Source organism: Mycolicibacterium confluentis, from assembly GCF_010729895.1.
Lineage (GTDB): Bacteria > Actinomycetota > Actinomycetes > Mycobacteriales > Mycobacteriaceae > Mycobacterium > Mycobacterium confluentis.
In genome coordinates, this window is record NZ_AP022612.1 from 2,346,358 (window position 1) to 2,402,491 (window position 56,134).

General features: G+C 68.3%; 58 protein-coding genes (2 of these 58 running past the window's edge). 25 read left to right on the plus strand and 33 right to left on the minus strand.

Annotated features, from left to right (window positions below; translation table 11 throughout):
- Nucleotides 1–649, minus strand: partial view of a nitronate monooxygenase gene (locus G6N34_RS10815; protein WP_085150936.1) — the 5' portion only. 473 nt of this gene lie to the left of the window's left edge; the window shows 649 of its 1,122 coding nt (coding positions 1–649); the start codon lies at nucleotides 647–649; the stop codon falls past the left edge of the window.
- Nucleotides 650–820: 171 nt separating this feature from the next.
- Between G6N34_RS10815 and G6N34_RS10820 the strand changes: the two genes are divergently transcribed.
- Complete coding sequence (locus G6N34_RS10820) at nucleotides 821–3,607, plus strand: glycoside hydrolase family 2 protein (protein ID WP_085150937.1); 2,787 nt, start codon at nucleotides 821–823, stop codon at nucleotides 3,605–3,607.
- Nucleotide 3,608: 1 nt separating this feature from the next.
- On the opposite strand, the gene G6N34_RS10825 is transcribed toward G6N34_RS10820, so the two are convergent.
- Nucleotides 3,609–4,733: an epoxide hydrolase family protein gene (locus G6N34_RS10825; RefSeq protein ID WP_085150938.1), complete on the minus strand. Its 1,125-nt coding sequence runs from the start codon at nucleotides 4,731–4,733 to the stop codon at nucleotides 3,609–3,611.
- An 84-nt stretch (nucleotides 4,734–4,817) separates the two neighbouring features.
- Here G6N34_RS10825 and G6N34_RS10830 point away from each other — a divergent pair, with 84 nt between their 5' ends.
- Both G6N34_RS10830 and G6N34_RS10835 read left to right on the plus strand, forming a co-directional pair.
- Nucleotides 4,818–5,477, plus strand: coding sequence for a GNAT family N-acetyltransferase (locus tag G6N34_RS10830; protein WP_085150939.1), 660 nt, complete (start codon nucleotides 4,818–4,820; stop codon nucleotides 5,475–5,477).
- Between the two features lie 34 nt (nucleotides 5,478–5,511).
- Nucleotides 5,512–6,777 (plus strand): competence/damage-inducible protein A, encoded by a 1,266-nt coding sequence (locus G6N34_RS10835; protein ID WP_085150940.1) that lies wholly within the window; start codon nucleotides 5,512–5,514, stop codon nucleotides 6,775–6,777.
- Here G6N34_RS10835 and G6N34_RS10840 read toward each other — a convergent pair.
- The 4 genes from G6N34_RS10840 to G6N34_RS10855 form a co-directional block, all read right to left on the minus strand.
- Entirely contained in the window at nucleotides 6,774–7,184 is a 411-nt protein-coding gene (locus G6N34_RS10840; RefSeq protein ID WP_085150941.1) for a nitroreductase family deazaflavin-dependent oxidoreductase, read from the minus strand. The two genes, G6N34_RS10835 and G6N34_RS10840, sit on opposite strands and share 4 nt — an antisense overlap.
- A 66-nt stretch (nucleotides 7,185–7,250) precedes the next feature.
- Nucleotides 7,251–8,180, minus strand: coding sequence for an alpha/beta fold hydrolase (locus tag G6N34_RS10845; protein WP_085150942.1), 930 nt, complete (start codon nucleotides 8,178–8,180; stop codon nucleotides 7,251–7,253).
- Nucleotides 8,173–8,421 (minus strand): hypothetical protein, encoded by a 249-nt coding sequence (locus G6N34_RS10850; RefSeq protein ID WP_234812822.1) that lies wholly within the window; start codon nucleotides 8,419–8,421, stop codon nucleotides 8,173–8,175. The genes G6N34_RS10845 and G6N34_RS10850 overlap by 8 nt, the downstream gene beginning before the upstream one ends.
- Nucleotides 8,422–8,424: 3 nt before the next feature.
- Entirely contained in the window at nucleotides 8,425–9,258 is an 834-nt protein-coding gene (locus tag G6N34_RS10855) for an AraC family transcriptional regulator (protein WP_085150943.1), read from the minus strand.
- 84 nt (nucleotides 9,259–9,342) lie between these two features.
- Between G6N34_RS10855 and G6N34_RS10860 the strand changes: the two genes are divergently transcribed.
- Entirely contained in the window at nucleotides 9,343–10,605 is a 1,263-nt protein-coding gene (locus G6N34_RS10860) for an amidohydrolase family protein (RefSeq protein ID WP_085150944.1), read from the plus strand.
- Between the two features lie 4 nt (nucleotides 10,606–10,609).
- On the opposite strand, the gene yaaA is transcribed toward G6N34_RS10860, so the two are convergent.
- From yaaA to G6N34_RS10885, 5 genes are all read right to left on the minus strand, one after another.
- Nucleotides 10,610–11,356 carry a peroxide stress protein YaaA gene (gene yaaA, locus G6N34_RS10865; RefSeq protein ID WP_085151212.1) on the minus strand — a complete coding sequence of 249 codons (747 nt, stop codon included), beginning with the start codon at nucleotides 11,354–11,356 and terminating at the stop codon, nucleotides 10,610–10,612.
- Between the two features lie 26 nt (nucleotides 11,357–11,382).
- Nucleotides 11,383–12,513, minus strand: a complete 1,131-nt coding sequence (locus G6N34_RS10870; protein ID WP_085151213.1) for an alkaline phosphatase family protein — start codon at nucleotides 12,511–12,513, stop codon at nucleotides 11,383–11,385.
- Nucleotides 12,514–12,630: 117 nt separating this feature from the next.
- Entirely contained in the window at nucleotides 12,631–13,290 is a 660-nt protein-coding gene (locus G6N34_RS10875) for an MOSC domain-containing protein (RefSeq protein ID WP_085150945.1), read from the minus strand.
- A 10-nt stretch (nucleotides 13,291–13,300) separates the two neighbouring features.
- On the minus strand, nucleotides 13,301–13,717 hold the full coding sequence (locus G6N34_RS10880) for an STAS domain-containing protein (RefSeq protein WP_085150946.1): 417 nt from the start codon (nucleotides 13,715–13,717) through the stop codon (nucleotides 13,301–13,303).
- A gap of 188 nt (nucleotides 13,718–13,905) precedes the next feature.
- On the minus strand, nucleotides 13,906–14,781 hold the full coding sequence (locus G6N34_RS10885; RefSeq protein WP_085150947.1) for a DMT family transporter: 876 nt from the start codon (nucleotides 14,779–14,781) through the stop codon (nucleotides 13,906–13,908).
- Between the two features lie 239 nt (nucleotides 14,782–15,020).
- Between G6N34_RS10885 and G6N34_RS10890 the strand changes: the two genes are divergently transcribed.
- On the plus strand, nucleotides 15,021–16,232 hold the full coding sequence (locus G6N34_RS10890; protein WP_085150948.1) for an acyltransferase family protein: 1,212 nt from the start codon (nucleotides 15,021–15,023) through the stop codon (nucleotides 16,230–16,232).
- Between the two features lie 12 nt (nucleotides 16,233–16,244).
- Nucleotides 16,245–16,940 (plus strand): Rv0518 family GDSL lipase, encoded by a 696-nt coding sequence (locus G6N34_RS10895; protein WP_407663267.1) that lies wholly within the window; start codon nucleotides 16,245–16,247, stop codon nucleotides 16,938–16,940.
- A gap of 173 nt (nucleotides 16,941–17,113) precedes the next feature.
- Here G6N34_RS10895 and katG (G6N34_RS10900) read toward each other — a convergent pair whose 3' ends face one another.
- From katG (G6N34_RS10900) to G6N34_RS10910, 3 genes are all read right to left on the minus strand, one after another.
- Nucleotides 17,114–19,336 carry a catalase/peroxidase HPI gene (katG, locus tag G6N34_RS10900; RefSeq protein WP_085150949.1) on the minus strand — a complete coding sequence of 741 codons (2,223 nt, stop codon included), beginning with the start codon at nucleotides 19,334–19,336 and terminating at the stop codon, nucleotides 17,114–17,116.
- Nucleotides 19,337–19,372: 36 nt separating this feature from the next.
- Nucleotides 19,373–19,816: a Fur family transcriptional regulator gene (locus G6N34_RS10905; RefSeq protein ID WP_085150950.1), complete on the minus strand. Its 444-nt coding sequence runs from the start codon at nucleotides 19,814–19,816 to the stop codon at nucleotides 19,373–19,375.
- Between the two features lie 73 nt (nucleotides 19,817–19,889).
- Nucleotides 19,890–20,651, minus strand: coding sequence for a glutamine amidotransferase (locus G6N34_RS10910; protein ID WP_085150951.1), 762 nt, complete (start codon nucleotides 20,649–20,651; stop codon nucleotides 19,890–19,892).
- 86 nt (nucleotides 20,652–20,737) lie between these two features.
- Here G6N34_RS10910 and G6N34_RS10915 point away from each other — a divergent pair, with 86 nt between their 5' ends.
- The 4 genes from G6N34_RS10915 (at nucleotide 20,738) to G6N34_RS10930 (ending at nucleotide 23,965) form a co-directional block, all read left to right on the plus strand.
- A complete protein-coding gene (locus G6N34_RS10915) occupies nucleotides 20,738–21,691 on the plus strand; it encodes an enolase C-terminal domain-like protein (RefSeq protein ID WP_085150952.1) in 954 nt (317 codons plus the stop codon).
- A gap of 58 nt (nucleotides 21,692–21,749) precedes the next feature.
- Nucleotides 21,750–22,244, plus strand: coding sequence for a thiol peroxidase (tpx, locus tag G6N34_RS10920; protein ID WP_085150953.1), 495 nt, complete (start codon nucleotides 21,750–21,752; stop codon nucleotides 22,242–22,244).
- A gap of 202 nt (nucleotides 22,245–22,446) precedes the next feature.
- Entirely contained in the window at nucleotides 22,447–23,127 is a 681-nt protein-coding gene (gene ripD, locus G6N34_RS10925) for an NlpC/P60 family peptidoglycan-binding protein RipD (RefSeq protein WP_085150954.1), read from the plus strand.
- A 55-nt stretch (nucleotides 23,128–23,182) separates the two neighbouring features.
- A complete protein-coding gene (locus G6N34_RS10930; protein WP_085150955.1) occupies nucleotides 23,183–23,965 on the plus strand; it encodes a hypothetical protein in 783 nt (260 codons plus the stop codon).
- Here the strand turns inward: G6N34_RS10930 and tenA are convergent.
- Both tenA and G6N34_RS10940 read right to left on the minus strand, forming a co-directional pair.
- Entirely contained in the window at nucleotides 23,962–24,663 is a 702-nt protein-coding gene (tenA, locus tag G6N34_RS10935) for a thiaminase II (protein ID WP_085150956.1), read from the minus strand. The two genes, G6N34_RS10930 and tenA, sit on opposite strands and share 4 nt — an antisense overlap.
- 26 nt (nucleotides 24,664–24,689) lie before the next feature.
- A complete protein-coding gene (locus tag G6N34_RS10940) occupies nucleotides 24,690–26,249 on the minus strand; it encodes a class I adenylate-forming enzyme family protein (protein WP_234812823.1) in 1,560 nt (519 codons plus the stop codon).
- Between the two features lie 134 nt (nucleotides 26,250–26,383).
- Between G6N34_RS10940 and G6N34_RS10945 the strand changes: the two genes are divergently transcribed.
- A complete protein-coding gene (locus G6N34_RS10945; protein ID WP_133057731.1) occupies nucleotides 26,384–27,136 on the plus strand; it encodes a hypothetical protein in 753 nt (250 codons plus the stop codon).
- Nucleotides 27,137–27,139: 3 nt separating this feature from the next.
- On the opposite strand, the gene G6N34_RS10950 is transcribed toward G6N34_RS10945, so the two are convergent.
- The 3 genes from G6N34_RS10950 to G6N34_RS10960 form a co-directional block, all read right to left on the minus strand.
- Nucleotides 27,140–28,006: an MPT63 family protein gene (locus tag G6N34_RS10950; protein ID WP_085150959.1), complete on the minus strand. Its 867-nt coding sequence runs from the start codon at nucleotides 28,004–28,006 to the stop codon at nucleotides 27,140–27,142.
- Nucleotides 28,007–28,128: 122 nt separating this feature from the next.
- The gene (locus tag G6N34_RS10955) at nucleotides 28,129–29,613 is read right to left on the minus strand and encodes an FAD-dependent oxidoreductase (protein WP_085150960.1); all 1,485 of its coding nucleotides are present in this window, start codon (nucleotides 29,611–29,613) and stop codon (nucleotides 28,129–28,131) included.
- On the minus strand, nucleotides 29,610–30,017 hold the full coding sequence (locus G6N34_RS10960; RefSeq protein ID WP_085150961.1) for a hypothetical protein: 408 nt from the start codon (nucleotides 30,015–30,017) through the stop codon (nucleotides 29,610–29,612). Before G6N34_RS10960 ends, G6N34_RS10955 begins: the two co-directional genes overlap by 4 nt.
- 93 nt (nucleotides 30,018–30,110) lie before the next feature.
- Here G6N34_RS10960 and G6N34_RS10965 point away from each other — a divergent pair, with 93 nt between their 5' ends.
- The gene (locus tag G6N34_RS10965) at nucleotides 30,111–30,671 is read left to right on the plus strand and encodes a TetR/AcrR family transcriptional regulator (RefSeq protein WP_085150962.1); all 561 of its coding nucleotides are present in this window, start codon (nucleotides 30,111–30,113) and stop codon (nucleotides 30,669–30,671) included.
- Between the two features lie 25 nt (nucleotides 30,672–30,696).
- Nucleotides 30,697–31,686 (plus strand): NAD-dependent epimerase/dehydratase family protein, encoded by a 990-nt coding sequence (locus G6N34_RS10970; protein WP_085150963.1) that lies wholly within the window; start codon nucleotides 30,697–30,699, stop codon nucleotides 31,684–31,686.
- A gap of 81 nt (nucleotides 31,687–31,767) precedes the next feature.
- Here the strand turns inward: G6N34_RS10970 and G6N34_RS10975 are convergent, their stop codons facing one another.
- Nucleotides 31,768–32,316 (minus strand): class I SAM-dependent methyltransferase, encoded by a 549-nt coding sequence (locus G6N34_RS10975; RefSeq protein ID WP_085151215.1) that lies wholly within the window; start codon nucleotides 32,314–32,316, stop codon nucleotides 31,768–31,770.
- Nucleotides 32,317–32,355: 39 nt separating this feature from the next.
- Here G6N34_RS10975 and G6N34_RS10980 point away from each other — a divergent pair, with 39 nt between their 5' ends.
- Nucleotides 32,356–33,705, plus strand: coding sequence for an NAD(P)/FAD-dependent oxidoreductase (locus G6N34_RS10980; RefSeq protein WP_085150964.1), 1,350 nt, complete (start codon nucleotides 32,356–32,358; stop codon nucleotides 33,703–33,705).
- A gap of 1 nt (nucleotide 33,706) precedes the next feature.
- On the opposite strand, the gene G6N34_RS10985 is transcribed toward G6N34_RS10980, so the two are convergent.
- The 3 genes from G6N34_RS10985 to G6N34_RS10995 form a co-directional block, all read right to left on the minus strand.
- Nucleotides 33,707–33,961: a hypothetical protein gene (locus G6N34_RS10985; RefSeq protein WP_085150965.1), complete on the minus strand. Its 255-nt coding sequence runs from the start codon at nucleotides 33,959–33,961 to the stop codon at nucleotides 33,707–33,709.
- A gap of 63 nt (nucleotides 33,962–34,024) precedes the next feature.
- Nucleotides 34,025–34,363, minus strand: a complete 339-nt coding sequence (locus G6N34_RS10990) for a hemophore-related protein (protein ID WP_085150966.1) — start codon at nucleotides 34,361–34,363, stop codon at nucleotides 34,025–34,027.
- A 229-nt stretch (nucleotides 34,364–34,592) separates the two neighbouring features.
- Nucleotides 34,593–34,958, minus strand: coding sequence for an RNA-binding S4 domain-containing protein (locus tag G6N34_RS10995; protein WP_085151216.1), 366 nt, complete (start codon nucleotides 34,956–34,958; stop codon nucleotides 34,593–34,595).
- A 193-nt stretch (nucleotides 34,959–35,151) separates the two neighbouring features.
- Here G6N34_RS10995 and G6N34_RS11000 point away from each other — a divergent pair, with 193 nt between their 5' ends.
- From G6N34_RS11000 to G6N34_RS11015, 4 genes are read left to right on the plus strand one after another with little or no spacing between them, the layout of a single operon-like run.
- Entirely contained in the window at nucleotides 35,152–35,628 is a 477-nt protein-coding gene (locus G6N34_RS11000; protein WP_085150967.1) for a nuclear transport factor 2 family protein, read from the plus strand.
- Nucleotides 35,629–35,639: 11 nt separating this feature from the next.
- Complete coding sequence (locus tag G6N34_RS11005; RefSeq protein ID WP_085151217.1) at nucleotides 35,640–36,608, plus strand: NADP-dependent oxidoreductase; 969 nt, start codon at nucleotides 35,640–35,642, stop codon at nucleotides 36,606–36,608.
- A 23-nt stretch (nucleotides 36,609–36,631) separates the two neighbouring features.
- Nucleotides 36,632–37,594, plus strand: a complete 963-nt coding sequence (locus tag G6N34_RS11010; RefSeq protein ID WP_407663221.1) for an LLM class F420-dependent oxidoreductase — start codon at nucleotides 36,632–36,634, stop codon at nucleotides 37,592–37,594.
- Nucleotides 37,591–38,472 (plus strand): SDR family NAD(P)-dependent oxidoreductase, encoded by an 882-nt coding sequence (locus G6N34_RS11015; RefSeq protein WP_085150968.1) that lies wholly within the window; start codon nucleotides 37,591–37,593, stop codon nucleotides 38,470–38,472. The genes G6N34_RS11010 and G6N34_RS11015 overlap by 4 nt, the downstream gene beginning before the upstream one ends.
- A 2-nt stretch (nucleotides 38,473–38,474) precedes the next feature.
- Here the strand turns inward: G6N34_RS11015 and G6N34_RS11020 are convergent, their stop codons facing one another.
- On the minus strand, nucleotides 38,475–41,198 hold the full coding sequence (locus G6N34_RS11020) for a helix-turn-helix transcriptional regulator (RefSeq protein ID WP_085150969.1): 2,724 nt from the start codon (nucleotides 41,196–41,198) through the stop codon (nucleotides 38,475–38,477).
- Between the two features lie 222 nt (nucleotides 41,199–41,420).
- Between G6N34_RS11020 and G6N34_RS11025 the strand changes: the two genes are divergently transcribed.
- Nucleotides 41,421–43,763, plus strand: a complete 2,343-nt coding sequence (locus G6N34_RS11025) for an FdhF/YdeP family oxidoreductase (protein WP_085150970.1) — start codon at nucleotides 41,421–41,423, stop codon at nucleotides 43,761–43,763.
- Nucleotides 43,764–43,812: 49 nt separating this feature from the next.
- On the opposite strand, the gene G6N34_RS11030 is transcribed toward G6N34_RS11025, so the two are convergent.
- The 7 genes from G6N34_RS11030 to G6N34_RS11060 all read right to left on the minus strand — a co-directional run bounded on the left by G6N34_RS11030 (nucleotide 43,813) and on the right by G6N34_RS11060 (nucleotide 49,257).
- Nucleotides 43,813–44,151 (minus strand): DUF3253 domain-containing protein, encoded by a 339-nt coding sequence (locus tag G6N34_RS11030; protein WP_085150971.1) that lies wholly within the window; start codon nucleotides 44,149–44,151, stop codon nucleotides 43,813–43,815.
- A complete protein-coding gene (rox, locus tag G6N34_RS11035) occupies nucleotides 44,148–45,572 on the minus strand; it encodes a rifampin monooxygenase (RefSeq protein ID WP_085150972.1) in 1,425 nt (474 codons plus the stop codon). Before rox ends, G6N34_RS11030 begins: the two co-directional genes overlap by 4 nt.
- Nucleotides 45,573–45,727: 155 nt before the next feature.
- Nucleotides 45,728–46,393, minus strand: a complete 666-nt coding sequence (locus G6N34_RS11040; protein WP_085151219.1) for a cutinase family protein — start codon at nucleotides 46,391–46,393, stop codon at nucleotides 45,728–45,730.
- 183 nt (nucleotides 46,394–46,576) lie between these two features.
- Complete coding sequence (locus G6N34_RS11045; RefSeq protein WP_085150973.1) at nucleotides 46,577–47,551, minus strand: GlxA family transcriptional regulator; 975 nt, start codon at nucleotides 47,549–47,551, stop codon at nucleotides 46,577–46,579.
- Complete coding sequence (locus tag G6N34_RS11050; protein ID WP_085150974.1) at nucleotides 47,544–47,852, minus strand: hypothetical protein; 309 nt, start codon at nucleotides 47,850–47,852, stop codon at nucleotides 47,544–47,546. The genes G6N34_RS11045 and G6N34_RS11050 overlap by 8 nt, the downstream gene beginning before the upstream one ends.
- A 2-nt stretch (nucleotides 47,853–47,854) precedes the next feature.
- Entirely contained in the window at nucleotides 47,855–48,508 is a 654-nt protein-coding gene (locus G6N34_RS11055; protein ID WP_085150975.1) for a DJ-1/PfpI family protein, read from the minus strand.
- An 80-nt stretch (nucleotides 48,509–48,588) separates the two neighbouring features.
- Nucleotides 48,589–49,257: an HD domain-containing protein gene (locus G6N34_RS11060; protein WP_085150976.1), complete on the minus strand. Its 669-nt coding sequence runs from the start codon at nucleotides 49,255–49,257 to the stop codon at nucleotides 48,589–48,591.
- 131 nt (nucleotides 49,258–49,388) lie between these two features.
- On the opposite strand from G6N34_RS11060, the gene G6N34_RS11065 reads away from it, so the two are divergent.
- On the plus strand, nucleotides 49,389–50,654 hold the full coding sequence (locus G6N34_RS11065) for an FAD-dependent oxidoreductase (RefSeq protein ID WP_264016973.1): 1,266 nt from the start codon (nucleotides 49,389–49,391) through the stop codon (nucleotides 50,652–50,654).
- Between the two features lie 10 nt (nucleotides 50,655–50,664).
- Nucleotides 50,665–51,228 carry a hypothetical protein gene (locus G6N34_RS11070; protein ID WP_085150978.1) on the plus strand — a complete coding sequence of 188 codons (564 nt, stop codon included), beginning with the start codon at nucleotides 50,665–50,667 and terminating at the stop codon, nucleotides 51,226–51,228.
- 7 nt (nucleotides 51,229–51,235) lie between these two features.
- Here G6N34_RS11070 and G6N34_RS27600 read toward each other — a convergent pair whose 3' ends face one another.
- Nucleotides 51,236–51,394: a hypothetical protein gene (locus G6N34_RS27600; RefSeq protein ID WP_165763645.1), complete on the minus strand. Its 159-nt coding sequence runs from the start codon at nucleotides 51,392–51,394 to the stop codon at nucleotides 51,236–51,238.
- A 127-nt stretch (nucleotides 51,395–51,521) separates the two neighbouring features.
- Between G6N34_RS27600 and G6N34_RS11075 the strand changes: the two genes are divergently transcribed.
- The 3 genes from G6N34_RS11075 (at nucleotide 51,522) to katG (G6N34_RS11085) (ending at nucleotide 55,023) form a co-directional block, all read left to right on the plus strand.
- Nucleotides 51,522–52,166, plus strand: coding sequence for a dihydrofolate reductase family protein (locus G6N34_RS11075; protein ID WP_085150979.1), 645 nt, complete (start codon nucleotides 51,522–51,524; stop codon nucleotides 52,164–52,166).
- A 135-nt stretch (nucleotides 52,167–52,301) separates the two neighbouring features.
- On the plus strand, nucleotides 52,302–52,733 hold the full coding sequence (locus G6N34_RS11080; RefSeq protein WP_085150980.1) for a Fur family transcriptional regulator: 432 nt from the start codon (nucleotides 52,302–52,304) through the stop codon (nucleotides 52,731–52,733).
- Between the two features lie 31 nt (nucleotides 52,734–52,764).
- Nucleotides 52,765–55,023, plus strand: a complete 2,259-nt coding sequence (gene katG, locus G6N34_RS11085; protein ID WP_085150981.1) for a catalase/peroxidase HPI — start codon at nucleotides 52,765–52,767, stop codon at nucleotides 55,021–55,023.
- Nucleotides 55,024–55,030: 7 nt separating this feature from the next.
- Here katG (G6N34_RS11085) and G6N34_RS11090 read toward each other — a convergent pair whose 3' ends face one another.
- A complete protein-coding gene (locus G6N34_RS11090) occupies nucleotides 55,031–55,513 on the minus strand; it encodes a MarR family winged helix-turn-helix transcriptional regulator (RefSeq protein ID WP_085150982.1) in 483 nt (160 codons plus the stop codon).
- A gap of 72 nt (nucleotides 55,514–55,585) precedes the next feature.
- Here G6N34_RS11090 and G6N34_RS11095 point away from each other — a divergent pair, with 72 nt between their 5' ends.
- Nucleotides 55,586–56,134 carry the start of an FUSC family protein gene (locus G6N34_RS11095; protein WP_085150983.1) on the plus strand. The gene runs 576 nt beyond the window's last position, so 549 of the gene's 1,125 nt are visible here — the first part of the coding sequence; the start codon lies at nucleotides 55,586–55,588; the stop codon falls past the right edge of the window.

Sequence of the window (56,134 nt, forward strand, 5' to 3'; positions counted from 1 at the left end):
CCACCTCCTTGACCACCTGCGGCCACAGCACGATCGAACCGACCTCGCCGCTGTGCCCGCCGGCCTCGCCGCCCTGGGCGATGATGATGTCCACGCCCGCATCGGCGTGCTTGCGCGCCTGCGACGGCGACCCGCACAGCGCGGCGACCTTGCGGCCCTCGGCGTGGATGTGCGCGATCATGTCGGCCGGTGGGGTGCCCAGCGCGTTGGCGATCAGCGTCATCTTGGGGTGCTTCAGTGCGATCTCCACCTGCGGGGTGGCGGTGGCCTCGGTCCAGCCGAGAAGCTGCAGCGCGTTGTCGTCGCTGTCATCGGTCGGCACGCCGTGGTCGGCGAGGATCTTCTTCGCGAAGTCGAGGTGCTCCTGGGGGACCAGGGCGTTCAGCGTCGACTTGAGGTCGTCGGCGGACATGTTCGAGTCCATGCCCTCGTACTTGTTCGGGATGACGATGTCGACGCCGTAGGGATGGTCGCCGATGTGCTCGTCGATCCAGTTCAACTCGATCTCCAGCTGCTCGGGCGTGAACCCGACGGCGCCGAGGACACCGAAACCGCCGGCCCGGCTCACGGCGACCACGACATCCCGGCAGTGGGTGAAGGCGAAGATCGGCAGGTCGATGCCGAGTTGGTCGCACAGGGGAGTATGCATAGTCCGCTCCTGGTGGGTTCACGACGTTGCGAAGTTCGAAACTGAAACGTGTTCTAGTTTATCGCAGGTGTCCACGGATGGTCATCAGGTGCCCACCGACAGCCCATCTCGTAAGGTGACGAGCGTTGTGTGGGGGAGAACCATTCGCGGCAGGAGTGCGCCATAGCAGGGATGCGTCGTCGTGCTGCCGCACTGGCCCTGGTACCGATCCTGCTGGCAGTGCTGGTCCTAGGCGCCGGCGACGTCCCCGGGTTCCTCCGGCCCGAACCCACGCCGGTCGCGGTCGAACTCGCCCAAGGCTGGACCCTCACGTCGGCCCGCGACGTCCCCGCCGACGGCGCGGTGATCTCGACGCCGGAGTACGCCGACACCGGGTGGCATCCGATCCGACGCATGCCCAGCACGGTGCTGGCCGCTCTCGAGCACGACGGCGTCTACCCCGACCTCTACTACGGCACCAACCTGCGCGACGACGTGCCGCCCGACCTCTACCGCCAGGACTGGTGGTACCGGACGACGTTCACCCCGCCCGCCGGCCACCGCCGGTACACGCTGGAGTTCCCCGGCATCAACTACCGCGCCGAGGTCTGGCTCAACGGACACCGCGTCGTCGACAGCACCCAGATGGCGGGCATGTACGTCAGCCACGTCCTCGACGTCACGCCGTGGCTGCGACCCGACACCCCGAACACGGTGGCGGTCAAGGTGACTCCGGAGCAGTCCCTGCAGGATGTTGACGGCGTCGAACTCGCCGACAGTTGGTGGGACTGGATCAACTGGCGTGACATCGGCCATCAGGGCTCGCCGGGGGACCCGGCCGTCGGCACCTCCTTTGTGCCCGACCGCAACGCGGGCATCTGGAAGCCGGTGTTCCTGCACGCCTCCGGCGGTGTCGACCTGGGACCGGCCACAGTGAACACCGAACTTCCGCTGCCCGCCACGGACTCCGCGCGACTCACGGTCGACGCCGAGGTCGCCAACCAGACCGGACGCACCGTCCGGGGCGTGCTGCGGGCCACCATCTCCCGGCCCGGCAAGCCCACCGTGACGGTGGACCAGGACGTGACGCTGCCGCCGGGGGACCGGCACGACGTGCGATTCGACCCGGAGGCATTCCCGCAGTTGCGGATTCAGAATCCGGACCTCTGGTGGCCCTACACGATGGGCGATCCGAACCTCTACGACCTGAATCTGGAGTTCATGCAGTACGGCAGGGTGCTCGACAACGGGCATCAGCGGTTCGGCATCCGCACCGTCACGCAGCACCGTGATGACAGCACCGACTTCCCGCAACTGGGCCGGGGCGGCAACTTCTACCTGAAGGTCAACGGCCGGGACTTCCTGGTCCGAGGAGCCACCTACACCCCGGACCTGCTGTACCGCTACGACCCCGAACGCGAGAAGGCGATCCTGGGATATGTCCGGGACCTCGGCCTGAACATGCTGCGGTTGGAGGGCAAGTTTCCCGGCGACCACCTGCTCGAACAGGCCGACACACTGGGCATCCCGTTGATGTACGGCTGGATGTGCTGCAACCAGTGGGAGAAGTGGTGGCAGTGGGACGACGAGGACCGGCGCATCGCGCAGGAGAGCATGCGCTCCCAGGTCGAGGACTTCGGTCCGCACGCCGCGGCGTTCCTGTGGGCCAACGGCAGCGACGGACGGCCGCCACCGGAGGTGCGTGGCTGGTACCACGACATCCTGGCCGAAAAGCATTGGCAGAACGCCACGGTCGACACCGTGTCGTCGGTCAACCGTGACGACGATGGTGAAGTGGTCTGGGACGGCATCCAGATGGCCGGACCCTACAGTTGGCGTCCGCCGAGCTACTGGTTCGACGGCCGGTACGCCGCGACCCGGGGTGCCTCGGCCGAGCAGGGCGACAACGAGCACATTCCGCCGTTTGCGAGCCTGGTCAAATTCATTCCGCCCGACAAGCTGTGGCCGATCAACGACACCTGGTACACCCACGCCGGATCCGACGACAACAACGTCGAACTCGACAGCATCCGCACCGCGGTGATGCGCCGCTACGGGTCGTCGCGCAGCGCCGAGGAGTTCACGCGCAAAGCCCAACTGGCGCACTACGAGTCGACTCGTGCCCAGTTCGAGGGCTTCGCGGCCGGCGGCTGGGACAGCCACAAGATGACCATCTACTGGATGCTCAACAACCACTGGCCGTCGTTCTTCGGCCACCTCTTCGACTACTACTTGCGGCCAGGCGGGTCCTACTTCGGCGCCAAGAAGGGACTCACCCCTCTGACGGTGGTCTTCGACTCCTACGCCACCGGCGACCACAGCACCGCCGACATCACCGTGGTGAACCAGAGCCCCAGTGCCGCAACTGGTCTGCGCACCCGGGTGCGGGTCTACGACCTGTCCGGGGAACTCGTCGACGATCGCACATCGGATCCCGTGGACGTGGCCGCCAACGGCACCGCGCGCGCCCTGGTGCTGCCCCGGATGCCGCGGGCCTCCCAGGTCTTCTTCGTCAGGGCACAACTTCTCGGCGCCGACGACGCCGTCGTGACGGAGAACGTGTACTGGCAGTCCCAGCAGCGTGACGACGTCGGCGACCCGCGCAATGACACGGCGTTCTCGCTCAAACAGTCCAGTTGGGCGGATATGACGCCGCTGAACACCATGGCCAGGACGCCACTGGCGATCAGGGCCGAGCGCACGGATCCCGACGGCGCACGGATCGACATCCGCCTGTCGAACCGGACCGACGGCATCGCCTTCTTCGAACGCGCCGAGGTGCTCTCCGCCCGCGACGGTGACGAGATCCTGCCCGTGACCTACTCCGACAACTATGTGACGGTGTTCCCGGGCGAGGCTGTGACCGTGCGGGCCGAGGTTCCGGCGGGCGCCCCGGCGCCGAAGTGGGTGCGGGTCTCGGGCGTCAACACCGCGCCGGCCGTGGTCGAGATCGTCGACAAGCCCAGCGGCGCACGCTGACTCACCGCAGCGTCGCGAAGAACTTCCGGACGTCCTCGACGAACAGGTCGGGCTGTTCGAACGCCGCGAAGTGGCCGCCCCGCGGCATCGTGGTCCAGTGTGCGATGCGGTAGGACTCCTCGCACCAGGACCGCGGTGCGCGCAGGATCTCCTTGGGGAACTCCGCGATGCCGGTGGGGATCTCCACCCGATCGCCGGTGCCGAAACTGCGGAAACTCTCCCAGTACAGGCGCGCCGACGAGGTTGCCGTCGCGGTCAGCCAGTACACCATCACGTTGTCGAGCAGTTCGTCACGGGTCAGGACATTCTCCGGATGGCCCGCGCAGTCGGTCCAGGCCCAGAACTTCTCGACGATCCATGCCAACTGGCCCACCGGTGAGTCGGTCAGGCCGTAGCCGAGGGTCTGCGGCCGAGTGGACTGCTGCGTGGAGTATCCGGTGCCCCATCTGCGGTGTTCCGCGGCGGCGGCAAGGGCGGCCTGTTCCTCGGCGGTGAAGTCGCCGGAGTGGTCCTTCGGCGGCCTGGCGATGGGCATGTTGAGGTGAATCCCGATGCAGCCACCCTGGTTTCGGCCGATCTGGGTGGTCACGGCCGCGCCCCAGTCGCCGCCCTGGGCGCCGTAGCGACGGTAGCCCAGACGCTGCATCAAGGTCTCCCAGGCCACGGCGATGCGATCGACGTTCCACCCGGTGCGCGTCGGCCTGCCGGAGAACCCGTAGCCCGGCAGCGACGGGCACACGACGTGGAAGGCGTCCTGGGCCCGGCCACCGAATGCGGTCGGGTTGGTCAGCGGTTCGATGACCTTGTGGAACTCCACGATCGAACCGGGCCAGCCATGCGTGAGCAGCAGGGGCAGCGCATCCTCGTGCGGTGAGCGCTGGTGGATGAAGTGGATGTCCAGGTCGTCGATCTCGGTGGTGAAGTGGTCGAACCTGTTCAGTGCGGATTCCCGTGACCGCCAGTCGTATTGATCAGCCCAGTAGGCGGCCAGTTCGGCGGTGTAGGACAAGGGGATGCCCTGGCTCCAGTCGTCGACGCACTCGGCCTCGGGCCAGCGGGTCCGATGCAGCCGATCCCGCAGATCGGCCAGAGCACTGTCGGGCACGTCGATGCGGAACGGTCGCACGGCAGGCGAAGACGTCATCTGCGGTCCCTCCTGGGCTGTGTCGTCCCTGTCACAGTAGGGGTGTGGCTGAACTAGAGTGACGCCATGCCCGATCACGACATCTCCGCGGCGCGTCGCGAGATCACCAACGCCCTGCTCACGGCCCTGGATCGCCGCCATGAGGTGCTCGACGCGATCGTCGAGGCCGAGAACACCCAGGCCGCGGTCGACGCCGTGGCCGCCCTGCTGGAGACATCGCATCAGTCCGCGGAGGCGGTCATCGGGCTGTCCTTCGACCGGCTCACCAAGAGTTCGCGCCGCAAGATCGCCGCCCAACTCGAGGACCTGAACAGCCAGCTGTCGTTCACCGTCGGTGAGCGTCCCGCGGCCAGCGGGGAGACGCTGACACTTCGCCCGTTCGACGAGAGCGATCGGGACATCTTCGAGGCCCGGACTGCGGACATGCACACCGCAGGTGACGGTTCCGGTGCTCCCGCCGGCGGCCTCGACGACGAGATCAGCGCGGCGCTGGGCCGGGTGTCGAGCGAGGACGCGGCCTGGTTCGTGGCTCTCGAGGGGCCGGCCAAGGTCGGCATGGTCTTCGGTGAACTCCTGGACGGCGAGGTCAACGTCCGCATCTGGATCCACCCCGAGCACCGCAAGAAGGGCTTGGGCACCGCCGCGCTGCGCAAGTGCCGGTCGGAGATGGCGGCCTACTTCCCGGCCGTGCCGATGGTGGTGCGTGCTCCGGGCGCGACGCCGTAGCCGGCCCACGGACTCCACGCCGTAGCCTCAAGGCGTGAGCACACGCGCGGGCATCGTCGTCACCGGCACCGAGGTCCTGACCGGACGGGTCACCGATCTCAACGGTCCCTGGCTGGCGGATCGACTGCTGGAACTCGGCGTTGAACTGGCCCACATCACCATCTGCGGTGACCGGCCCGCCGACATCGCGTCGGCGTTGAAGTTCCACGCCGACGAGGGCGTGGACCTGATCCTGACCAGCGGTGGGCTCGGACCGACTGCCGACGACATGACGGTCGCGGTCGTCGCCGAGTTCTGCGGCCGCGAGCTCGTGCTCGATGCGGACCTCGAGGCGCGGATCGCCGCGATCCTCAAGCGGATGATGCGTCGTTTCCCCGATGCGGACTTCGACGCCGTCATGGCGGCCAACCGCAAGCAGGCGATGATCCCACTCGGCGCCGAGGTGCTCAACCCGGTGGGCACCGCGCCCGGGGTGGTCGTCGAGGGCACCCCGACGGTGGTCGTGCTGCCCGGCCCGCCGCGCGAACTGCAGCCGATGTGGTCGACCGCGTTGGACACCGAGGGGGTGCGGCGTGCGATCGCCGGCCGAACCGAGTACCGCCAGGAGACCGTGCGCATGTACGGCCTGCCGGAATCGGGGTTGGCCGAGACGCTTCGGCTGGCGGAGAAGAAGATCGACGGCTTCGATCGGTTGGAGATCACGACGTGCCTGCGTCGCGGCGAGCTTGAGATCGTCACGCGCTACGAACCGGCCGACGCCGAGACCTATCGCGAAGTCGTGGCTCTGCTGAACGAGCAGCACGGCACCGACGTGTACTCCACCGACGGTTCCACGGTCGACGATCAGGTCGCCGGACTGCTGGCCGGGCGCACCATCGCCACCGCCGAGTCCTGCACCGCCGGTCTGGTCGCGGCCAGGCTCACGGACCGTCCGGGATCCTCGGCCTACGTCATGGGCGGGGCGGTCGTCTACTCCAATGAAGCCAAATCCGAACTGCTGGGCGTGGATCCGGCGCTGATCGCCGCGCACGGCGCCGTGTCCGAACCGGTGGCCGAGGCGATGGCAGCGGGTGCGCTGCGGCGGTTCGGGGTGGACACCGCGGTGGCGATCACCGGGATCGCCGGCCCCGGTGGCGGTTCAGCCGAGAAGCCGGTCGGCACAGTGTGTTTCACTGTCGCGCGCGCCGACGGCGCGACGCTGACCCGCACGGTCCTGCTGCCGGGTGAGCGCGCCGACATCCGGGAACGGTCCACGACCGTGGCGATGCACCTGCTGCGCAAGCTCCTGCAGACGCCCTAAGCGACGTCGGCGACGAGGACGCCGACCCGTTTCAGCTGCATCCGCGCGATCCGCGGCAGGCCTGCACCGTCCGAACCGGCGGGCACGATCCTCGGGTTGACGAGGTGCAGGTCCTCCTTGCGCAGGTGCAGGTCGGCCTCGCCCGCGGCCAGCACGTTCTTGACCCAGTTGGTCTTGCCGTGGATCAGCGCGATCGCCACGGTGTCACCCTTGCGGTACGGCGTCACGGGCGTCTCGTGGACCGTGCCGGAACTGCGGCCGCGATGACGAATCACGGCTACGCCCGGCATCAGGCCCGACAGTCGACGCACCACCGGGTTGAAGTACTTGATCTGCAGGCTCTCGGCCCACGGCGGCACGATCATCGGCACGTCGGACGTGTGGTTGGGATGGTCTTTCGCTTTCATGACACAGCTTTCATGACCTGTCCTTCATGACGTGCCTTTCATGGCGAGGCCTCCATGGCCACCACGCTACTTTTCTTCGGCGCGATCCCACAGGGCTGACATCGAACCGAGGATCTCGTGTGCGTACCCCAACCCGGCCAGGTGGCTCTCTCCGGGCAGCGTGAACAACTCCGCGTCAGGCAGTCTGGACACCACGTGCTCGCCGTGCGCGTAGGGGATGATGTGGTCTTTGTCGCCGTGCCACCACTTCACCGGCACCTTGACCTCTTCGAGGCGGAATCCCCAGTCGTGCGCGAAGTTCACGACGTCGGCGAAGGGTGCCGTCAACTGCTTGCGGCCGCCGTTGAGCAGATCGTCGAGGAACATGGCCTTGAACTCGGGCCGGGCCAGCAGCCTGCGGTCCCCCTCGGGGGACACCCGCGCGTAGATCTCCAGCGCCGGCAGCGCGACGGGCTTGATCAGGCGAACCAGACCCGTGGCCACCAAACCCACGGGCTGGCCGACGACTTCGAGGATCGGCGCGACCACCGTGCCGAGATTCATCGCGCCGCCCTTGATGGCATCGGCACCGACCGTGGGTGCGACACCGCCGAGCACCCCGGCCGCGACGACGCGATCGGGCATCAGCGCCGCGGCGGCCAGCGTGTAAGGACCGCCGCCGGACAGTCCGACCACGGTCATCTTGTCGATGCCGAGCGTGTCGGCGATGACGCGCAGGTCATCGGCGAACGCGGCGATGTTGTCGTACTGGTGTGGCGTCGAGGAGCCGATGCCGGGGCGGTCCACACCGAGCAGGCGCAGGTGGTTCTCCTCGGCGAAGACACGGGCCTCGGTGGGGATCTGTCGACGCGCACCCGGTGTGCCGTGCAGCCAGAACACCGGTCGGCCCTGCGGGTCGCCGAACTCGGCGAAGCCGATGCGACGGTCGTCGCTGACGGCGATGGTGCCTTCGAGCTTGGGGCGCGGCAGCTTCGGGGCGCCCAGGGGATTAGCCATGTGCTGAAGTGTCGCACGCCACAGTGGGGCCGCGGTTGCTCTGTTCCCGGTTTGTCAGCGCCTCGGTGATGAACAGGGCCGCGAGCACGTCGACGGCCGTGATGACTAGGCCCGCGAAGTACATCCACTTCAGCTCGTGGGGAGCGCCCGACCCGAAGAACACGAGCAGGAAGATCGGCCCCACGATGCCGCAGACCAACGTCATGCCCTGGATCAGGAGATAGCGGCGGAAGGTGCGCACGGCTCAGACCTCCACGCTCTTGACGCGGCGTCGGTACGCCGATGGGGTTTCCCCGCTGAACTGCGCGAATGCCCGAGTGAACGAGCTGAGGCTGTCGAAGCCGACCGAACTGGACACGTCCTGGACGCTGGTGTCGGGTGAGGCCAGCAGGGCCATGGCGCGCAGCATCCGAGCGTGCAGCAGATAGGTCCGCCAGGAGATTCCGAGGCAGTCCTGGAACAACCGGCGCAGCGTGCGCTCCGACACCGCGACGGCGCGACTGACGTCCAGCGCCGTGACCGACGACAGATGCTCCTTCGTGAATTCCATCGCGGCCGCGACGATCGGGTTCTCCGAGGTCGGCAGGCTCAGCGGCGCCTCGTGGTCGAGCGCGTCGGACACCAGGTTGGCCAGCGTCCGGAAGAAGCCGTCGGACTGTTCGTCGCCGCACTCGCGTTCGATGGGCCATCGCAGCGCGTAGATCATCATCTCGCGGATCAGCGGGGAGACCGCCAGGATCCGGGCCCGGTCGCCCGCGTTGGGCACGAGTTCGGGATCGAACATCACCGCGATGGTCTTGACGTCGGAGTTCATGGTCGCCGAATGCTCCAACCCGACCGGCAGCCACGCGGCCTGCTGGGGCGGCAGCAGATAGTGACCGGCGGGCGTCTGGACCTCGACGACGCCACCGATGGCGTATTCGATCTGGTGCACATCGTGCGAATGCCAGCCGGTCAGGAGCTTGTCGCCCTCGTACAGATAGCTGCCGGCCAATGCGCGCCCACCGCGTCGCAGATCGATGTGGGGCACGTTGGCCGAAACTGCACGGTGTCTGTCCGATAGCGCAGAGACGGTCATAGTGATGGAGGGTACAAGTGATAGGACGGGTGAGCCAGCCCACTGAGCCAGCCCACGTATTCACCGCACACGCGTAGGAGATTGATGAACGTCGACGACCTGATCCTGGTGAGCATTGACGACCATGTCGTGGAGCCGCCGGACATGTTCCTCAACCACGTCCCGGCCAAATACAAGCCCGAGGCGCCGATCGTCGTGACCGACGATAAGGGTGTGGATCAGTGGATGTATCAGGGACGTCCCCAGGGCGTCAGTGGACTCAACGCCGTCGTGTCCTGGCCGGCCGAGGAGTGGGGCCGCGACCCGGCGGGCTTCGCCGAGATGCGCCCCGGCGTCTACGACGTCCACGAACGGGTGCGGGACATGAACCGCAACGGCATCCTCGCCTCGATGTGCTTCCCGACCTTCACCGGGTTCTCGGCCCGGCACCTGAACATGACCCGCGAGGACGTCACCCTGGTGATGGTGTCGGCATACAACGACTGGCACATCGATGAGTGGGCCGGGTCTTACCCGGATCGCTTCATCCCGATCGCGATCCTGCCGACGTGGACTCCGGAGGGGATGTGCGCCGAGATCCGCCGGGTCGCGGCCAAGGGATGCCGGGCCGTGACCATGCCCGAGCTTCCGCACCTGGAGGGCCTGCCCAGCTACCACGACGAGGACTACTGGGGTCCGGTCTTCCGGACGCTGTCCGAGGAGAACGTGGTGATGTGCCTGCACATCGGCACCGGATTCGGGGCGATCAGCATGGCGCCGAACGCGCCGATCGACAACCTGATCATCCTGGCCACCCAGGTGTCGGCGATGTGTGCCCAGGACCTGCTGTGGGGTCCGGCGATGCGCAACTACCCGGATCTGAAGTTCGCGTTCTCCGAGGGCGGCATCGGCTGGATCCCGTTCTACCTCGACCGCAGCGACCGGCACTACACGAACCAGAAGTGGCTGCGGCGCGACTTCGGCTCCAAACTGCCCTCGGACGTGTTCCGTGAGCACTCGCTGGCCTGCTACGTCACCGACAAGACGTCTCTGAAACTGCGCCACGAGATCGGCATCGACATCATCGCGTGGGAGTGCGACTACCCGCACTCGGACTGCTTCTGGCCCGATGCGCCCGAGCAGGTGCTGGCCGAGCTCAACGCCGCGGGTGCCAGCGACAGCGACATCGACAAGATCACCTGGCAGAACGCCACCAACTTCTTCAGCTGGGATCCGTTCGCCCGCACGCCGCGGGATCAGGCCAGCGTCAGAGCGCTGCGGGCCAAGGGCGCCGATGTCGACGTCTCGATCCGCCCGCGGGCCGAGTGGGCACGCCTCTACGAGAAGAAGCAGCTGACGCAGGCGTGAGCCGTCAGGCCGGTGTGACGATCGTGAGGTGATCTCCGTCGCGTTCGACCGTCATACCGGCCTTCTTCGCGACGGCGGCCACCTTCGCGGCGTCGTCCGGTTCTGATCGGTTGCTCGCCAGGGCCCGCGCGAGCCTGCCCTTGTGGGCCTTGTTGAAGTGGCTGACGACGGTGCGGTGCCCGTCGGCGTGCTCGGCGAGCACGTCGACCTTGACCGCGCCGGGCAGCCGGCCCAACCCGGCGTAGGACCCCGACCGCAGATCGACCACCAACTCGTCGAGGGCGATCTTGGCCAGCAGCGGTTCGAGCAGTGGCCGCCAGCGCGCCGCCAGGGTGCGGCCGTCGGGCAGCTTCGATCCCGCAGACAGTCGGTAGGCGGGCACCGGGTCGTCGGCGCGCACCAGCCCGAACAGCGCCGAGCCCACAGCCAGGCGCGCGTGGGCCCGGGAACGTTCTGCGCCGCGCAGGCTTTCGACGTCCAACGCGTCGTACAGCACGCCCGTGTAGCGCTGAATAGCGGGCAGAGTCGGGGTGCTGCGCAGTCCGGCGTTGCGCTCGATCTCGGCGTCCTGCTTGGCAGACAGGCCCAACGCTGCGCGGCTGCCCTCGACGTCTGCCGCGAGCGTCACCAGTTCGTCCACCAACTCCTCGCGCACGGGAGTGAGGTCGGGGAAGCTCAGCGACGCCGGATTCAGCGGCGGGCCGTCGCCGCCGGTGCGTTTGGTCTCCGAGGGCGGCAGCAGCACGATCACGGACACAGAGGGTAGAGCACGCCGGCTCAGAGGCCCGCAAGCAGCAGGGGCACGGTCTGCTCGGCGGCGGTCAGCGAACCGTGGTGACCCACGAACGCGGACTCCATGGGTTCGGCCGTGCGGCGGACCAGGACCGCGCCGTCCCGCGCGGCCGCCACGACGTCCCCGATGCGGTCCCGGACCTCGTCGAGCACCCGGGCACCGAACCAGCCGGCGTCGATGGCCTCGTCGCGCGCAACCACCCAGGCCCGCGAACCGATCCGGGCGCGCCAGGCCTGCAGCACGTCGTCGACGGCGCCTTCGCGCGTGTAGACGTGCCTCGCACGGGCCTCGCCGGCGACGGCCTCGACGCCGTCGAACAGCGCCGGGTCGGCGTCGAGGTCCACGGTCTCCTCGGCCGAGACCATGCCGTGGTCGGCGACCACCGCGAGCAGTCCGCCCGGGGGCAACGCCTCCATCACGGACTCCACCAGGCGATCGACCTGGCGCAACTGCATGCGCCACGGGAGCGAGCCAGGCCCGTAGAGGTGTCCCAGCGCATCCAATTCGCTGTGGTACGCGTAGCAGAACTCCCCGGCGGACACCGCGTTCCGCACGGTCGCGGCCAGATCGCCGAGTGCGAAGACGCCGCGGTAGTCGGCGCCACGCAGTACCGCGCGCGTCAGCCCGGACCCCGCGAATTCGGCGGGGGAGCAGACGCTGACGGCCATCCCGGCCGCCGCGGCGCGTTCGAAGGTCGTCGGCTGCGGTTGAACCTGCTCGGGGACGGCGCGCTCCCGCAGGTCGGATCCCCACGGGTGCTCGCGCCAGCGCAGGGCGTTGAGCATCCCGGCCGCGGGCACCCGAAACGAATAGCCGACCAGACCGTGTTCACCGGAGCGCAGCCCCGTTCCGACCGCCGCGAGGCCCGCCGCCGTGGTCGCGGGATATCCCACCTGAAGGGTCGGCCCGCGCAGCGCGGCCAGTGTCGGCGCGTCGGCGGCGTGCCGATCCAACAGGTCGGCACCCAGGCCGTCGACCAGCAGCACACACGCGCCCGCCACATCGCCTCGGATCGGGATGCGGGCCTCGAACCCGGCGACACCCATCGCCGTCAACACCGACGGCACCACGTCGGCCAGGTGCGGAAGGTTGAGATCCAGCGCGGGCAGCGGCACGAATCGAGCCTGCCACACCAGGATTCGCGATGGCTATGCTGACGGCGCGACCGACGCCGACAGTGATGTCCGAGGCGGTCTACCTGGACCGTTGGGGCCAGTCGGGGGAATCCGTCGTCACGCTGTGAGGCGACGGCGGGCGTACGAGCGGATCGACTCCGGCAGCGCGTCGATGTCGAGCAGACGCGGCAGCAGTTCCGGTTCGGACATCTGGGCGCGGAACACCACGCCGACGGTGACGTCGTGGTCGGGGCGGTCGGTGACCGTGATGGCGTCGCCGGCACGCACGGTGCCCGGGGTGATGACCCGCAGGTAGGCACCCGGGACCGCTGCGGCCGTGAAGGTCTTCATCCATCCCGAGATCTCCAGCCATGCCGCGAACGTGCGGCACGGCGTCCGTGCGCAGGACACCTCCAGAACCAGGCCGCCGTCGCCGACGTGCCAGCGTTCTCCGATGCGGGCCCCGGTGACGTCGACCCCTGTGGTGGTGAAGTTCTCACCGAACGACCCGTTGGTCAGCGTGCGGTTCAGCGTCCGCTGCCACTCGTCGAGATCCTCGCGCGCATAGGCGTACACCGCCTGGTCATCACCACCGTGGAACTTCGAGTTGCCGATCGTGTCGCCGACCAGACCGCTGCCCAAGCCGCCGCGTCGAGGTCCGGGATCCCGGACCTCGACGTGTTCAGTCGTGGGCACCTTGTCGATGCCGGTGATTGCGGCGGGCTTGTCTGGATTGGCGCGGGGACGGGCGAGATTGACCGATACGACGTTCGCCATGCCCCACAGACTAAGCGGAACGGGTCAGCAGCGGCAGCAGGAGCGTGCGGCGACGCAGCGTCTCGTCGGCGAAGTAGCTCAGCGCCTCGGAGACCGTTTCGGCGATCGGATAGGCCTCATCGGAGTAGGCGAGCACCTGCATGACGGTGTCGCTGGGAACCAGCACCCAATCCTGGCCGGCCTCGGCGCAGTCGGAGTCGAAGGCCTGGAGCAGGCAGAGGTCGTGGTCGTCGAACGCCGTCACCCCGCTCAGATCCAGAACCACCGAGGTGGCGGCCAGGACGTAGCGCCGCGCATGTTCGGTGATGGCCTCGATGTTGTCGTCGTGGACCCGACCGCTGACACTGACGACGGTGGCCAGTTGGCGGCTCTGCGCCCGCAGGCGCGCGCCGTTGCAGTCGAACACTGGGTTGCCATGACGGTTCATGTTCGGCCTCATTTCGCTGGCGTGGACTTTTACCTCCACCGCGACACTAAGTGGCTACTCTAAGGTCACTGGGAGCCGCGACTAAATCATTGGTAAGAAACGAATTTCGTGAAACGTCTCAGGCTGACGGCAAACACCCTTGCGCGCACGTCGGGGGATGGGCGGATGTCGGTGTCCACCAGGCCATCTCAGGGCCTGCTGGCGATCCGTTCGTCAAACGCACCGGAGTCCCGGCCCAGCGCGATCGTGGCAGTGGCCATCGCGGCCACGGCCAGCACCAGGGCCACCACCCCGACGCCGCGGGCGGTCAACTGCTCGCCGAGCACCGCGGTCCCGAGCAGGACCGCGATCACCGGTTCCAGGACCAGCATGGTCGGCACGGATGTCTGCAGGGCGCCCGCGTGCAGCGCGGACTGCTGGGCCACGGTCGCCACGATCGACACCACGACCAGCAGATACGGTGCCGGTGTCGTCATCAGTTCTCGCCACGACCCGGTGCTGATGCGGTGCGCGCACAGCTTCGTCAGCACCGCGATCAGCCCGAACAGGACGCCCACGGCCACCGCGAGCAGCATGGCCCGGCGCGCGCCGATGGAACGTGCGGCCCAGGCGACGCAGACGGCCACCACGGGGATGATGACCAGCGCGACCATCAGCCAGGTCTGCTGCGACGGGTCGTTATGCCCCTCGCGTGGGTGCGCGACGAGGACGAAGACCGCCAGTGCCACCGTCAACAACCCCGCCCACGCCCATTCGGTCCGGCTCACGCGCTGGCCGGCCACCCGCGCGCTGATCGGCAGCGCGAACAGCAGTGAGGACACCAAAAGGGGTTGCACCAGCACCAGCGACCCGCGCGACAACGCCAACGCCTGGAACACATAGCCCGCACACGCGGTCGCGGTGCCGGCCCACCACAGGGGCCGGCGCAGCAGGGTCGTGACGATCGTCGGGCTCATCCCGCGGTCGGCGGGCACGTCCCGGGTGGCCAACTGGCGCACGACGATGCCGAGAGCAGCGCACAGGGCCGCGGTCAGCGCGAGTGCGACGACGATGGCCAACGCCATGTGGGCACCTCCCAGGTGGTCGAAAAGAATTGGAGGATAAGCACACTAGGGGCTGCGCACGTACAGCATCTGCACAGGTTCGCCTCCCGCATGCACTGTCCGCACGCTGTTAGGCTACTGACGCTCGCCGGTTGGCCGAGTCGGGTGCAGGGGTTAATTTCGCCCGGGCACCTACGGTCACCGCCCGGTCGGGCTTCGCGAAACTGACGTGAAATCGGATACGTGACGGAAGTGTGTTTGTGCGCGGTGGAGAGATCAGGGCCCTGACGGGCTTGCGCATTCTCGCCGCGGTCTGGGTTGTGCTGTTTCACTTCCGTCCGCTGCTGGCGGCGGCCGCGCCCACCCTGAGCGAGGCGCTGGCACCCGTGCTGAACTCCGGCGCCCAAGGCGTTGACCTGTTCTTCATCCTCAGCGGTTTCGTGCTCACCTGGAACTACCTGGACCGGATGGGTCCATCATGGTCGACCCGCGAGACCCTGCACTTCCTGTGGCTGCGGCTGTCCCGGGTGTGGCCGGTGTACCTGGTCACGCTGCACCTCGCGGCGGCCTGGATCATCTTCACGCTGCACGTGGGGCACGTGCCGTCGGAGAACACCGATCAGCTCACCGCCCTCAGCTACGTGCGTCAGCTTCTGCTGGTGCAGTTGTGGTCCGAGCCGTTCTTCGACGGCACCAGTTGGGACGGGCCGGCCTGGTCGATCAGTGCCGAATGGCTGGCGTACCTGCTGTTCGGGGCGCTGATCCTGGTCATCTTCAGGATGACGGCGGTGACCCGCGCCCGCAGCCTGCTGCTGCTGGCTGTCGCGGCCTCGTCGGGACCGGTGCTGCTGCTTCTGGCCAGCGGCGAGTTCTACACGCCGTGGAGTTGGCTGCCGCGCATCGTCATGCAGTTCACCGCCGGCGTGCTGGCCTGCGCGGCCGTGCGCAAACTGCGTCTCGGGCACGGGCAACGGCAGATCGCGGGAGCCACGGCCCTGCTGATCGCGCTGGCCATCATCGGCCTGCAGTACTGGTTTGACGCCAACCCGATCTCCGGGGTCAGCGACAGCAGTGGCGTGGTCGACCTGCTGTTCGTGCCGCTTGTCGCGGCGCTGGCGGTGGGCGTGGGGGCGCTGCCGACCCTGTTGGCGACGTCGGTCATGGTCTACGGCGGTCACATCTCGTTCTCGCTGTACATGGTCCATGAACTGGTCCACACCGCATGGACCTGGACCGAGCAGCAGTTCAACCTGACGCTGCAGGGTTGGCCGGGCCCGCTGATGCTGCTCGGCATCTTCGCGGCCACGCTGGCGGGTGCGGCCGCGCTGTATCACGGTGTGGAGGAGCCGGCCCGCAAGTGGATGCGGCGCATGCTCGATACGCGGGGATCGGGCCCGGAACCGCCTCGGCCCCTTGTGTCGTCAGCGAATGTTCCTGCGCCGCTGCAGGTTTTCCGGCCCACCGCGCCGTAAGATGTGCTCGTGATCGACCTGGGGGCGGGCCGCCTGTCTGCGCTGTTCGTGATGACGGCCCTGCTTCTCGGCGTGTTCGCCGCACCGCCGGTCACGGTGTCACCGATGACGCGCGAGACACCGATTCAGCGTGTCGCGGTCATCGGCGACTCCTACACCAACGGCACCGATGAGGGCGGCCTGGGCCCGCAGGCCTGGACCGTGCGGGCGTGGCAGACACTCTCGCGACAGGGCATCTCGGTGGCCGCCGACGTGGCCGCCGAGGGTCGCGCCGGGTACGACACCGTCGGCAACCGCGGCAGCGTGTTCAGGAATCTGGTGGCCCGCGCGGTTCGCCCCGACGACACGCTGATCGTGTTCTACGGATCCCGCAACGACCGCGAGGTCCCGCCCGAACGGCTCGCCGAGGCGGTGCGGGACACGCTCCTGCAGGCCCGGCGCACCGCGCCCCAGGCGCGTCTGCTGGTCATCAGCACGCCGTGGCCGACGGCCGACGTACCTCCCGACATCCTCGGCATCCGCGATGTGCTGGCCACGCAGGCGCGCATCGTGGGCGCCAGTTTCGTCGATCCGATTGCGGCGCGGTGGTTCGTCGATCAGCCCTGGCTGATCGGTTCCGACGGCGTCCATCCCACCGACGCCGGGCACGCCTACATGGCGGACAATATCGCGCCGCTGATCGCCGGGCAGCTTCCGCGCACCGTCTGACCCGATTCCACAGCCCTCGCCGCGGCCACTCTCTTACGCTGCGGATGGGGGATGGGGCGTCAGGACCGCCTACGAACTCCTCCTCGCAGACGCGTGACAACTCCGTAAAAGGACAGTGCCCCGCGAGCCGAAGCTCGCGGGGCACTGCCACTTCTCAGGGCTGCAGAGAAGTCTTACTTCGTGACGTCGAACCGGTCGGCGTCGAGCACCTTGGTGAATGCCGCGACGAAGTCCTTGACGAACTTCTCCTTGGCGTCGTCCTCGGCGTAGACCTCGGCGACCGCCCGCAGCTGCGAGTTGGAGCCGAACAGCAGGTCGACGCGGGTGCCGGTCCACTTCTGCTCGCCGGTGGCGCGATCGGTGGCGACGTAGGTGCCGTCGTCAGCCGGCGACGCCTTCCACTCGACGCCCATGTCGAGCAGGTTGACGAAGAAGTCGTTCGTCAGCGCGCCCGGGGTGTCGGTGAACACGCCGTGCTTGGTGCCACCGAAGTTGGTGTCCAGCACGCGCAGACCGCCGACCAGGACCGTCAGCTCGGGAGCCGACACACCCAGCAGGTTGGCCCGATCGATCAGCCGGAACTCCGCCGGAAGGACGCCGCCCTTGCCGAGGTAGTTGCGGAAGCCGTCGGCCTTGGGCTCGAGGTAGGAGAACGACTCGACGTCGGTCTGCTCCTGCGTGGCGTCGCCGCGGCCCGGGGTGAACGGCACCGTGACGTCGAAACCGGCTGCCTTGGCGGCCTTCTCGACACCGACGACGCCGCCGAGGACCACCAGGTCGGCGAAGGACACGGTCACGCCCGCCGAGGACTGGATCTCCTCGAGCTTGGCGATGACCTGGGCCAGCTCGTCGGGCTCGTTGACCTCCCAGCCCAGCTGCGGCTGCAGGCGGATGCGGCCACCGTTGGCGCCGCCGCGCAGGTCGCTCGAACGGAACGACGACGCGGCCTTCCACGCGGTCGAAACCAGCTGCGAGACGGTCAGACCCGAGTCGGCGATGGCCGACTTGAGCGTGGCGACATCAGCAGCGGACAGCTGCGGGCCGGCCGGGGTGATGTCCTGCCACAACCAGGTGTCCTTGGGCGTCTCCGGACCGAGGTAGCGGTCCACGGGTCCCATGTCGCGGTGCAGCAGCTTGAACCACGCCTTGGCGAACTCCTCGGCGAGCTCCTCCGGGTGATCCAGCCAGCGGCGGGTGATCTGCCCGTAGATCGGGTCGAAGCGCAGCGCGAGGTCCGAGGTCAGCATCGACGGATGGGTCTTGCCGGTGCCCTGGGCCTCCGGGACCGAGTTGGCCCAGCCGTTGTCCTTCGGCTTCCACTGGTTGGCGCCGGCGGGGCTCTTGGTCAGCTCCCACTCGTTGCCGTACAGGATCTCCAGGAAGCTGTTGTCCCACTTGGTGGGCGTGTGCGTCCAGATGACCTCGAGGCCCGACGACACCGTGTCGTTGCCGTGGCCGGTGCCCTGCGGGTTGTGCCAGCCCAGGCCCTGCAGCTCCAGGTCGGCGGCCTCGGGCTCGGGGCCGACGAGTTCGGCGTCACCGTTGCCGTGGGTCTTGCCGAAGGTGTGGCCGCCGACGATCAGGGCCGCGGTCTCGATGTCGTTCATCGCCATGCGAGCGAAGGTGTCGCGGATGTCGACGGCCGAGGCCAGCGGATCCGGGTTGCCGTTGGGGCCTTCGGGGTTGACGTAGATCAGGCCCATCTGGACTGCGGCCAGCGGGTTGTCCAGGTCGCGCTCACCGGTGTAGCGCTTGTCGTCGAGCCACTCCTGCTCGGGACCCCAGTAGACGTCCTCCTCGGGCTCCCAGCGGTCCTCGCGGCCGAACGCGAAACCGGCGGTGCGGAAGCCCATGTCCTCCAGCGCCACGTTGCCGGCGTAGACGATCAGGTCGGCCCACGAGACGTTCTTGCCGTACTTCTTCTTGACGGGCCACAGCAGGCGGCGCGCCTTGTCCAGGTTGACGTTGTCGGGCCAGCTGTTGAGCGGCGCGAAGCGCTGCATGCCCGCCCCGGCGCCGCCGCGGCCGTCCTGCACGCGGTAGGTGCCCGCGGCGTGCCACGCCATACGGATGAACAGCGGGCCGTAGTGCCCGAAGTCAGCCGGCCACCAGTCCTGCGAGGTCCGCATGACCTCGACGATGTCGGCACGCAGCGCGTCGACGTCCAGGCTCTGGACGGCCGCGGTGTAGTCGAAGTCCTCGTCCAGCGGGTTGATGACCTCGGGGTTCTTCTGCAGGATCTTCAGGTTCAGCTGGTTGGGCCACCAGTCCCGGTTGGAGCCGCCGGCGACCGGAGGCTTGATGCTGCCGAAGCCGGCGGGGCAGCCGCCCTGGGCCGCGTCCGTCTGGGCCTCGCCTACGGGCGGGCTGTCTTGAATCGGGCGATCGTCAGGCACTGACGGTTCCTTTCGAGAGGGTGAAATGGGCTGTGATCACCAATGTGATCGTGAAATCTGAGTTTTCGAGCAGTCGGGGCACAGGCCCCAGTAGATGACCTCGGCTTCGTCGATCATGTAGCCGCGATCATCGGAGGCCGTCAGGCAGGGAGCCTCGCCGATCGCGCAGTCGACGTCGGCGATCTCGCCGCACGCACGGCAGACGATGTGGTGGTGGTTGTCGCCCACACGGGATTCGTAGCGCGCGACCGATCCGGAGGGCTGGATCCGGCGGACGAGGCCGACGGCGGTCAGGGCATTGAGCGAATCGTAAACCGCCTGGTGGGAGACATCGGGCAGGTCCTGGCGGACCGCCCGGATGATGGTGTCGGTGTCAGCGTGTGCGTGCTCGCAGACGGCGCCCAACACCGCGACCCGAGGCCGGGTCACGCGAAGGTCAGCTGCACGCAGCTGGTTCGCGAAGTCGGGCGTCGTGGTCACATGAGTATGTCTACCGAGTTTTCTTGAATCAGTCAAGATTGATCACGGTGAGTCGAACCGCCGACGGCGACGCTCAGCGGGAACAGCGTACGACGAAGTTCCGCACAATCAATGACGAATGCTCGATGTGTCGTGCCTGCGCAGCGGCCTTGATCGCGTCAGCCGTCTCCGGCGGGAAGTACCCGGCGTGCTTGTACGCCTCGACGCGGGTGGCCATGCCCTCGGCGTCGAGTTCCGGGTGGAACTGCGTGGCGTAAACGTTGGTGCCCACGCGGAACGCCTGGACCGGGCAGTCGGCCGACTGCGCAAGTCGCACCGCGCCCGCCGGCAGGGTGGAGGCGGCCTCGCGGTGTCCGCCCAGCGCGTCGAACACTGTGGGCACGCCGGCGAACAGGGGGTCCGCGCGGCCGTCGTCGGTGAGTTCGACGGTGACCGGACCCACCGGTTCGGGGAAGGAGCGGTCGACGGTCGCGCCGATGACGGTGCCCAGGGTGCCGACCCCGTAACAGCAGCCGAGGAAGGGGAAGTCCCGGTCGACGATGCACTCGAGCAGGCCGCGAAGTTCACCCTCGACTCGTCGCTGGGTCGACGACTTGGACTCGGGTGCATCGCTGACGTTGTACGGACCGCCGCCCAGGATCACCCCGGACCAGTCGTCGAGGTCGATGTCGCCCAGCGGGGTCCTGGTCATCACCACTCGGTGCAGTTCGTCGGCGTCCAGACCGCCGAAGCGCCGCACGGCCCGGTACTCGTCGGCAGAGGCGGCGCGGTCGTCGCGGATGGAGAGCAGAAGGAAGGGCCGTCGGGGTGTGCGTGTCGCCGCGGGTCCGGTCACGACGTCGACCTTCCTTCCCCCAGTGGAACGGTCCTGTTCGTGGAGTCGATTCTCGCACTGAAGACCGTCCGCTAGCGTGAGCCTCGGTGCGCACTTTCATTGATTTCGACGATGCTCCGGTCTTCTCGATTCCCAGGATCGACGGATCGGTCTACGCCGGTGTGCTCGTCGAGGGCCCGCAGGGCTGGGGTGAGTTCGCCCCCGGTCTCGAGGCCGACCTCGAGACCGCGGTCCGCTGGTTGACGTCCGCCGTGGAACCGGGGACCGTGGGCTGGCCCGATCCCGTGCGGGGCCGGATACCCATCGCGGTGTCGGTGCCCGACGTCGACGCCGAGCGGGCCCGTCAGCTGGTGGCCCAGTCCGGTTGTGCCGCCGCCGATGTCACCGTCGCGGCCCATCCTGGCTCACTGGTTGAGGATCTGGCCCGGGTGGCCGCTGTCCGCGAGGTGCTCGGATCCGGTGGGGTGATCCGCCTCGATGCCCGCGGGTGCTGGGATGTCGACACCGCGGCGGCCGCGATCCCAGAACTCGAACGTGCCGCCGGCGGCCTGGAATTCGTCGCGCAACCGTGTCCCGACCTGGACCAGACCGCGCGGGTGCGCGCCAAGGTCGGCGTGCGCATCGCGGTGCCGGTGACGGTACAGACCCCGGCGGCCGAACTGGCCGATGCGGCCGACGTGCTGGTGCTGACCACCGGTCCGCTCGGCGGCGTGCGCCGTGCCCTGCGGGTTGCCGAGCGATGTGAGCTTCCGGCGGTGGTGACCTCGGCGGGGGAGACGACGATCGGCCTGTCGAGTGGCCTGGCCCTGGCCGGCGCCCTGCCGGACCTGCCGTTCGCGTGTGCGCTCGACGGGGTGTCGCGGCTGCGCGCCGACGTGGTGCCGGGTTCCCGGTCCCTGATCCCCGTGGACGGGCATCTGCCGGTGGCGCCCATGCCGCCCGGCCCGGACCGCGAGGCACTGGATCGCTTCGCCGTCACCGACGCGGCGGCGGTCGCCCGGTGGCGTGCGCTTGTGACTGCGGCGTTGAGCAGGTTGTGACCTGGCGCGACGCGCACCCGGTCCAGCACCGCGGGCGGCGACTTGGCAGACTGTGCGCATGGCACAGATAACCTTGCGCGGAAACCCCATCAACACGGTCGGTGACCTGCCCGGCGTCGGATCTCCGGCGCCCAGCTTCACGCTCACCGGCACCGACCTCGGCGAGGTCGGCAACGATCAGTTCAGCGGTAAGGCAGTGGTGCTGAACATCTTTCCGTCGATCGACACGCCGGTCTGTGCGACCAGCGTCCGCACCTTCAACGAGCGGGCCGCCGCGAGCGGTGTCGCCGTGCTGTGCGTGTCCAAGGATCTGCCGTTCGCGCAGAAGCGGTTCTGCGGTGCCGAGGGCATCGAGAACGTCACGACCGCGTCGGCGTTCCGCAGCAGCTTCGGCGAGGACTTCGGGATCACCATCGCCGACGGCCCGATGGCGGGCCTGCTCGGCCGCGCGGTCGTGGTGATCGGTGCCGACGGCAACGTCAGCTACACCGAGTTGGTCCCCGAAATCGGCTCCGAACCCGATTACGACGCGGCCCTGGCAGCCCTGGGCTGACCGCCCGACACATTCCGGCGCCCGTACGGCATCGCTTGCGATGCGGTACGGGCGCCGTTCTGTTGCAAGGAGTTCGCGATGTGTCACCGTTCGGTCACGGAACGGCATCGCCTTATGCGAGCCACCGATCGGGATTGGTCTGTTGTCAGCCCCCTGTTGTAGAAGTGAATAGAGAGGCTGACGTGACGAAAGTTGAAGGTCGATGAGACGCATCTGGGCGCCGGTGATCGCACTGGCGATGGCTATGGCGACGGTTTTGGCGACGGTTTTGGCGACGGCCGGGGTGGCCGGGGCCTACCCGCAGAGGCCCGCGGTCAACCAGAAGGCCGTCGAGCAGGTCATCGCGCGTGCGGTGGCCCAGCGCGGCGTGCCGTTCACCTACGGCGGCGGTGACGCGACAGGTCCCACGAAGGGCAGGCCGCAGGCGCCACCGGCGACGGCGCCCGTGCTGACCGACACCGTTCCGGCAGTTCCCGGTTCCTCGCCCCTGATCCCCGGACTCGACGTTCCGCCGTCGCCCGGCCTGGTCCTGGGCGGCCAACCGACTCCTGGGGTCGCCGCGGTGGACCAGCAGGCCGCGCAGCAGGCTGCCGAGCAGGCCAATGTCGTCGGCTTCGACGCCTCGGGCCTGATGGTCTACGCGTTCGCCGGTGTCGGAGTGAAACTGCCGCGGTCCTCGGGCGAGCAGTACAAGGTCAGCCAGAAAGTCGCGCCGTCGCAGGCCCTGCCCGGCGACCTGATCTTCTACGGCCCCGACGGCTCCCAGAGCGTCGCGCTGTTCGTGGGTAACGGTCAGATGGTGGAGGTCGCATCGCAGGGTGTCACCGTGTCGCCGGTGCGCACCACTGATATGACGCCCTACCTCGGCCGCATCATCGCCTGACTCGCCGGTGACCTGTCACCGTGATGGCAACAGTATGGCCCTAGACTGACTCGCCGTGGGTACCCTCATCGCGTTCGCGCCCTGGATTGTCTACTGGATTCTCGTAGGCAACGTCCCGTTCCTGACCGCCGTGTTGATCGCGCTGGCCATCGCGATCGCGGCCTTCGTGGTGGGGCGACTCACCGGCGGGCCGGGTCGATCGCTCGAAATCGGCGCCCTGGCAACCTTTGTCGTGCTGACCGTGCTGGCGCTGACAGTCGACCAGGCGTTCATGGAGCGCTGGATGCAGCCGCTGAGCAACATCGGCATCTTCCTCGTCGCGCTTGCGGGTGCGTTGGTGGGTAAGCCATTCGTGCGCGAGTTCGCCGAAGTCGGCCAACCGCCGGGCGTCGTCGAGACCGACCTGTTCAAGCACATCACCAGCGTGCTCACCTGGATCTGGATCGCGGCGTTCGCGGGAATGGCGATCTCCTCGACGATTCCGCCGATCGTGTACGGCGAGGCGACCATTCTCGACACCAAAACCCCGCTGTCGTTCGTGTGCTACTGGGTCATTCCGTTCGCACTGCTCGGTGCGGCCGCGGTGGCCTCCCGCTATCTGCCCGACCGGATGCTCGCGGGCATCGACGATGTCGAGCGCAAGACCAGTTTCGTCGCCTACAGCGAAGCCGCCATCGACGAGTTGTATTACCTGGCACAGCAACACGTCGACAAAGAGGTCGGCGCCGGCCAGGAGGCCTACAACGTCAAGGTCGGCGGCAGCGGCACCCCGCTGACCGGGGACGAGAGTCGCCTGTCCTGGCCGGCCACCTACAAGGTGCGGGACCGCAAGCGCTAGACGGGCCACTCTTCGATGCGGTGGCCCGCATCGAAGAACATCCACTCATAGCGTGACGTCGTCACGAAATGCCCGCGGGCGGCGGCCTCCTCGTCGGGCGCCAACCCCCCGCCGACGCGGTCGGTCAGGTTGAGAACCTCGGTGACCGTGGCGGCGAAGTCTTCCCCGCCGTAGCTGTCGATCCAGAGTTGGTAGCGCGGATCGGACGAACCGCGCTGCAGCAGTTCGGCACCCACTCGCGCGTAGATCCAGTAGCACGGCAGCACCGCCGCAAGGCCTTCGGCGAAGGACCCGCCGTAGGCCGTGGCCAGCAGGTAGCTGGTGTAGGCGCAGGTGGTGGGGCCGGGCGGAACGTCGGCGAGGCTCTCTGAGCTCAACCCCAACTGCGGCAGCAGTTCCCGGTGCAGCGCCAACTCGACGTCGAACACCTCGGCCGCGTGCCGGGCGAACATCGCGGTGTCGGCGGGTGTCGGAGCCTTGGCCGAGACCACCGACAGGGCTTTGGCGTAGTCGCGCAGATAGTGCACATCCTGCGCGACGTAATGGGCGAACGCCTCAGGCGCCAGAGTGCCGTCGGTCAATCCCGTGATGAACGGGTGACCGATGATCGCGGGATAGACGTCGTGATCTATGGCGCCCCACAGGCGGGCCGACCACGACTGTGGGTCTCGGACAGTCAGGGATTCTGCGCTGCTCATCGCGCCACAACTTACCGGACGCCGGGTCAGTTGAGTCGGTGGGACGCGAGGATGCCGTCGGAGATCAACGCGCGCAGGGTGTTTCGGTCCACTTTGCCGCTGGGCAGGGTCGGTATCTGCTCGCTGGTGGCAATCACCCACCGAGTGGGCACCTTGTAACTGGACAACTGCGCGCGGGTCAACCGCGCAATCGAGTCGAGGTCCAGTGTGGAGTTCGCGGGGACCAGCAACGCGCACACCTCCTCGGTGCGCACCGCGTCGTCCACACCGAGGACCACACACTGCGCCACGTCGGGGATCGCGGCGACGACGGCCTCGACCTCGAGTGGCGAGACGTTGGCGCCGGCCGACTTGATCAGGTCCGTGGTGCGGCCGACGTAGAACAACCGTGGATCACCGGATCTGCGATAGACCCGGTCGCCGGTGTGGTACCACCCGTCGGCGTCGAAGGTGTCCCCACGCTCGCGTTTGTTGTAGCCGGCCATCACACCGATGCCGCGGACCAGCAGTTCGCCGACGGTCCCGTCATCGACCGGATCGCCCTCGTCGTCGACGATGGCGATGTCGGTGTAGACGAAGCCGCCTGCCGTCTCGGACATGGTGCGGTGCACGGGAAATCCGTCCGGGACGTTGACCATCGCGATGTCGATCGGCCCGTCTTTGAGCAGTGGGGCACTGGACAGGTCGCGGGTGGTGAACGACGGATCCTCGCGCAGTTTCTGGGTGAACGCCGGCCACCCGATGACGCCGGTGCCGCGTTCGCGTTCGATCAGGTCCAGCGCGGTTCCGGCGTCGAGCCTGGGCAGTGTCAGCAGCGTGAGGCCGCCGTGCAGGCCGCCCATCGCCGCGAGCACACCACCGATCCAGAAGAACGGCATGGCGCACAGCACCCGGACCGACGCGTCGGACCCGGTGACCATGCGGACGGCCTCGGGCCAGGTCGACGTCTGCCGGACCAGGGTGCCGTGGGTGTGCAGCACGCCCTTCGGGTCCGCCGTGGATCCCGAGGTGTGCACCATGATCGCGAGGTCCGCCGGTGCGACTTCGAGTTCGGCCGCGCCGAGAAGCTCTGCGGGGGAACATGATTCGCTTTCGGTGTGACCGCCGGTAGCCCACGCCCGATCAGTGGGCCCGGTCAGCACGATCGTGCGCAGGTACGGCGCGCCTGCGAGCGCGAGCACCGCGCCGGACTGCTCCGCGAGGTCGGGGAATGCGGACTCGAACTGCTGCGCGACGTCGATGGTGAGCACCCGATCCGGCGCCACCAGGACGGCGATGTCGGACAGCCTGGCCACTTTGGCGATCTCGGCCGGCTTGTACATGGTGCTCAGGGGGACGGCGAGTGCACCGATTCGGGCCGTCGCCAACCACCACAGCACCCAGTCGACCCCGTTGGGGAAGAACAGGCCGACGCGGGTGCCCTTGCCCACGCCGCGGCGCAGCAGCCAGCGAGCGATCTCCGCCGATCGTTGTTCGGCCTGGGCGAAGGTCAACCGCTCCGTCGGGGTCACCACGTAGTCCTTCTGCCCGAACTCCGTCGCGGTGCGGTGCAGCAGGGCCGGGACGGTCAGCGGTGATGAGGTCACGAGTCGATCTTCGCCGATACGTCCACGCGGAGGTGTGCGGCCCCGCCGACTACCCTCGACAGGCGACAGCATTACGTCAGGAATCAGCACTGGAACGGAACTGAGAGGGACGGATGGACGCAGAGTCGGATCCTGTGGCCGACAGCGCTGACAACACCGAACCGCTGCCCGTCCCGAGTCTGGGCGGATACGCCGTGCGGCCCAGCCGTGAGGTGGTCGAGCATCAGGCGCAGCGCGCCGCCGTCGATGACCCGCATCATGTGCCCACCGTCCTGCCGCCGTTCGACTTCTCGGCACTGGACATGAAGCGGGCGCCCATGAGTCGCGCGCGCTGGGCGATGGTCGCGGGTGCGGTGGGGGTGGTGGCCGTGGTCGTCGGGGCGCTCACCGTGGCGGCCACCCGATCCGAGGACACCGCGACTGTCGCCGAGGAGACTCCGGTCCTCGAGGACACGCGCGATCCGGCGGCCGAACAGCGGTTGGCCACGCTGCTGCCCACCGGAGTTCCGGCGGAAGCCTGCGCGGCGAGCGCACCGCAGGCAGATGCGCTGGCGCAGCTCAACTGTCGCGCGGCCGCCGATCCGGCGGAGCGGCCGGCGGCCCGGTACACCCTGGTCGCCGACCGGGACACGCTGGTGTCCACGTTCGACCGCATGGTGCAGTCGTCCTCAGTGGTGGTCTGTCCGGGGCGGATTCAGTCCCCGGGCCCGTGGCGGCGCAACGCGACCCCGAACGTGGTGAGCGGCACGGTGTTCTGCGCACTGAAGGGCCAGCAGGCCCTCGTCGGCTGGACCGATGAATCCAGTCTGGTGCTCAGCGAGATCAGTGCGAACTCAGGCCAGGCAGGCCTGGACCAGTTGTTCACCTGGTGGTCCGCCAACTCCTGACTCTCAGGATGCGGGCAGCGGCGTGCCCTGGCTGCCCTGTGCGGGCCCATGCGGGGTGCCCGGCGCCGGGGTGGCGGCGGCCGAGGGTCCGTGCGGGGTGCCCTGGACCGGAGCCGCCGGAGCGGGTGTGGCTTCGGCCGGCGCGGCGGGAGCAGGGGTGGCCTCGACGGGGGCGCCCTCGACGGGGGCGGTCTCCGCCGGAGCGGATTCCGGTGTGGTGGCGTCCTCGACGGCGGTGGCATCCTCCGGAAGCGGAGTGCCCTGCCGACCCGTGGCGGGTGTGCTGGCCGGTTCGGCCTCCGGTGCCGGTGCGACCTCCGCGGGTTCGGACGCCGGCTCGGACGCTGCGGGGGCGGCGGGGGCGTCCGCGGTCGCGGCGGGAGAAGCGCTGCGCGCCGCCGGTTCCGGTGCGGGCTTGACCCACACGAGAAGATCCTCGGTGCCGTCGTTGTAGACGACGGTGTCCGGTGCGGCGCCGGTGACATCGAAGTACAGCTTGCCGGTGGACTTCTCACCCTGCGCCAAGGCATGGGGGCTGATGCCCTGCGGGCTGGCGATCTGGAAGAGCACCCGGTAGCTGTCGCCGGATTCGCTGCGGGCGTTCAGGTTCGAGATGATCGGCAGCACGGTGCCCTCGATGGCCTCGTTGGTGGCGGTGGCCTCCCACAACGTGCCCTGCGCGGCGTACGGCACGGCATCGGTGCTCTGCTTGAGATCGGCGATGGTCCAGCCCTGGACCACACCGCCGTCGTCGAGACGACCCTGCGAACCGATCTCCGTGGTCTCCGCATTGGCCAGCGGACCACCGAGCAGTCCGGCGGCGAACAGTGCGGCCGACGCGGCAGTGGTGACGAGCCACCTGGTCTTCACAATCGAACTCCCTGGGATTGCCGAAACGTTTCCCCCCGCGGGGACTGATCGAAAGTGAAACTAGCAGGTCACGTTCCGGCCTGAGGGCCTTCCCGCTCAGTTTGATCACATCCCCCCAGCGGTCAGCGCAGAGGCAACGGCGTCACGTCGGCGCACCTGCCGGTCCAGGCGTGCAGCACCGACGCCCATCCCGCCCGGTCCGCCGACGGTCCGGTCCACGCGATGTAGTCGTCGGGGCGCACCAGCACCGCGGGGCCGTCGTCGCAGCGCTGGGCCTGCAGCAGATCGACACCCGGGTGCGGAGTTTCGGCCGCGCCGCGCTCGCGGATCAGCACGAAGCCGCCGTCCCGATGCAGGTCGAGCAGTCGTCCCTCGGCCAATTGGATCTCGGTCGCACGGGTGCCGACCAGGGGGCGCTCATGGCGCCGACGACGGTAATGCAGTGTGGTCCCGGCAAAGCTCCCTGCGATCGCGTCGCGTACCCGGGGGATGCGAAGCAACCTGGGCACCACGAGGTTCCGGAGCGCTCGGGCGGGGCGCGGATTCAGCGTGATGCCGCGCGCCATCAGGCCGGACTGCAGCAGCACGCGTCTGCCGATGGGGTGGCGCTCTGCGTGATAGGTGTCCAGCACGGAGTCGTCAGCACCGCCGAGAACCGCGTCGATCTTCCACGCCAGGTTCGCGGCGTCCTGGATGCCGGTGTTCATACCCTGCCCACCCATCGGGGTGTGGACATGTGCGGCGTCGCCGGCCAGGAACACCCGGCCGTGCCGGTAGCGGGCGACCTGGCGCTCGTCGCAGTGGAACCGCGACCGCCAGCTGATCTCCAGCAGGTCGTAGTCGACGCCCATTGCGCGGGTGAGGACATCGGCGACCTCGGCGGGGTCCACGGATGCGGAGTCCGGAAGCTGATTGCCGCGGTCCCACACCATCGCCCGGTACCAGGCGCCGTCCGCATCGCGTGGCCCATAGGGAGCCAGGAGTGCGAACACCTCTCGGGTGCTGCCGACCGTGAGACCCTGCCCGTCGGGCCCGTTCCGAAGCTTGACGTCGGCGAGTGCGATCGAGGACAGCACGGTGTGACCGGGGAAACCCACGCCGAGGAGATCTCGGACGGTGCTGTGGGCGCCGTCGGCGCCGATCACGTAGCGCGCCCGCCAGCGCACCGGTTCCGCATCGCCGTCCTCGGCGGGCCTGGCGGTGACGGTCACTCCATCCGCGTCCTGCTCGAGTGCGACGACTTCGAGGCCGCGCCGGATCTCGCCACCCTGGCCTTCGGCGTAGCGGGTGAGCGCGGTGTCGACGTTGACCTGCGGCGTGATCAGGATCGAGCGGTGGGCGGTCTGCAGATGGGACATGTCGATGTGGGCCCCGCCGAAGATCGTGACGCCGGGGGCGAGGTGGCCGGTCGCGATCACGTCGTCCGCCAGACCGCGAGCCTGCAGGAGTTCGAGCGTGCGCGGCATGGTCGCAAACGCCCGACTGGCGGGGTTGATCGACGGCCAGCGTTCGAGGACGGTGACGGATCGACCGGCCCGGGCGAGGTCACCTGCAGCGGTCAGGCCGGTCGGACCGGCGCCGACGATGAGGACGTCGCATTCGTTCATCGGAGTGCTCCTTGGGGGTCGGGGTACCAGCGACGGATGTCGTCGGGGGAGGCCACGGCCGCGCGGTTGAACACGAATCGGCAGTCGGGTTGCAGCGTGTGCGCGGCGTTGACGATGGCCTCGAAAAGGAGGGTGTTGGTGGCCACGAGACGGATTCCCGCGCCGATCAGCACGGCGTCGTAGCGGTGGGTGGCCAACCGGTCCCGGGCCGTCTCGGCTCCGGCGGTGCCGAAGTCGATCAGGCAGTTGTCGACGAGGTAGCCGGCCGCCCGCAGTTCCGCGACGTTGTCGTCGTTGGCCTGGCGCAGGTTCTCGCGCGTCAGGCCGGGGAACTGGGCGAAGGCAGGGGAGGAGTAGTCGATCAGGTCGGGGTCGAGGCCGATCTGGAGGGCGGTGACGGTCATGGAATCTGCCTTTCATTCCAGCTCAACGCTTGTTGAATTGACGTTAGGCCGATCCGGTGGTGATGTCAACAACTGTTGAATAGACTCGTCGTCATGGCAGCCAAGATCCGCGACGCCGAGGCCACCCGAGCCGGAATCCTCGACGCGGCGCGCACCCAGTTCGGCACCCTCGGATTCGACCGGGCGACCATCCGGTCGATCGCCTCGGCCGCCGGGGTCGATCCCGCACTGGTCATGCACTACTTCGGCAATAAGGCGCAGTTGTTCGCCGCGGCCTCGCACCTGGAGATCGCGTTCCCGGATCTCACGGGAGTGGCGCCCGAGCGCGTGGCGGACCTGGTTCTCCCGATCTTCGCGAAGGTCTGGTCGGCGGACGGACCGTTCCTGACCCTGCTTCGTTCGGCTGCGACCAACCACGCCGCGGCCGAGGCCCTGCTCAAGGTCTTCGTCGAGCAGGTGGCGCCGGCTTTCGCCGTCGTCGCTCCGGACCGAGCGCAGGAGCGCGCGGCCATGGTCGGGTCCCAGATGCTCGGTCTCGTGGTCGCGCGCAACATCGTCGGGGTTCCGCCGTTGGCTGACATGGACGTTGCGACGCTGACAGACTGGCTGCGACCGGTGTTCGCGCACTATCTGGGTGCAGCGGCGCCGGACTGACGCGACGGAGGGGAGCGGGCGGGCGGTGCGGATTCTCATCACGGGTGCCACCGGATTCGTCGGGGCATGGACGGCCAAGGCTGTACAGGACGCGGGTCATCAGGTGCGTTTTCTGGTGCGCAACGCGGGCCGTCTGCGCACCAGTGCGGAGAAGATCGGCGTCGACGTGAGCGACCACGTCGTCGGCGACATCGCCGACGAATCCTCCACGGCTGCCGCACTCGACGGATGTGATGCGGTGATTCATTGCGCGGCAATGGTTTCCACCGACCCCAGCCGGGCCGACGAGATGCTGCGCACCAACCTCGACGGCGCGCGCAACGTACTGGGCGGCGCGGCGAAAGCCGGCCTGGACCCGATCATCCACGTCTCGAGCTTCACGGCGCTGTTCCGGCCGGGACTGGACGTGCTGCACGCCGACCTGCCGATCGTCGGCGGATCCGACGGTTACGGCAGATCCAAGGCGTTGGTGGAGGCGTACGCGCGCGGGATGCAGGATGCTGGAGCACCCGTGACCATCACCTATCCCGGCATGGTCTTGGGGCCGCCCGCGGGCGATCAGTTCGGTGAGGCCGCAGAGGGTGTCGAGGCGGCCGTGAAGATGCGTGGTGTCCCGGGTCGCAGCGCCGCCTGGATCGTGATCGACGTCCGCGACCTCGCCGACCTGCACCTCGCGCTGCTCAAGCCCGGCCAGGGACCGCGGCGATACATGGCGGGGGGCGTGCGGGTCGCGGTGAACGAGTTGGCGACGATGATCGGCTCCGCGGCAGAGCGTGGGCTACTGGTGTTTCCCGTCCCCGACACTGCGCTGCGCACGGTCGGCCGACTGTTCGACGTGATCGGCGATCAGTTGCCGTTCGAGACACCGATCAACTCTGCGGCCATGCAGTACTACACGCAGATGCCGAAGTCCGATGACGAACCCGCGCACCGCGATCTGGGCGTCACGTGGCGTGATCCGGCAGTGACGATCGCCGACACCGTCGACGGACTCATCGGGGTGGGCCGACTCTGATCCTGTTGCGCCGAGAAGAGCCACGATCACACCCGACCTGGCGAAACGTGTCCGGCAGCCTCTTCTCGGCGCGGTTCAGGATTAACCGCGCTGGGCCAGCAGCCACGCCTCGCCGTTGCTCTCGCCGGTGGCCAGCACCTTCAGGGCGCCGAACGCCTCGGTCAACTCGCCAGGGCGGGCGCGAAAGTCGCCCGGTGTGCCACCCACCTCGCTCAGCACGCTGATGGCCAGCAGGCCTCCGGGCGCAAGCCGCTCCATCATCTGCGGGTACAGCGCCCTATCGCGGAATCTGATGCAGCACAACAGGTCCACCGGATCCCCGGCCGGCAGGCCGCCATCGAGGTCGACGGTGTCGAAACGGCAGCGGGGGGCCACCGCGTGCCGCAGCGCGAGTGCGCGTGCGGCACCGATGGCGACCCCCGAGACGTCGATGCCCCGCACCGTGAGGCCGCGCAGCGCCAGCCAGACCGACAACACACCCCGTCCGCAGGCCACATCCAGCGCCGCTCCCGAGTGCGGGAACAGGTCGGCATAGGGCCGGAATGCCGCCGGGAGTGCGACGTCGTCGTCGGAGGGCGGATCGCCCTGGCCGTAACGATCGTCCCAGCGGATTCGATCCTCGTCGGACACGCGCATCAGCCTAGAGCGCGGCCGACTAACGTCGAGACGATGAGCGACGCGCGCACGAAAGTGCTCATCATCGGAGGCGGCTTCGGCGGCCTGTTCTGTGCCCGCAGGCTGGGGCGCCGCGACGACGTCGAGGTGACGGTGCTCGACCGGGCGGCCGGACACCTCTTCCAGCCGCTGCTGTATCAGTGCGCGACCGGAACGCTGAGCATCGGCCACATCAGTCGCTCCCTGCGCGAGGAGCTTGCGCGGTACGGCAACGTCAGGACTCTGCTCGGGGAGGCCGTCGAGCTCGACCCGCAGGCCCGCACGGTCACGGCGCTGCGGCCTGACGAAACCTCGTTCACGATCGACTACGACGTGCTGGTGGTCGCCGCGGGGATGCGCCAGTCCTATTTCGGCAAGGAGCATTTCGCGCAGTGGGCGCCGGGGATGAAGACGCTCGACGATGCGCTCGGCATCCGGCAGCGGCTGTTCACGGCGTTCGAGATCGCCGAGACGCTCCCGCCCGGTCCCGAACGCGACAGTTGGTTGACGTTCGCGGTGGCCGGCGGCGGCCCGACCGGGGTCGAGTTGGCCGGGCAGATTCGTGAGGTGGCGACCCGCACGTTGGCCCGTGAGTTCCACAGCATTGATCCGGAAGAGGCCCGGGTGCTGCTGTTCGACGGCGGCGACCGTGTCCTGAAGAGCTTTGCCCCGGACCTGTCCGGCCATGCGGCGCGGACCCTGGAGCGCCTCGGCGTCGAGCTGCATCTGGGCGTCCATGTGACCGACGTCCGGAGAGAGGGCGTGACCGTGACGCCGAAGGCGGGCGGCCCCGCCGAGGAGTACGACGCGCGCACCGTGCTGTGGACCGCGGGTGTCGAGGCGGTGCCCTTCGCGCGGCATGTCGCCGAGGTGCTCGGCGCCTCGGCCGACCGGTCCGGGCGCATCGCGGTCGAACCCGACCTGACGGTGTCCGGCCATCCCGAGGTGTTCATCGTCGGCGACCTGGTCGGTCGAGAGGACCTGCCGGGTGTGGCGGAAAACGCGATGCAGGGCGGTCTGCACGTCGCGGCGTGTGTGCGACGTGACCTCGACGGCAGAGACCGGCGCGCGTACAAATACCGCGACTTGGGTTCGGCCGCCTACATCAGTCGTGGTCAGGCGCTGCTGCAGGTCGGACCGGTTCGGCTCTCTGGGTTCCTGGGCTGGCTCGCATGGGGGTTCATCCACATCGCTGTCCTGACAGGCGTGCGGAACCGGGTCAGCACCGTCGCCACGTGGCTGGCCACGATCGCTCGGGCCAACCGCTACCACCGGGCGTTCATGTTGGGCAGCGCCGCGACACCCGAGCATCGCTACACCTGGTCGACCGATGACCGGCCGCAATCAGAAGCCCGACCGGGCTGATTCAGTCCTCGACGTGGGGCGTCGGACTCTGCTCGGACTCCCACTTGGACTCCAACGACCGCTCGACGAGCGTGCCCGCGGCGAGGTCGAGTTGGAACGTCGCGCCGCCATCCTCTTCCAGGGTGATCAGGTACCCGGAATCGGTGGCCTCCTTGTGCACCACTTTCAGGGCTGAGCGGTCGGCGGCACGCGAGATGACGATGATGTCGCCGGGGGCGACGTCATCGATGCGGTCGTTGGCGGGGGAGTCGGACATGCGAAGTCCGTAGCCGTTTCGCGGTGTCGCTAAACGGCTACGGACGGACCCGGGCAGCCTGGGTCAGTAGTTCTGGCAGCTGTTCGCGACTTGGTTGATGACCGTGGTGTAGGTCTGGATGCCCTGGAAACCCTGGATCTGGGCGATCATCTGGCGGCGCTGATCCGGCCCCGCCGCGATCAGCTGCTGCAGCCACTGGGTGGCCATCGAACTGGCCTCGAAATCTCTGGCGACCTGCGGGTTGGTCGCATTCAGTGCTCTCATGACCTGCGGGTACGTGCACGACGAGTTCACGATCGACTCCACGTCGGGCTGCGCTGACGCGATTCCGCTGCCAGCCAGCATCGCGACTGCTGCTGCGCCGGTACAGATGACCGATCCGATGACCTTCGTGGCTTTCATACGCGAATGCCTGCCCTTCACTTGTGTGATCCGTGTGACAGGGACTCTACCCAACCGGAGAGGGTCTCAGATGCCTCCATTTCTACGGCTGCGATGTCGACCACAGTTGTTTGTTGGCCGCGCGCCGAGCTGATTCGTCGGCGCGGTCCTTGGCCCAGAGCTCGTCAAATGTCTTGCCCGGACGCGCATTGGGTGCGCGATGCGGGGCACGTTGCGACCGCGCGAGGAGTCACCCTCGGCCGGCACGCCACTTGTCCAGGGTGCGGCGGTCCTTCTTGGTGGGGCGGCCCGCACCACGGTCCCGGACCGCGACGGGCGTCGCGACGACGGGAGGCAGGGCGGGCGTGCGGTCCAGGTAGCACGTCACCGCATCGGCGGGTCCCACTCGCTTCTGAATCACCCGCACCACCTCGACAATGCGGGTACGACCGGCCACGACGGCACGGATCTGGTCGCCGGGGACCACTGAGGTCGCGGGCTTGGCTGGACGGTCGTTCACGCGCACATGCCCGCCTCGGCATGCCGCCGCGGCATCGGGCCGGGTTTTCGTCAACCGGACCGCCCACAACCAGCGATCCAACCGGGTCGACTCCATGCCCTCCATCATGAAGGGTCCGAGACCCCCGGGAAACCGACGCCCCCGCGCGTCGGCGGCCAGTGCCACCAGGAACACCCGCAGAGACTGGCCAGTTGCACTGTCTGGTGGCTGATGCGCGCGGCCCCCTCCCATGACGAGCATGGCTTCGTAGCACTGAGGTCACCCTCGTTTCCGTCCCGAAGGAGCCGAAATGCCGACGACGACATCGCCTCTGGTGCCACCGTTCACCATCGACACCGCGACCGCGAAAGTGCGTGCGGGAGAGGACCTGTGGAACACCCGTGATCCCGAACGGGTGGCACTGGGTTACACCCCGGACAGCCGCTGGCGCAACCGATCGGAGTTCCTGCACGGCCGGGCCGCCATCGTCGAGTTCCTCACCGGGAAATGGGCCTCTGAGCTCGACTACCGGCTCATCAAGGAACTCTGGGCGTTCGGCCAGGAGCGCATCGCCGTGCGATTCGCCTACGAGTACCACGACGCCTCAGGCCGGTGGTTTCGCGCCTACGGCAACGAGAACTGGGAGTTCGACGCCGACGGGTTGATGCACACGCGCCATGCCAGCATCAACGACGTCGCGATCACCGAGGCCAAGCGGTTGTTCCACTGGGACACCAGCGCACCCCGCCCCGAGGAGCATCCGGGCCTGAGCGACCTGGGCCTGTGAATGTGGCGACGATGAAGGCCGTCGGAGTGACGGAGTACGGCGGCCCCGAGGTGCTCACGCTCGTAGAGGTTCCCCGCCCTGACCCAGGTGCCGGCCAGATTCGGATTCGCGTGCACGCCGCGACCGTCAACCCCGGAGACACCCTGCTGCGGACCGGTGACCTCGACGAGACGTTGCGGTCGGGACCGCTGACGCCGCCGTACATCCCCGGGATGGAGGCCGCGGGCGTCGTCGACCTGATCGGGCCCGACACCGAGACGGATCTGGCTGAAGGTGACCGCGTGATGACCATCGTCATGCCCATCGATGCCACCGGGGGCGCCTACGCCGAATATCTGGTCGTCGATGCCGATCAGGTCACCCGCGCACCCGCCCACACCACACACGCCGAGGCGGCGACATTGCCGATGAACGGTCTGACCGCTCGGCTCGCCCTGGACGTGCTGCACCTGGGGGAGGGCGAGACCATCGCCGTCACCGGGGCCGCGGGCGCCGTCGGCGGGTATGCGCTTCAACTCGCCAAGGTCGACGGACTTCGCGTGATCGCGGACGCCGCGCCCAAAGACGAGGACCTCGTCGCCGAGCTCGGCGCCGACCAGATCGTCGCCCGCGGGGACGGTGTCGGGCAGCGGATTCGCCAGTGGTGGCCAGAAGGTGTCGCCGCGGTTGTCGACGGTTCGCTGCAGGGTAGCGACGTCGTACCGGCCATCCGAGACGGTGGGCAGCTGGCGGCCGTACGCGGATGGGATCTGCAGGGCAACGGGGACATGGGCCAGGACCGCGGCGTCGCCGTCCGTGACGTCTTCGTCCCTGAGTACACCCACGCCCACGACAAACTCGACACGCTGAGGCAGTTGGCCGAACAGGGCGAGTTGACGCTGCGGGTGGCACGGACGTACCCGGCGGCACAGGCCGCCCAAGCGCACCGTGACCTTGAAGCCGGCGGCGTACGGGGCCGCCTCGTGCTGACCTTCGATTGACCGCACAGAAAGCAGGAGATGACATGAAACCGATCGGTGTCGGCGTCATCGGCGCAAGTCCCGCCGGAGGCTGGGCCGCGCTGGCGCATGTTCCTGCGCTGCAGGCGCTGCCCGAGTTCGAGTCTCTGGCGGTGGGGCGCGACAACATCACACTGGACGACGGCACCGCCGTCGAGGTGACCTCACCCGACCAGATCGCCGTCACCGCGGCACTGCGCAGCGGGTTCGACCACTTCTACCCGATCGCGGGCGACCCCGCGGGGCCGTGTCTGGAGGGGTGGACCACGTTGACGGCCCTCGCCCAGGCGACCACCCGACTGCGGCTGGGGACTCTGGTGACCGGTGTGCACTACCGGCACCCCGCCGTACTGGCGAATATGGCTGCCGCCCTGGACATCATCTCCGGCGGCCGGCTTGAGCTGGGCATCGGCGCCGGCTGGAACGAGCTGGAGTCCGGCGCCTACGGCATCGAACTCGGCACCGTCAAGGAGCGCATGGACCGGTTCGAGGAGGCCACCGAGGTGCTGATCGGCCTGTTGAGTCAGGAGACCACGAACTTCGACGGTGACTTCTATCGGCTCAAGGAGGCACGTAACGAGCCCAAGGGGCCGCAGCGTCCACACCCGCCGATCTGCATGGGCGGCAGCGGCGAGAAGCGCACGCTGCGCATCGTGGCCAAGTACGCCGACCACTGGAACTTCGTGATCGGCACGCCCGGCGAGTTCGCACACAAGCGGGATGTGCTGTGGTCGCACTGCACCGATCTCGGCCGCAATCCTGCCGAGATCACCCTCTCAGCGCACGTCTGGGTCAACCCCGAACACGACCACCAGAAGGTGCTGGCCGAGGTCGCGGGCTTCGCAGAGGAGGGCTTGGACCTCGCCATCCTGTATCTGCCGCCGCCGCTTGATCCTTCGGCGCTCGAACCGCTGGCCACGGCGATCGCTGACTCCGGCCTGCATGTCGCGGCGGAGGCGGCCTCATGACGCGGGTCTGGTTCATCACTGGTTCGTCGCGTGGTTTCGGCCGCGCCCTGGTGGGGGCGGCCCTGGCCGCCGGCGATTCGGTCGCGGCGACCGCGCGTCGGCCCGAACAACTCGCCGACGTGCTGGAGAGCCATGGCGATCGCCTGATGGCGCTGCCGCTCGACGTCACCGACGTCGCGGCCGTCAACCACGCCGTCGCGGCAGCCACGGACCGGTTCGGCCGGATCGACGTGGTGGTCAACAACGCCGGGTACGCCAATGTCGCGCCGATCGAAACCGGTGCCGAGGCGGACTTCCGGGCGCAGTTCGAGACCAACTTCTGGGGCGTCTACCACGTCTCCAAGGCCGTCCTTCCGGTGCTCCGGGCCCAGGGCGGCGGCCTGATCATCCAGTTCTCGTCCATGGGTGGGCGGGTCGGCGGATCGCCCGGCATCGCGTCATACCAGGCCGCCAAGTTCGCGATCGACGGATTCTCCCGGGTCCTGCAGGCCGAGGCCGCACCGTTCGGGGTGAAGGTGCTCGTCGTGGAACCCAGTGGTTTCGCCACGGATTGGGCAGGGCCGTCGATGGCCGTTCACGAGGTTCCCGAGGAGTACGCCGGCACCGTCGGTGCGATGTCTGCCGCTCGGCGCAGTGACGCCATCACCGCCGGGGATCCGGCACGCGCGGCCGAAATCCTGGTGCGGATGTCGCGGCGCAACGACATCCCGTACCACCTTCCGCTCGGCGTCAACGCGGTGGAAGGGTCGATCCGCCAGGACGAGTTCCTGCGCGACGAGGATCGCAAATGGGCTGCCGTGGGCCGGTCCGCTGACTTCGCCGAGCCGTACCCCATCGAATTCCCCACCGACACAGACAGTCGCCACGCCTCGGCGTGACGTCAGGGCAGCACCTGTTCGAGTTGGCTGCGCGAGTTGATCTCGAGCTTGGTGAACACCTTGCTCAGGTGGTATTGGACGGTGCGGGCACTGATGAACAGGCGGGCGCCGATCTCCGGGTTGGACAGGCCGTCGCGGGCCAGTCGGGCCACCTGTTCCTCCTGCGCGGTCAGTTTCGGCCCGACGGCGGTGGGCGCCTTCGTGGGGAGGGTGTGACCGGCGGCCTGCAGTTCGCGCCCGGCCCGCTCGGCGAAGGCCCGCATGCCCATCGCGGTGAACAGGTCGTGTGCGAGCCGCAACTGCTCGCGCGCGTCGCCTCGGCGTCGCTGCCGGCGCAGCCACTCCCCGTACAGGAGGTGGGCGCGGGCCGCATCGGTTCGAATCCGGGTGCGGCCCAGGAGATCGACGGCCTCGCGGTACAGGGTCTCGGCCACATCGTTGTCGCTGAGCAGGGCCCGGCAACGGGCCTCCAGCCCTCGCGCCCAATCGGTGCGGCTGGCGCGACTGATCTCGACGAACTGGGTCAACGCAGCGTCGGCCTCCTCGTACTCGCCCAGTCGGGCGGCGGCCTCGACGAGTTCGGTGAACGCCCAGTTCGCCGAGCTCAACCCGACCGGAGGCTCGATGGCCTCCCGGGCCGCGGTCAGTGCGGACCGGAAGTCGCCGAAACCGTTGTGCAGCAGGGCCGTAGCCCACATCGCGACGGAGATTCCGTTGCCTTCGCCCCGTGCGGTCACCTCGGCCACCGTGGTTCTGCTCAACGCCACCGCGGTGTCCCGGTCGCCGCGCATCGCCGCCAGTCCCAGGGCGGCGTACGGCGCGATTCTGCTTCTGATGGCCTCCTGCACCGAGGCCTGCTCGTCGATCAGGGTTGCGGCGGTGGTCAACTCCCCGGTGAACAGCATGATGAACGCGTGCGTGTTGAGCGCGAGGGGCGTGTCGCTGAGGGCACCCGCACCGCGAACCAGGTCGAGGTAACGCGCCGACAGTTCGTGCCAACGCTCGTCGTCCCAGCCCCTGATCGCCGCAACGGTGGTCAGCCACGCCCACCGACGTTGTCCGTCGGCGGGCACCCCGGAATCGACGGCTGCCAACGCTCGACGCAGATGCGGTACAGCGGCCGTGTAATCGCGGGTGAAGAACGCAATCAGCCAGTCCAGCAACTCGTCATGCAGCCGGGGGGCGCCGGTCGGCCGTGGCGCCTGTTCGGCGGCGCGGGCGATTTCGTCGCTGTCCGCGCCAACCGAGAGTCGGCCCGCGAACATCGCGGCGGTGATGGCGTCGATGTAGGTGGCGCGGCACAGGTTGGTGTCGATCGACTCGAGGCGCCGCGCGGCCTTCAAGAGCAGTGGGGGAGCGTCACTTCCGTGATTGGTGACGAACGCGATCCGGGCCCGCACGAGGTCCGCCTGCGCCTCCTGGAAGTCGGTGAGCCGGTCGGACTCGGTCGTCGCCAGAAGGTCCAGTGCCACATCGAATGCGCCCGCCTCCACCTTGGCCGATGCCGCGGCGAGCGCCCGGTCGACGCGTTTCGTTCGGTCGATGGTCAAGGCCGCGGCACGCTCCAGGAAGGCCGCAGCCGCTCCCACGCCGCCGCGACGTTGCGCCCGGTGGGCGGAACGTTCCAGTTCAACGGCGATGTCCTCGTCGGGACCGGATGCGGCATGGGCCAGGTGCCAGGCGCGCCGGTCCGAGTCACGCTCGCCGTCGGTGACCTCGGCGAGCGCGCGGTGGACCCGTTTGCGGTCGTGCACGGAACCAGAGCGGTACGCCGCCGAACGAACCAGCGGATGACGGAACCGCACTCGGGTACTGAAGCTGGCCAGGTCGGCCTCGACGGCGGCCGCCGCGGCGTCCGGCGGGATGCGGAGGCGCTCGGCTGCCCGCCACATCAGCGCGGGGTCCCCGGTCGGCTCCGCTGCCGCGAGCAGGAGAAGGAGACGAGTGTGCTCCGAAAGCACGTCCACGCGCGAGCGGAATGTCGACTCGAGGTCACCCGAAAGCCCCACCGCGCCAGGGAGTCCGAATCCGCCTGCCAGCTCCTCGGGAGTCATGGCCCTCGGCACCTCGAGCAGCGCCAGCGGGTTACCGCGGGTCTCGGCGACGATCTGATCGCGCACGCGATCATCGAGCGGAGCGGTCAGCACGGTGTCGAGCAGTGCGCGGGCGTCTGGACCGTGCAGGCCGCGGACAACCAAGGATGGCAGGCCCGCCAAGGCGTCAGTGGGTTGGCGGGCTGCGAACACCAATGCCACCGACTCCGCGCCGAGGCGGCGCGCGACGAAGGCGAGCACCTGGGCGGAGGCGCGATCGAGCCACTGCTCGTCGTCGATCAGGCAGAGAAGCGGTTCCTCGGACGCGGCGTCGGAGAAAAGGTTGAGCACGGCCAAGCCGACCAGAAACCGGTCCGGCGCTGGACCTTCGGTCATCCCGAGGGCAGTGCCGAGAGCGCCTCGCTGCGGCGCAGGCAGTCGGTCCAGATGATCGAGGAAGGGCAGACACAACTGATGTACACCGGCGTACGCGAGCTCCATCTCCGCCTGGACGCCCGAGGTGCGCGCGACCCGACCCGGGACGGCCCGCTCCGCCAGGTGGTCCAGCAGCGCGGTCTTGCCGACTCCGGGTTCTCCCCGCAACACCAGCGCCCGGCTCTGCCCGGCACGGGTGGCGTCGACGAGGCGGTCGAGGATTCGACATTCGTCGCCGCGTCCGATCAGCTCACCCATCAGGCGACCATTCGGTGATTCTCACGAGGTGACGCTATACCGCAGACGGGGTCGTCGGTGTGCTGGAAGGGCAGTCAGGATCGGCACATTCGTCCGCGAAGACCCACCCGTCACACCGGCATCGACGGCACAGGCCAAACCCGCCTTCTGACCGCAGAAGTCGTGCGACGTGGACGGTACCGGCCATATGATTCCGCACTATTCAGACCGGAGGGCCACCCCATGACGACACACCAAGTCTCGCCGGGTGACGAACTCGGTCGGGGAGCGCCCGGAGTACCAGCGGTGGGCCGCGGGCCCAATCGCGGTGGGGACCCGTCGCAGAAGGACGATCATGCTCCGTCGGCGGGCTGGGGTGCGGCTCGCAGTGTGGCCCGGGTCGTCGCCGAGGCGCGGGCCCCGATCAAGGGTCCGCACGCCGTCTGGAAGATGAACCACGAGAACGGCGGATTCGACTGCCCCGGATGTGCGTGGCCGGACGCCCGCGACGGTCTGCACCTGGACATCTGCGAGAACGGCATCAAACACGTCACCTGGGAGATGACCAGGAAGCGGGTGGACCGCGAGTTCTTCGCCGCACACACCGTCACCGAACTGTCGGCATGGACTGACTTCGCGCTGGAAGACCAGGGCCGGCTGACCGAGCCGATGAGTTACGACGCGGCCAGCGACAGATACGTGCCCATCTCGTGGGCGGGGGCCTTCGCTCTTGTGGGCACCACCCTGCGGGGATTGGACAGTCCGCATCAGGCCTCGTTCTACACCTCCGGGCGCCTCTCGAACGAGGCCACGTTTCTGTATCAGCTGTGGGTTCGCGAATTCGGGACCAACAACCTGCCGGACTGCTCGAACATGTGTCACGAGGCCTCAGGACGTGCGCTGCAGGCCGCCATCGGCACCGGCAAGGGCACCTGCGACATCACCGACTGGGAGCAGGCGGACCTGCTGATCGTGATGGCCGTCAACGCCGCGTCCAACGCCCCCAGGATGCTGACCGCCCTGGCCGAGGCCAGTAGGCGCGGCGCCCAGATCGTTCACGTGAACCCGCTGATCGAGGCGGCGTCTCGGCGGACGATCGTTCCTCACGAGTTCGCCGCCATGGCAACGTTTCACGCCACCAGGACCGGGACGATGAACGTGCAGCCCAGGATCGGCGGGGACCTCGCGCTGCTGCGGGGTGTCGCCAAGGTGGTGCTGGAGCGGGCGGCCACGGACCCCGAGGCCGTCGACCATGAGTTCATCCGGAACCACACGGCGTACTACGAGGCGTACCGCGATCTCGTCATGGCCACGCCGTGGGAGCAGATCGTCAGCCAGTCTGCGGTTCCGGAGAGCAGGATTCGTGAGCTCGCGGAGTTGTACCTTGTCTCCAATCGAACGGTGATCAGCTGGTGCCTGGGCCTGACCCAGCAGGAACACGGGGTGGACACCGTCCGTGAGATCGTCAATCTCCTTCTGTTGCGGGGGAACCTGGGACGGGAGGGTGCTGGCCCGTCGCCGGTGCGGGGGCACAGCAACGTTCAGGGCAACCGCACCTGCGGTATCGACAATCGGCCGCCTGCAGCATTTCTCGACCGCCTCGATGAGGTGTGCGGCATCGAGTCACCGCGCGAGGACGGCCTTGACACCGTCGCGACAATCCAGGCCATGCGCCGCGGGGAGGTGAAACTCTTTGTCGCCCTGGGCGGGAACTTCTGCCTGGCAGCACCCGACACCGACGCGACCTTCGAGGGTCTGCGCAACACCGACCTCACCGTGCAGGTGAGCACGAAACTCAACCGCAGCCATCTCGTGCACGGCCGCGCGGCACTCATCCTGCCGTGCCTGGGCCGCACGGAAAGGGACGTGCAACGGGCCGGTGAGCAGGGTGTCACCGTGGAGGACAGCATGAGCATGGTGCATCTGTCCTACGGCATGCGTAAACCGGCATCGCAGGCGCTGTTGTCGGAGTGTGCGATCCTGGCCGGGATGGCCCAGGCGACCCTGCCGAACTCGGCCACCCCGTGGGAGCGCTACGTCGAGGATTACGACCGGATCCGCGACACGATGGCAGCCGTCCTCCCGGGTTTCGAGGACTTCAACCGCCGGGTGCGGATGCCGCTGGGCTTCCGCATCCGGCAACCGGCCCGCGAACGGGTGTTCCTCACCGACTCCGGTCGTGCGGAGTTCCTGGCCTCGCCACTGCCCGACGCGCTGCCGCCCGCGGGTCGACTGATGTTGTCCACCATGCGATCCCACGACCAATGGAACACCACCATCTACTCCGACAATGACCGGTACCGCGGCGTGAAGAACGTCCGGACACTGCTGTTCATGAATTCGGCCGACATGGCCGAGCGGGGCATCAGGGAGTTCGACCTGATCGACATCACCAGCTTCGCCCGCGACGGCAGCACCCGCACGGTGTGGGGCTACCGTGCGATCGGCTACGACATCCCAGCCGGGAATGTCGCGGGCTACATGCCGGAACTCAACGTGCTCTGCGCCATCGGCGATTTCAGCACCCAGAGTGACCAACCGCTGATGAAACAGCAGATCGTTGAGGTCGTGCGTTCGGGGCGGTGACACCCGCCTGCAAGGTAGCGCCGCACCCGACCCTCACAACTGAGCCGGGTCAGCGCGCGGTGCGAATCCTGATGGGGCCGCGCCATTCTCCGTCGGGATCGAGAGTCGCCCCACGTTGGGTGATCGTCACCTCGCCCGACCGGGCCAGCCGCCGAGCGATCTCCCGGGCATCGGCCACCAAGTCGCGCCAGTCCGCGCCCCCGACCGCCCGCGCGGCGTCCGACGGGCACGTGCTGCTTCGTGCACCGCGGTGATGCGCCAACGCCAGGATCGCGGCCTCGAGGCGGCCCAGGATCGGGCCGCCGCCCAGCGCCTCTCGAGCCTCGGCGGCACCTGGTCCGCCGGACTCGAGGACACTGCGCAGTTCGGCGACCCGTTGGTCGGTCACGCCGCATCACCGAACCATCGTGGCAGGTGGTCGAGCAGGTCGCGCTGCTGGTCACCGACCCACGCCACGTGGCCGTCGGGGCGCAGCAGCGCCGCGGGCACGTCGATTTCGGCATGGGCATCGACCACGTGGTCGACGCGGTCGGCCCACCCCGACACGGACAGGTCGCCGGTGCGGTCGATCAGCAGTCCGCGGCCGTCGTGCGTCCGCTCGAAGAGTCGACCCCCGTCCAGGCGCACGTCCCGCAGTCGCCGACCGACCAGTTCATGTTCGCCGCCGAAGTCGTATCGGATGTCGATCGCGGTGATCTTCTCGATGAGCCAACGGTTGACCTCATCGAATTCCATCAACGCAGACAGCAGTTCACGCAGTGCCCGCGCCCCTGGGGTTGGAGCCAGGAGCGCCATCTGTGCCCGGGTGTTGGACAACACCGCGGCCGCCACCGGCTGCCGTTCGCGCTCGTAGCTGTCCAGCAGGTCGGCCGGGGCCCAGCCGTGGATCTCGGCGGCGAGTTTCCAGCCGAGGTTGAACGCGTCCTGAACGCCGAGGTTGAGGCCCTGCCCGCCGGTCGGCGGATGGATGTGCGCGGCGTCGCCGGCCAGCAGGACACGACCCACCCGGTACCGCTCGGTCTGCCTTGTGGCATCACCGAATCGGGACAGCCAACGTGGCGAGTGCACGCCGAAGTCGGTGCCGGCGACGGCCGTCAGCTGTTGACGGAACTCCTCCAGCGTGGGTGGTGTCGCGCGGTCGTCGGTGAGTCCGGCCGCGGGGACGAGCACGCGATGGAGTCCGTCGCCCAGCGGCATGACGCCGAACAGAAGCTGGGTTCGGCGGACCTTCTCGACCACCTCGGCGACCGCTGCCGGGTCCGCCGTCATCGCCATCTCGCCCAGCAGTGTCTCGACGGTGCTGGGTTCACCGGGAAATCCCACGCCGAGCAGGCGCCGCACGGTGCTGCGGCCGCCGTCGCAGCCCACGAGGTGTCGCGCCCGCAGGTGCTCTCCGTCGGCCAGTTCGACCGTCACGCCTGCGTCGTCCTGACGGAGTCCGACGACCTCGCACCCTCGCCGAATCCGGGCGCCGAGTTCGCCGGCGCGATCGGACAGCAGTCGCTCGGTGACGGTCTGCGGGATCCCGAGCACGTAGCCGTGCGCGGTGTCGAGCGTGCTGGGGGCGGGTTTCATGATTCCGGCGAAGAAGCCGTTGAGCGGATGTGTCTGCCCATTCGCCAGGAACCGGTCGAGTATCCCGCGCTGGTCCATCACCTCGATGCTGCGGGCGTGCAGGCCCAGCGCCCGCACCTGAAGTGTCGGTTCCGGCTCCCTGTCGAGGACGAGCACGTCCACATCCTGCAGTCTCAGCTCGCACGCCAGCATCAATCCCGTCGGGCCGGCTCCTGCGATGATCACGTCAACCAACTGTCAACCCCCTCATTCGGTGTGTCTGTGCACTGTGAAAACGCGTTGTTTCCAGGGTGTTTGGACTCGGACCGACGATTGTGCAGCACCACCCGGGCCTTGCCGCAAGACCCGGGGTGCGCGCTACAGTGAGAGGGGGAGGGGTTCCTGTCCCGTCACGCAGATTGTGTCGACGGATTCTGCGCCAACGCATTCACTGCGAAATCGGCTGCTTGATCGGGCATTCCGTTGCTCTTGTAGCTGCTGTGCGCCGACCTGTTCAGACCACCGGGGGAACACACGGGGTCTCCGGGCGCGCACAGTTCGATGGTTTTGGCCGAATAGAGCGACCCGATGGTGATGGGCGGGGCCTCGCGGTCGACGAGGTTCAGGAACCAGTTGTCGGGTGTGCCGAACAGGACCACCGCCGCGACGTGCGGCGCGACGGACGCGGGCATAGGTCCGCGGATTCCTGCCGGCAGGGTGAATCCCTCGGGAACCCCGTCGGCGGTGATGTACCCGGCGACGGCGGCGCCCTGTGAGTACCCGCCGACCACGATCTCTGTGGTGGGGCACGCCTCGGCGATCGACTCCACCTTGGTGCTGGCGTCCTCGATCCCGTCGGCGGCGGCCTGGAAGTCCAGGGACGCGGGATAGTCGACGGGGTAGACCGCGACGTTCTTGCCGGGCAGACGGGCATTGAGCGCGTTGACGAAGGCCTGGCCGGTGTCGCCCACGCCGGGCGCCTCGAAGGTGCCTCGGGCGAACACCACCTCGACGTCGGGGCACGACGGGTCGACCTCCGCCGACGCGACGCCGATCCCCGCAGTGCCGGGCAGCATCAGTGGGAACAGCGCCGCGGCGGCGGCGAGGACACGAGATCGGGAGGTGGTCTTCGAGGCGGCTTTGGCGGACACGTCCGCTCCTTTCGGGAGGATTCGTCGGTCACCCCAGGCTTCCGCGCCGCCGAACGCCGCACATCGATGCTGGCGGCCACCCTGACTACCTGCTGGCAGGTAGTGCCTTCAGCGCTCCTGAGGGTGCGCCGCGCGAAACGTGTTGCGGTAGCTCTGCGGCGAGACTCCGCTCAGTCGCCGGAACTGCTCTCTGAAGTTGGCGGCCGAGGTGAATCCGACGTCGCGACCGATTCGTTCCACACCGGATGAGGAGCGCTCGAGTAGTTCTTGGGCATGCCGGACCCGCACTCCGGTGAGCCAGTGCATCGGCGTCTGGCCGGTCTCGGCCTGGAACCGGCGGTTCAGGGTCCGCACACTGAGCGCGGCCCGTTCGGCGATGTCGCCAAGCGTCAGATCGCGGTGCGCGTTCTGCTCGATCCACCCCAATACGTCGTCCAGTTCGGTGGATTTTCCGATCACGTTGGAAGGCAGCCTGTTTCGGACGATGAACTGGGCCTGGCCACCACTGCGGTGCAGCGGCGCGACGGCGAGCTTGGCGGCACCGGCGGCCGCGGCGGCGCCGTGGTCCTGCTGCACCATGTACAGGCAGAGGTCCAGGCCTGCCGAGGCCCCGGCCGAGGTCAGAAGCCGACCTTCGTCGACGTACAGCACATCGGCGTCGAGCACGACGTCGGGAAACAGGCCACGGAAGGCGTCGGCGGTGACCCAATGGGTGGTGGCCCGCTTCCCGTCGAGCAGGCCCGTGGCGGCCAGGGTGAATGCGCCCGTGCAGATCGACGCGATGCGCGCGCCCGCGTCGTGGGCCGCTCGAAGTGCGGCGAGCACCTCGTCGGGGGCGTCCGCGGTCAGGTGGTGTCGACCGGGCACCACGACGGTGTCGGCGTCGGCCAGGGCGTCCAGACCATGGTCGGTGCCGATGCGCACCGGACCGGCGGCGACGACGGGTTCGGTGCCGCACACCTGGATGCGGTACGCGCCGTCTGGTACCCGGCCGAACACCTCCAGCGCGATGCTGAGGTCGAACGGGATCACGTCGGGCAGCGCGAGGACGGCGACGCGGTGCGGTCGCACGACGTCACGCATGACGGACCCGCCGCACGCCGGTGACCGCCGACCGGGGCAGCCGGCCGGCGCGTGAGTGTCCGGTCAGTGCATCACCGTGGACCTCCACGTCGAACGTGAGCTTGAGGCGCATGGGTCTGGTCACGGTCTGTTTCCAGGTGACCCGCGGGCCGTCGACGTCGATGTCGGTCAGCGGCACCGTCTCCGCATCTCCGACCGCGCTGCCCGCCACGGCGCCGTCCCGCTCCGTGAACCGGTAGAGGATCTGCAGCGATCCGATCGGGGTCCTGATGCCGACATCCCAGTCGCCGATGATGGTCATCGTCATGACGCCTTGGGTTCGCGGCCGCTGTTGGTCCAGACGGTGCCCCGCCTCTCGTAGGCGAACAGTGTCTCGACCGCGAGAGCGACGCGGGGCCCATAGCTGCGCTCGAGCAGATGCAGGGCCAGGTCCAGGCCTGAGGTCACGCCGCCTGCGGTGACGAGGTCGCCGTCGTCGACGACGCGGGCGGGCACCACCACGGATCCGGTGGCCGCCAGCACATCGACGCCCAGATGGTGAGTGGTGGCAGATCTGCCCTCGAGTAGGCCGGCCATCGCCAGGGCAAGCGATCCGCCACACACCGTGGCCACTGTGATGGCAGGGTTCTCCATCGCCTGCCGCATCAGCGGGATCGCATCCGTGGTGCCGAATCGCGCCAGCAGCACCGGAATGGTCGCGACCTCATCCGGGTCGCCGTCGGTGGGTCCCGACGCTCCGGGGACGATCACGTAGCCGGGCTTCGTCGGATCGAGGCGGTCGGTGGCCTGCAGGGTGAGTCCACGGGAACCGCTGACGACGGGACGCGGGCCCTCGGCGGACACCAGTTCGACGTCGAGTTCGCCGCCGACGGCGTCGCTGCCGGCCACGAGCACTTCGAATGGGGCGATGACGTCGAGCGGATCGAATCCGTCGAACAACACAATCTGGGCGTGCATGGACCCATCGTCCGGTACCCGGGTCTGTGGCAACAGTGGCCAGAAGGACATCTTTCGCCGGTTTCTTGCCATCCCGCGTGTCAGGAGGTCAGCCGTCGGGAGGCGGGCCGATCGCCCCACCCCGAGTTCTCGATGACGTCGAAGAACCCGACCGACTCGCCGTTGAGCACCTCGTGCAGATGGGCGGGAAACGAGAACGGCGGTGCTTTCGTCGGATTGGATCGACTGCCCTCGGCGATGAGGTCGGCGATCGCGTAGCCGAGGTCGTATCGGGGCCAATCCGCGTGCACTCGGTCGGCGAATCCAGGCGAGAGCAGTCCCTTGTCCAGGCCGTTGATGTCGAGACTGATGCCGAAGAATGAGACGGACTGCTCGACGCCGAAGCGGTCGGCGAGGCCGACGCTCGTGTGCAGGGCGATCGACTGCCACACCGTTGTCACGCGGTCCTCGGACAGGCCGTTGGCGCGCAGGAACGATGCGGCGGCGTCCGCCCCGTCGACCTCAAAGCGCTGAGCACCCGCGCCGATATCGGTGATCCCCAGGTCATGCAGAAGGCACGCGAGGTAGACGATCTCCTCGTCGTAGTCGACGCCCGCGCGCATCCCTTTGGCTGCGGCGATCTCGCGGGCGAAGAGGTGGCTGCGCACGCAGTGGCCCGCGATCGCCGGGGTGGCGGCGTCGAAGAGTAATTGCCTTGCGGCTGAACATATGTCGGAGTCGGGAAGATTCCACGGCGATGTCGTTGTCATGGCCCCACCGTGCCCGACGGACGTCGCAGCCAACAGTGGCGAGAAGGCCAGGATGCGCCAGGATCTGGACACTGATGTGTAATCTTCGCCCCGAAGTCCGTCCGTCGCACGTTCCAGAGGGAAGAACCGCAGTGACCCGTACCGAATCGACCACCTGCGCCATCGCGGGAGGCGGCCCCGCCGGGATGGTGCTCGGCCTGCTGCTCGCTCGCGCCGGGGTCAAGGTCACGGTGTTCGAGAAGCACGCCGACTTCCTGCGCGACTTCCGCGGCGACACCGTCCATCCGGTCACCCTGCGCCTGCTGGAGGAACTGGGGCTGTACCAGGAGTTCGAGGCCATTCCGCACACCAGGATGGAGAGTGCCGAGTTCACGGTCGGCGGTCGCAAGGTCACCGTGGCCGACTTCGGACGGCTCAACCTGCCCCACCGCTATATGGCGTTGGTGCCGCAGTGGGACCTGCTCGATCTGCTCGCCGACGCCGCACAGCGCGAACCCACCTTCACACTGCGGCTGAGCACCAAGGTCACAGGCCTGCTGTGGGAGAACGGCGTGGTAGCCGGGGTCCGATATGAAGGCCCCGACGGAGCGGGCGAGCTGCGTGCCGACCTGACGGTGGCCTGCGACGGGCGCACCTCGGACGTGCGAAACGCAGCAGGACTGATCCCCAGGGAGTTCCCCGTCCCATTCGATGTCGGCTGGTTCCGCATCGACCGGATAGTCGAAGCCAAATATCAACTGATACCGCGTCTTTCACCAGACCTGGCGCTCATCCTGATCCCTCGCGAGGGCTACTTCCAGGCCGGCTGCTTCCTTCCGAAGGGCGGCGTGACGCAGTTGCACGCCCGCGGCTTCGACACGTTCCGTTCACAGGTGGCCGCACTGGTGCCCGAGGCCTCAGTCGATCGCCTCGCCTCATGGGACGACGTCAAGGTGCTTGACGTCCGGGTCAACCGCCTGCACCGCTGGCACCGTCCGGGTCTGCTGTGCATCGGCGACGCCGCCCACGCGATGTCGCCGGTGGGCGGGGTGGGCGTGAACCTGGCCATCGCGGACGCGGTCGCCACGGCGCGAATCCTGGCCGACCCGCTTCGACGCGGACGCGTGCGAGACGAGGACCTGCGGGCCGTACAGCGTCGTCGACAGATACCCGCGGTGGTCACCCAGGCCGTCCAACGCGCAATGCATCGCCGACTCGCCCCCGTCATCCTGTCCGGCAGGATCCCGCATCTGCCGCCCGCTGTCGAACGTGTCGCCGGGGCAGTGCTGTCGAGGTTCCCGGGACTGTCGAAGGTGCCCGCTTACCTTGTCGGCGTCGGACCTCTGCCGGAGCACGCGCCGGAGTTCGCACGCAGGAGCCCCATCGAACGAGATGACGACGAGCGCAGCACCCGCTAGCCTTGCCCGAATGACCTCACGAGATCGCGCCACGCAGTCGGGCAGGACGGCTCGGCTGTCGTTCGCGAGCCTGATCCTGGCTGGTGGGGCGCTGGCCTTCGCGGCTCCCGCATGGGCGGAGCCCGAACCCGCGCCGGGAGTGCCCGTGGTCAACGCCGACGAAGGCCTGGTCGGACCCCCTCCGGCACCTCCGGTCGGACCGCCGCCGGTGCCCGAGATGGCCAACCCGGGCTACGGCCAGGGGGAAACGCCGGGAGCATTCGGCTACCTGCGTGACCTCTGGCAGACGGCTCGCAGTGGCGACCCCCGAGGCCTGATGGCCGGACCGCCCCCGAGTTCGCCCCCGCCGCCGCCGGGAGCCGGTCCCGCGCCCGCGCTTCCGCCCGGCTTCGTGTCGTTGAACGCGCCCGAATCCACCACGTCATCGACCGTTCGCAGTTCTGACGAGCCGGTCTCCGGGCCGCCGCTGCCGCCCGGCTATCACTCCCTGAACGGTCCGCCGCCTCCCGGGTGGTACGACACGCCGCCGCCGGACCCGAACGCCGGGCTCATTCCGATCCCGCCGCCGCAGTGATCGCGGCCTAAGTCCGCTCTTCCTGGCTTCGGCTGGGTTCGGCGATCTCGGGCGCCACTTCGCGCGTCGCCATGCCGCCCTTGCCGCCCTGGTCGGTGGGACCGGGTGCGGGGGGATCCTCGCCGGGTTCTGGACCCGTGGAATCCTCGCGTCTGTGTCTTCCCATCGCGGTTCCCTTCTCCGTGCGGACGGGGGAGGATAGTCAGGGCCGCGGCGATTGAAACGCGCTCTCGCGATGAGTCGTGGCGCCGTCCTGGGTCTGTACATGTGAAGTCCAGACCCAGGAGGAACACGTGGCACAGCTGCTCAAAGTCCAGAACTTCAATGTCTCTCGGGACGGTTTCGGCGCAGGGGAGCACCAAAGCCTCGCCCGCCCATTCGGCCACGTCGACCCCGAGACGATGTTCGCCTGGGCCGGGGCGACTGCCAGCTGGCCCAACCGCACGGAGCCCGGCGGAAGTCGGGGTCTCGACGACTATCTCACCCGAGACTTCGCCAACAACATCGGCGCTGAGATCATGGGACGCAACAAGTTCGGGCCTCAACGGGGGCCCTGGCTCGACCACGAATGGCTGGGGTGGTGGGGTGACGAACCGCCGTTCCACACCCCGGTGTTCGTGATGACCCATCATGAGCGTCCGTCGTTCACTCTGTCAGACACCACGTTCCACTTCGTCGATGCGGACCCGGCCCACGTTCTCGACCGCGCGAAAGACGCCGCGTGCGGCCGGGATGTACGACTCGGCGGTGGGGCGAGCATCATCCGCTCGTTCCTCGACCTCGACCTCGTCGACACCCTGCACGTCGCGGTCTCGCCGGTCGAGATCGGCTCCGGGTCGCGCCTCTGGGAGTCGCCCGACGAACTTCGCGACCGGTTCCATGTCGATGTGGTCCCGAGCCCCAGCGGAGTCACCCACTACCTGTTCTGGCGGCGGTGAGGGCGCCGCACTACCCCGTCACGCCCCATTTCAAACCCGAATATCGAACCATATTCGACTTCGTGGAACTGTTGGGCGGCAACGAATTTCAGTAAAGGCTTGATACCCTCCAGCTTGCGGTCCACACTCGAATGGATGGCTGACGGCCTCGAATTCACAGGTAAGTTGCGGGCGGCCGGACTCCGGGTCACCCGGCCTAGGCTCGCGGTGCTGCACGCGGTGAGCGAGTATCCCCACGCCGACACGGAGACCGTGATTCGGGCCGCACGCACCCATGTGCCCGATGTCTCGCACCAGACGGTGTACGACGCGCTCAACGCCCTGACCGCGGCGGGCCTGATCCGCCGCATCCAACCGAGCGGATCGCTCGCGCGTTACGAGACTCGAGTCGGCGACAACCACCACCACGTGGTGTGTCGCTCCTGCGGAACCATCGCCGACGTCGACTGCGCTGTCGGTGAGGCTCCGTGCCTGACGGCCTCCGAGGACCGGGGGTTCGAGATCGACGAGGCCGAGGTCATCTACTGGGGACTGTGTCCCGCATGTTCAGCCGTCCGAAGTTCCTGATCACCCGTGATCGCAGCCCGGTCACCCCTCGATGAAAGGCAAGAACGTGACTGACACCTCCGATGCCCGACCCCCGCACTCCGACGCCGGCACTAGCAGCGGCAGTGAGTCGGAGAACCCGGTGATCGACTCCCCGAAACCGAAGGCGCATGGGCCGCTGACCAATAAGGACTGGTGGCCCGAACAGGTCGACGTGTCAGTGCTGCATCGCCAACCGGCCAAGGGCAATCCGCTCGGTGCGGACTTCAGGTACAAAGACGAGTTTCAGAAGCTCGACGTCGAGGCGCTGCGCGCCGACATGCTCGAGTTGATGACGTCGTCTCAGGACTGGTGGCCCGCCGACTACGGCAGCTATGCCGGTCTGTTCATCCGAATGAGCTGGCACTCGGCCGGCACGTACCGCATCCACGACGGCCGGGGTGGTGGCGGTCAGGGCGCCCAGCGCTTCGCTCCCATCAACAGCTGGCCCGACAACGTCAGCCTGGACAAGTCGCGCCGACTGCTGTGGCCCCTCAAGCAGAAGTACGGCAACAAGATCTCCTGGGCGGATCTGATCGTGTACGCCGGCAACGTCGCCCTGGAGTCCGCGGGGTTCAAGACGTTCGGCTTCGGCTTCGGCCGCGACGACATCTTTGAGCCCGAAGAGGTCCTCTTCGGACAGGAGGACACCTGGCTGGGCACCGACAAGCGGTACGGCGGCACCAACGACTCCGACCGCAAGCTCGCCGAGCCCTTCGGCGCCACCACCATGGGTCTGATCTATGTGAATCCCGAAGGGCCCGAGGGTAAACCGGATCCGCTGGCCGCAGCTCACGACATCCGCGAGACGTTCGCCCGGATGGCCATGAACGACGAGGAGACGGCCGCGCTGATCGTCGGCGGCCACACGCTGGGCAAGACGCACGGCGCCGGTGACGGTGATCTGGTCGGACCCGAGCCGGAGGCCGCGCCCATCGAGCAGCAGGGGCTGGGCTGGAAGTGTGCGTTCGGCTCGGGCAAGGGTCCCGACACCATCACCAGTGGGCTCGAGGTCGTCTGGACCACCACGCCGACCAAGTGGAGCAACAGCTACCTCGAGATCCTGTACGGCTACGAGTGGGAACTGACCAAGAGCCCCGGTGACGCGTGGCAGTACGAGGCCAAGGACGCCGAGCCGATCATCCCCGATCCGTTCGGTGGACCCCCGCGCAAGCCGACGATGCTGGTCACCGACGTCTCGATGCGGGTCGACCCGATCTACGGTCCGATCACCCGGCGATGGCTCGACCATCCCGAGGAGCTCAACGTGGCCTTCGCGAAGGCCTGGTACAAGCTGCTGCACCGCGATATGGGACCGATCAGCCGCTACCTCGGGCCGTGGGTGGCTGAGCCGCAGCTGTGGCAGGACCCGGTGCCCGCAGTCGACCACCCGCTGGTCGACGAGCAGGACGTCAAGGGGCTCAAGGCGACGGTGCTCGACTCCGGGTTGTCGGTGCCGCAGCTGGTCAAGACCGCATGGGCTTCGGCTGCGAGTTTCCGGGGCACTGACAAACGCGGCGGCGCGAACGGGGCGCGGCTGCGTCTGGAACCGCAGCGCAACTGGGAGGTCAACGAGCCGTCCGAACTGGCCAAGGTGCTGCCGGTTCTCGAACGCATCCAGCAGGACTTCAACTCCTCGGCCTCCGGCGGCAAGAAGATCTCCTTGGCGGACCTGATCGTGTTGGCGGGCTCCGCTGCGATCGAGAAGGCCGCCAAGGACGGCGGGTACGAGATTGATGTGCACTTCGCGCCGGGACGCACCGACGCCTCACAGGCCGAGACCGACGTCGACTCGTTCGCGGTGCTGGAGACGCAGGCCGACGGGTTCCGCAACTACTTCCGGCCCGGGGAGAAGGCGCAGCTGGAGCAGCTGTTGGTGGACAAGGCGTATTTCCTTGACCTCACCGCTCCCGAGATGACCGTGCTGCTGGGTGGTCTGCGCGCGTTGGGTGCCAATCACGGCGGCAGCAAGCACGGTGTCTTCACCGACCGGCCGGGGACGTTGAGCAACGACTTCTTCCGCAATCTGCTCGATATGAGCACGGAGTGGAAGCCGTCGGGCCTTACCGAGAACGTCTACGAGGGCCGTGACCGCGCGACGGGACAGACGAGGTGGACCGCCACCGCGAACGACCTTGTGTTCGGCTCGAACTCGGTGCTGCGCGCTGTCGCCGAGGTCTACGCCCAGGACGACAACGGCGGCAAGTTCGTCGAGGACTTCGTCGCGGCGTGGGTCAAGGTGATGAACAACGATCGGTTCGACCTGGACTGAGCGGCCGTCAATCGCCGAGGGCCGCGCAGACCTTTCGCAGGAGGCCGGCGAGCGTCTCGCGCTCGTCGGCGGTGAGTCCGGCGATCAGCTGTTCGTCGTCCGCCAGGCGGCGGGGCAGCTGCTCGTCGACGACGGTCCGGCCGTCGTCGGTCAGGGCCAGCAGTACCACCCGGCCGTCGCGGTCGGACTTCTGCCGATCAAGCAGGCCCCGCCGGACGAGGCCGTCGGTGAGCTTGGTGATCGACGCCCCGCTGAGCATCGTGGTCGAGACGACTTCACTGGCGCGGAGGGGGCGGCCGGCCCGGGCCAGGGCGCTGAGAACGTTGAACTCCGAGCGGCTGATGCCATGGGGCTCGAGATTGGCGTCGAGGCGGTGGTTGCAGATCGACGCGATCCGCTGGATGCGTCCGAGGACCTCGATGGGCGCGGTGTCGACGTGTGGATGGGTCTGCACCCATTCGCGGCGGATCTGGTCGACGGTGTCGGTCACGGGACGATGATAAGCCCAAATAGTTCACTAGTAAATTAGTGATAAAATTTCTCGGTGCTTGTCTCGCCCGTCATGACCCGCTTTGACCACGGCTGGACCGCGCTTCGACACGCAGTGTCCGCCGACGCGCGGCGCGGGGTGCTCCGCACCGACGTGCGCAGGGCGGGTTTCGCGGTTCCTCTGCGGGTCGGACTGGCAGTGACCCTGGTGTTTGTCGTCGGCGGCCTGCTCGGTCAGCGCGATGTTGTCGGCTTCGCCGCGTTGGGGGCGCTCGTCTCGGCGTTCTGCCGCCCGGACCCGTACCCCGTCCGCTTGGGCCGACTCCTCGTTCTGGGTGTCGGAATCACGACGGCGATCGGCATCGGCGCCGTGCTGGGAGTGGGTGCATGCCCCGTCGTCGTGGAGGTCGCGGTCATCTCCGTGCTGGCCGGTGCCGCCGCGTATCTGGTGTGGTCACTGCACATCGTGGGGCCCGGTGCGGTGGTGTTTATGTTCGGCGCCGTCGGGGCGCAGAGTTTTGCCCACGACACTGGTGATGTGGCGCGGGCCGTCGCCGTGACCGCCGCTGGGGCGGTGATCGGTGTGGTTGCCGCCATGGCCCCGTGGTTCTTCGTGCTGGCT

Excerpts from the sequence above, each read along its gene's own strand:
- G6N34_RS10820 (WP_085150937.1), top strand. The coding sequence starts at position 821 with ATGCGTCGTCGTGCTGCCGCACTGGCCCTGGTACCGATCCTGCTGGCA.
- G6N34_RS10830 (WP_085150939.1), top strand. The coding sequence starts at position 4,818 with ATGCCCGATCACGACATCTCCGCGGCGCGTCGCGAGATCACCAACGCC.
- G6N34_RS10840 (WP_085150941.1), bottom strand. The coding sequence starts at position 7,184 with ATGAAAGCGAAAGACCATCCCAACCACACGTCCGACGTGCCGATGATC.
- G6N34_RS10845 (WP_085150942.1), bottom strand. The coding sequence starts at position 8,180 with ATGGCTAATCCCCTGGGCGCCCCGAAGCTGCCGCGCCCCAAGCTCGAA.
- G6N34_RS10855 (WP_085150943.1), bottom strand. The coding sequence starts at position 9,258 with ATGACCGTCTCTGCGCTATCGGACAGACACCGTGCAGTTTCGGCCAAC.
- G6N34_RS10860 (WP_085150944.1), top strand. The coding sequence starts at position 9,343 with ATGAACGTCGACGACCTGATCCTGGTGAGCATTGACGACCATGTCGTG.
- G6N34_RS10875 (WP_085150945.1), bottom strand. The coding sequence starts at position 13,290 with ATGGCGAACGTCGTATCGGTCAATCTCGCCCGTCCCCGCGCCAATCCA.
- G6N34_RS10880 (WP_085150946.1), bottom strand. The coding sequence starts at position 13,717 with ATGAACCGTCATGGCAACCCAGTGTTCGACTGCAACGGCGCGCGCCTG.
- G6N34_RS10885 (WP_085150947.1), bottom strand. The coding sequence starts at position 14,781 with ATGGCGTTGGCCATCGTCGTCGCACTCGCGCTGACCGCGGCCCTGTGC.
- tpx (WP_085150953.1), top strand. The coding sequence starts at position 21,750 with ATGGCACAGATAACCTTGCGCGGAAACCCCATCAACACGGTCGGTGAC.
- ripD (WP_085150954.1), top strand. The coding sequence starts at position 22,447 with ATGAGACGCATCTGGGCGCCGGTGATCGCACTGGCGATGGCTATGGCG.
- tenA (WP_085150956.1), bottom strand. The coding sequence starts at position 24,663 with ATGAGCAGCGCAGAATCCCTGACTGTCCGAGACCCACAGTCGTGGTCG.
- G6N34_RS10955 (WP_085150960.1), bottom strand. The coding sequence starts at position 29,613 with ATGAACGAATGCGACGTCCTCATCGTCGGCGCCGGTCCGACCGGCCTG.
- G6N34_RS10960 (WP_085150961.1), bottom strand. The coding sequence starts at position 30,017 with ATGACCGTCACCGCCCTCCAGATCGGCCTCGACCCCGACCTGATCGAC.
- G6N34_RS10965 (WP_085150962.1), top strand. The coding sequence starts at position 30,111 with ATGGCAGCCAAGATCCGCGACGCCGAGGCCACCCGAGCCGGAATCCTC.
- G6N34_RS10980 (WP_085150964.1), top strand. The coding sequence starts at position 32,356 with ATGAGCGACGCGCGCACGAAAGTGCTCATCATCGGAGGCGGCTTCGGC.
- G6N34_RS10985 (WP_085150965.1), bottom strand. The coding sequence starts at position 33,961 with ATGTCCGACTCCCCCGCCAACGACCGCATCGATGACGTCGCCCCCGGC.
- G6N34_RS10990 (WP_085150966.1), bottom strand. The coding sequence starts at position 34,363 with ATGAAAGCCACGAAGGTCATCGGATCGGTCATCTGTACCGGCGCAGCA.
- G6N34_RS10995 (WP_085151216.1), bottom strand. The coding sequence starts at position 34,958 with ATGGAGTCGACCCGGTTGGATCGCTGGTTGTGGGCGGTCCGGTTGACG.
- G6N34_RS11000 (WP_085150967.1), top strand. The coding sequence starts at position 35,152 with ATGCCGACGACGACATCGCCTCTGGTGCCACCGTTCACCATCGACACC.
- G6N34_RS11005 (WP_085151217.1), top strand. The coding sequence starts at position 35,640 with ATGAAGGCCGTCGGAGTGACGGAGTACGGCGGCCCCGAGGTGCTCACG.
- G6N34_RS11010 (WP_407663221.1), top strand. The coding sequence starts at position 36,632 with ATGAAACCGATCGGTGTCGGCGTCATCGGCGCAAGTCCCGCCGGAGGC.
- G6N34_RS11015 (WP_085150968.1), top strand. The coding sequence starts at position 37,591 with ATGACGCGGGTCTGGTTCATCACTGGTTCGTCGCGTGGTTTCGGCCGC.
- G6N34_RS11020 (WP_085150969.1), bottom strand. The coding sequence starts at position 41,198 with ATGGGTGAGCTGATCGGACGCGGCGACGAATGTCGAATCCTCGACCGC.
- G6N34_RS11025 (WP_085150970.1), top strand. The coding sequence starts at position 41,421 with ATGACGACACACCAAGTCTCGCCGGGTGACGAACTCGGTCGGGGAGCG.
- G6N34_RS11040 (WP_085151219.1), bottom strand. The coding sequence starts at position 46,393 with ATGCTGCCCGGCACTGCGGGGATCGGCGTCGCGTCGGCGGAGGTCGAC.
- G6N34_RS11045 (WP_085150973.1), bottom strand. The coding sequence starts at position 47,551 with ATGCGTGACGTCGTGCGACCGCACCGCGTCGCCGTCCTCGCGCTGCCC.
- G6N34_RS11050 (WP_085150974.1), bottom strand. The coding sequence starts at position 47,852 with ATGACCATCATCGGCGACTGGGATGTCGGCATCAGGACCCCGATCGGA.
- G6N34_RS11055 (WP_085150975.1), bottom strand. The coding sequence starts at position 48,508 with ATGCACGCCCAGATTGTGTTGTTCGACGGATTCGATCCGCTCGACGTC.
- G6N34_RS11060 (WP_085150976.1), bottom strand. The coding sequence starts at position 49,257 with ATGACAACGACATCGCCGTGGAATCTTCCCGACTCCGACATATGTTCA.
- G6N34_RS11070 (WP_085150978.1), top strand. The coding sequence starts at position 50,665 with ATGACCTCACGAGATCGCGCCACGCAGTCGGGCAGGACGGCTCGGCTG.
- G6N34_RS27600 (WP_165763645.1), bottom strand. The coding sequence starts at position 51,394 with ATGGGAAGACACAGACGCGAGGATTCCACGGGTCCAGAACCCGGCGAG.
- G6N34_RS11080 (WP_085150980.1), top strand. The coding sequence starts at position 52,302 with ATGGCTGACGGCCTCGAATTCACAGGTAAGTTGCGGGCGGCCGGACTC.
- katG (WP_085150981.1), top strand. The coding sequence starts at position 52,765 with ATGAAAGGCAAGAACGTGACTGACACCTCCGATGCCCGACCCCCGCAC.